We start from the raw sequence: 57,671 nt of genomic DNA on the forward strand, positions 1-57,671 counted from the left end.
CCTATCCGTCGTGGGCGTAGGAAACTTGAGAGAAGCTGTCCCTAGTACGAGAGGACCGGGATGGATGTACCTCTGGTGCACCAGTTGTCTTGCCAAAGGCAGAGCTGGGTAGCTAAGTACAGAGAAGATAAGCGCTGAAAGCATCTAAGCGCGAAGCAAATCCCAAGATAAGGTTTCCCATAGAGTAATTCTAGTAAGATCCCTGAAAGACTATCAGGTAGATAGGCCAGAGGTGTACAGATAGCAATATCTTTAGCTGACTGGTACTAATAGATCGAGGATTTGATCTAGACAAAACAAATACAAATATCATTGTGCAGTTTTGAAAGTATAGTTTTTTCTTGACAAGTTACTAAATAGATGGTATATTATTAAGTGTTGTAATAAAGTTTGTGATTATCTTTTGTTTTTGAAGAAGTCGTTTTGTTTAACAAGAAATCTTTTTACTAAGTAAGAAAGTTCTTATTAAGTAAGAAAACTTCTTGACAAACATTATAAAAGATGTTATATTATTAGATGTTGCTGATAAATTTTAGATAATAAAAGTAAATAAATTTTCGGTGGTAATTGCGGAGGGGTAACACCTGTTCCCATTTCGAACACAGCAGTTAAGTCCTCCAGCGCTGATGGTATTGCAAGGGTAGCCTTGTGAGAGAGTAGGTCACTGCCGGAACTTTAATATTTAATATATTCCCCGATAGCTCAGTTGGTAGAGCAGATGGCTGTTAACCATCGAGCCGTAGGTTCGAGTCCTACTCGGGGAGCCATTTAATGAATGTCCCCATCGTCTAGTGGCCTAGGATACCAGGTTTTCATCCTGGCGGCAGGGGTTCGAATCCCCTTGGGGATGCCATAATAGTATGCAGGTTATTCACGAAAGGTTTTGTTTTCTAAAACCTGTAGGGATGCCACTTTTAATAGTTGACAGTTAACAGATTACAGTTGACAGTTAAAACATTAAGAACAGACACTGCAAACTGAATATGGGCGAATAGCTCAGTTGGGAGAGCACCTGCCTTACAAGCAGGGGGTCACAGGTTCAAGTCCTGTTTCGCCCACCATTTATGTGGGGATGTAGTAGAGCTGGTCCACAACACCGGCCTGTCACGCCGGAGGTCGCGGGTTCAAATCCCGTCATCCCCGCCATCAAACAATCACTCAGCCTAGAAAACAAGGCTGACTGTCAGAGTTATGTTTACTAATAAAGTGTGATAGCTGAAATTCTTGATTTGATAGCATTAGTATATTACTGACACTGATAACTGACATTGTAAACTTTATGTGCTGACGTAGCTCAGTTGGGAGAGCAGCTGACTTGTAATCAGCAGGTCATCGGTTCAAGTCCGATCGTCAGCTCCATTTACAATATGGGCCATTAGCTCAGCTGGCAGAGCACCTGACTTTTAATCAGGGTGTCGGAGGTTCGACTCCTCCATGGCTCACCATTAATATTATTAACGCGGGGTAGAGCAGTACGGTAGCTCGTCGGGCTCATAACCCGGAGGTCGTCGGTTCGAATCCGACCCCCGCAACCAGATATGGCGAGATAGCTCAGTCGGTAGAGCAGTGGATTGAAAATCCTCGTGTCCCCGGTTCGAATCCGGGTCTTGCCACCATTTTTTATGCGAAGGTGGTGGAACTGGCAGACACGCTAGATTTAGGATCTAGTGGGTTTATCCCGTGCGGGTTCGACTCCCGCCCTTCGCACCATTTATATTTTATCATGCGGGAATAGCTCAGTTGGCTAGAGCACCAGCCTTCCAAGCTGGGTGTCGTCGGTTCGAGTCCGATTTCCCGCTCCATTTTATTTGCGCCTGTAGCTCAGGTGGATAGAGCAATGGACTTCTAATCCATGAGTCGGGGGTTCGAATCCTCCCAGGCGCGCCATTTTTCATAACAGAATATGGTGGGTGTAGCTCAGTTGGTTAGAGCGCAGGATTGTGGCTCCTGAGGCCGTGGGTTCAAATCCCATCACTCACCCCATAAATTTGAAATTAATTTTCTTTTATAGATAGGCCTTTAACACTTTTAAGTGTTAAAGGCTTTTTTTATTATTAAATTTCATTATTTATTCATATTGATTGTATATAATTAAATTATGATGAAAAATTTCTAATAAAATTAGAGAGTGATACTTAATTTTGGTATAATTACAGTATAGTATATAGATTCAATGGCATATATGATTAGTAGATAAATATCTGGGGGGATTAATAATGAGTAAACCAAAAATTCTAGTTGTTGATGATGAAGAGAAGATTACCAAAGTAGTAAAATCATATTTACAACAAAAAGGGTATGAGGTCTTAGTTGCTTATGATGGTAAAGAAGCACTAGAAATTACTAATAATGAAGAATTAGACTTAGTAGTGCTTGATTTAATGTTACCTAAATTATCAGGAGAAGAAGTTTGTAAAAGGATTAGATCTAAATCTGACCTACCTATTTTAATGTTAACGGCTAAAACTACTGAAGATGACAGAATTAATGGTCTGAACATAGGTGCAGATGATTATCTAATAAAACCATTTAGCCCTCGTGAATTAGTTGCTAGAGCTAGAGCTATTTTAAGACGTACCAGTGATAGAAAAGAGTCAACAGCAGAAATTTTAAGTTTTAAGAGTGGAAATGATAAATTAGTTATTGATACGTTAAAACATGTTGTTAAATTTAATGGTGAATCTGTTGATGTAACAGCTACTGAATTTAAATTATTAAAGATTTTAGTTCAGAATCCTGGTCAAGTATACTCACGTTCACAGTTGACTCAATTAGTTCAAGGGTATAATTACGATGGTTATGATCGAACTATAGATGCTCATGTTAAGAATTTAAGACGGAAATTAGATATTACGTCTGATCAATATATTAAGACTGTCTATGGAGTTGGTTATAAATTTGAGGTGCTGGAAGATGAGGGTTAAATTATATGTAAAATTAGCCGCAGTTTTTTTAATTGTAACTCTTTCAACAATTGTTCTAGTTGGAGGAATTATTAATATTGCACTTAATAATAGATTTAAAGATTACGTTATGAATAATGAAGAAATTAAAAATCAAAGAATTATTGATTCTTTAGAAAGCATTTATAGGCGACAAGGAAATTGGAACAATGTTGAAAGTCAGTTAAGGCATTTAGAAATGATGACTGGGCGTAGAGTAGAAGTTACTAATAATGGTAGAGGTGTTTTTGATTCTAAAGAATGTAGACCGATGGGTATGATGGGTGAAGGTATGATGGGTGGAGGTATGATGAGAAATGATAGAAGAAGGCGAGGTAATAATCAGCGTCAATCACGTTTTGAACCTAATTCTGAATCAGAATCCTCTCGAACTGTCAAACTACCAGTTAAAGTCGACTCTAACGTAGTTGGATATGCTCACATTACTCCTTTAGAACATGAAGGTTTATGGAGTAAACAAGATATGTTGTTTAGAAAGACTATTAATCGTTCAATAATAATTGCTGGAGTCATAGCTGGATTAGTTGCTTTAGTAATAAGTTTCTTTATTTCTAAGAGGATTACTAAACCTGTACGAGAGATGACTGAAGTTGCTCAAGCTATGGGAGAAGGAGATTTAAGCCAAAGAGTAGAAGTTACTTCTAAGGATGAAATAGGAGTTTTAGGTGAACAAGTTAATCAACTGGCTACAAAGCTACAAAAATTAGAAATATTACGCAAGAAATTAACTGCTGATGTTGCGCATGAATTACGTACTCCATTAACTACTATTCAAAGTTATATTGAAGCATTTCAAGATGGAGTAATGTCAATTGATGAAGGTAATTTAAATTCTATTCATGAAGAAGTATTAAGGTTAGTAGGTTTAGTAAGTGATCTACAAGAATTAGCCATAGCTGAAGGTGGAAAGCCTAATTTTAAAGCAGAATTAATTAATCTTAAGAAATTTGTTCAAAGTCGAATTAATGGACTGTCAAAATTATTTACTGATAAAGATATTGATTTAAATTTAACTTTACCAAATGAAGATATTAAATTGGAGTTCGATAAAAAGGCTTTAAATAAAATTATTCGGAATTTGATTTCTAATGCTTATAAGTATACTAATTCTGGTGGAAAAGTGTCGGTTAATTTAAAGAAGCAAGAAGATAAAGCTTTAATTACAGTTCGAGATACAGGAATTGGTATTTCTAAAGAGGAATTGCCTTATATTTTTGAAAGGTTTTATCGAGTTGATGAATCAAGAACTAGGGAGACTGGTGGTACAGGGATTGGATTAGCTATAGTTAAAGAATTGATTGAATCTCAAAATGGTATAATTACTGTTGATAGTGAGCTTGGAGAAGGAACAGAATTTAAAGTCTGGCTGCCGATAAAAGAATGATAATTTTGTCTTTTTGCAGGGGATTTATTGACTTAGATAGAATAGTATGAAAGAAGAAGTAGTACTAATAAAATCTAGGTGGTGATTTATAAGTGAAACAGAAAAAGAGACGAGATTTGATTATAATTAGTTTAGTATTATCTATCATGTTACTTTCTAGTGGCTTGCTTTGGGCTAGTGGTTCCAATGATAATTATCAAGCAGGATTGAAGGCTTTTAGAAAAGGTAATTATCAAGTAGCTGTACCTAAATTAGTAGCAGCTATTTCTGATAATCCAGACTTAATGTATCCTCATTATGTGTTAGGATTAACTTATTATCGATTAGAACAATATAAATTTGCTGAGACTCAGTTTAAAAAAGCACATCAGATTAATCCTGAGCATTATAGAGTAATGGTTAATTTAGGTAGGGCTTATTTAAAAAGAAATAAACTAGGACAAGCTATTGAAATTACTAAAATGGCTATAAATGTTAAAAAAGAAGATGGTGATGCTTATAATGTACTTGGTCGAGCTTATATGAATCAAGGAAATTTACAAGAAGCTATCAATAGTTTACAGCAAGCAGCTAAGTTAGATGATGAGAATTACTATATTTTAAATAATTTAGGATATGCTTATATTCAGACGGGAGAATATAAAAAAGCAATTCCTGTGTTAAAGGAAGCAACAAAATTAAGGCCAACAGTACCTTATTTATATAATAATTTAGGGATAGCCTATGAAAATACTGATAATTTAGACAAGGCAACAGAAGCATATCAAAAGGCTTTAGATATTAATAATAACTATACTAAAGCTAGAACAAATCTAAAACGAGTCAAAAGATTACTGGAAGAAGATTAATTGTAGATAACCCCTAACCTTAATAAAGTTAGGGGTATTCTAATTTATAAGTATAGAGTTATTATTTAATACACATCCTATTAGTACTAACAAACTTTAAAGTAGGGTGTATAATCATGACTACAGAATATTGTTTTTTGCTAGGAGCTGGAGCTTCTGTACCAGCTGGCATACCAACTATGAATCAACTATATGAGTTATTTTTAGAAATTTTAACTCAAGAGGAATTAGAATTCATAAATCAGTTAGAGACAGTGCTTGATAGACATAGAGATGATGAGAATTCATTTAATTTAGAATCTATACTTAGAATTTTAAATTTAATTAATAGAGTAGATAAAGAACCAATTCAGTCTTTCTTTTGTGGTTTTAAGGATGGTATTGAAAATAATTTAGATTTAGTTGGACCAATGATTAAGAAATTAAAAGGGCTAATTAGAGAAGAATGTGTTACTAAAGAAAGAAATATAGAATATATATTACCTTTGATTAAGTTTATCCATGAAGCAGATGCTTTACAAATATTCACTTTAAATTATGATTTAATTATTGAGATTTTATGTGAACTATATAGGTTAAAATATACTGATGGATTTAATTTTACTTGGGAGCCTAAATTATTAGAAAATGATCGAAAATATGATTTAAGGTTATATAAGTTACATGGTTCAATTATTTGGCATCGAACTCAAGAGGGAAAGAGTTTAAAAATTCCTATCATTAATTATGAAGGAGAGTTGAAGTATTTTTTAGGTTCAGAACTATCTAATATGTTAGTCTATCCAGAAGAGAACAAACAAGAACCTTTTCAACGACTATTAAAGTATTTTGACCTGGAGTTATTAGAAAAGAGATTATTAATTAGTATAGGTTATAGTTTTTGTGATGCTTTAATTAGACAGCGGGTATTAGATGGACTTAAAGATAATCCCAAACTACATATTTACTTAATTTGTCCTAATGCACAGGAGATTTTAGAAAAGTATTTCAGTAATTATCGTCAACGGGTTACTGTTTTTAATCAAGGTATCAAAGAAATGTTAACTGATGATTCATTATATTTTAAATTAAAAGAGTTTCTTAAGAGTAATAACTAGCGAAAAAGTGACTACTTTAGTAATTTTAACATTAGAATAGATAGGAGTGTAACAGATGTCAGTAATAATTTGGTTTTTATTATTAGGTTTAACTATAGGTTATTTAGAAATAATTCCTGAAAGGTTTTCAAGTTTAACCGACAATTTAATTACTGGAGGTTTGATTCTATTACTATTCAGTATGGGAGTTGAAATAGGATTAAATGATAAAGTAATAGCAAATTTAGATAAATTAGGTTTTCAAGCTATTGTTTTAGCTTTAGGAAGTATATTAGGTAGTTTAGGTTTAATTAAATTATTAGAGATGCTAGTAGGAAACTTTAGAAAGGAGCAGGAGAGAAGAGGATGATTATAGCAATATTAATTTCAATAATTAGTGGCGTATTAGTTGGGAAATTTATTGTGGCACCAGAAATGGCTAATAGTTTAGGTCAAGTTACTACTTATTTTTTAGCAATTTTACTATTAGGTATTGGAATAGATATTGGAAGAAATAAAGATGTGATTGCTAAAGTCAAGCAAATTGGTTGGAAAATCATTACGGTTCCTCTAATGGTTGCTGCAGGAAGTATATTAGGTGCTATTTTGAGTGGGTTGATCTTGCAATTACCGTTTAATGAATCTAGTGCGATTGGAGCAGGATTTGGCTGGTATAGCTTGTCCGGGGTACTGATAACTAAGGCTTATGATGTACAAGTAGGGAGTTTAGCTTTTTTAACCAATGTTTTTCGGGAATTATTAGCAATTATATTAATTCCAATATTAGCTAAGACTGAAGGAAAGATTTCCTTGATTGCTCCTGGGGGAGCTACGACCATGGATACTACTTTACCTTTAATAGTTAAGAGTTCGAATTCAGAAATAGGAGTAATTGCATTTGTAAATGGTGTTATTTTATCTTCTTTAGTCCCCATATTGGTGCCTTTATTAATTAAATTATAACAATAAAAGATAAAACCGATCAATTCTTGTAATGAGGTTGATCGGTTTCTTTTAATTTAAAATAAATTTAGGCGTAATTTTATTTATTTTTAAATAAGACTTTAATCCATCTAAGAAAAATAGGTAATTTAAATCCTCCACCCCAAGTCTTTAAATCATCATCTTCATTCTTTGACCATGCAAAGAAAAAATCAATTTTCATTTTTTCCCCTCCTATATGTTAACTTACTAATCATTGTATGTATAAAATTTAAAATAGTGAATAGATAGCTATAATTAGTTTTAAAATAATATAAATTATTCTTTTATTGAATTATTATGTTAGATTTAATTTTTTTATTATATAAAAAGTTACTCTAAGTTAAAAAATATGGTTGATTCTATTGAGAAGATATTTTGATTTTGCTTTTAATTAAGAGTCGAATTATGTAAAACAATTACTTCATTTACTTTAAATAAGTTATAACCTAGTTTATAACAATTTTTTTCAATAGTATTAAAGGATTTTTATTTTGAATGTAGAATAAATAAAGTACAGTGGTAGATAGTGGGGAGATGTGGTGGTGTTAGGGAGAGTTAGTGGTTAATTAATTATAGAAGTGGGGATTTATTATGTTAATGGGTGAATATATACATTCCATGGATGGAAAAGGAAGAGTGATTATCCCAGCTAAATTTCGAAAAGAGTTGGGAGATGAATTTGTAGCGACTCGAGGTTTAGATGATTGTCTCTTTATTTATCCTATGGATGAGTGGAAAATTTTAGAGCAAAAATTAAAATCTTTACCCTTAACTAGAAAAGATGCTAGAGCTTTTGTAAGGTTTTTCTTTTCTGGAGCTACTGAATGTCAGTTGGATAAGCAAGGTAGAATTTCTATCCCCTCTAATTTAAGGAATTATGCTCAATTGGAAAAAGAAACTGTAATTATTGGTGTGTCAAATAGAGTAGAATTGTGGAGCAAACAGAAATGGGATTCTTATTTAAGTGAGGCTGAGGAGTCATATGAAGATATTGCAGAAACTATAGAAGAATTAGGAATTTAATCAGTTATAAACATATTAATTAGATAAAATTGTCTTATTAAATATATATGAATAGGTGATATAGAATGGATTTTAAACATATACCAGTTTTATTTAATGAAACTATTGAGAACTTAAAGTGTAAAGAAGGTGGGGTTTATGTTGATTGTACTTTAGGTGGGGCTGGACATGCTAGTGAGATTGCTAAAAGAATAGGTTTAGAAGGGACTTTAATAGGTGTTGATCAAGATATAGCTGCTATTAAGGCCGCAGAAAATAAGTTAGTTGAAGCCGAATGTAAAGTAGAACTAATAAGAGATAATTATAAGAATATAAGAATGATTTTAGATAGATTAGAGATAGAAAATGTTGATGGTTATTTATTTGATCTAGGTTTCTCGTCACACCAAATTGACACTCCTGAAAGGGGATTTAGCTATCAACATGAAGCACCTTTAGATATGCGCATGGACCAAAGACAGTCTATAACTGCAGCAGATTTATTGAATAAGTTATCTAAAGCGGAGTTAACTAAAATAATTACTGAATATGGAGAAGAAAGGTGGGCTAGTAGAATAGCAGAGTTTATAGTTGAAATTCGAAAGGACAAGCCTTTTGAGCTAACTACAGAGTTAATACAGACTATTAAAGCTGCAATTCCTGCTAGTGCTAGGCGACACGGACCACATCCAGCTAGGCGTACATTTCAAGCATTAAGAATTGCTGTTAACGATGAATTAGACATTATATCTGAAACTATAGAAGATATTATACCTACTCTTAAAACAGGTGGTAGAGTTGCGATTATTACTTTTCATTCTTTAGAAGATAGGATAGTGAAACATAAATTTAGAGAGTTAGCTCGAGGATGTGTTTGCCCTCCAGATTTTCCAGTATGTGCTTGTGATAAGGAGAAGCAAGTGAAAGTTATTACTAGAAGACCTATAGATGCAACACAAGCTGAAATAGACACAAATCCGAGAGCTAGAAGTGCTAAATTAAGAGTAATAGAAAAACTCTAATTTAGTTCTAAAATGAGAGGTAGGTGAATAAATTGATAGTAGTAGATAAAAAGAAGGAAGTAAAAGATTATAAGAGACTTAATTCTACTGCTAGGAAAGATAGAAATACTAAAAAAAAGAGAGTAAGAAAGCAAAGATCTAATAAACAGAAGAATAATAGTAATACTTTACTATTTATGAGTGGTTATGCTTTAATAATTTTAATTATAGTGATTTTTGGAATTCTATATATTAATAAATATGTAGAGATGAATAAAATTAATTTACAAATGAATCAAGTTCAAAGCAAAATTAAAGATTTAGAGGAAGAGAAGCAAAAATTAAAATTAAATTTATCTCAATATAAATCATTGGACCGAATAGAGAATATAGCTAAGGTTGAATTAGGAATGGTAGAACCTAAGCAAGTAAAATATATTTCTATGAATTCTAAGAATGGAACATCTTTAAAACAGAATCAGGATTTACATTTAAATGATAGATTAGTTGAAATTAGTAAGTTAGGAGAGAAAGTGTCTACTTGGTTGCAAGGCTTTAGTCAAGTGGAGGCTGGAACATTAAATAATGAATAAATAAGGGCGTAATATTAACTTTATAGCCCCTGAATAATTATTCTAAAGGGGGATTAATATGGGTAAATCTAAACTACAAATAAGAAAAAGGATTTTTTGGCTTTTTCTTATTGTAGTTTTATTTATGTCTATGATTATTTTACGTTTAGGTTGGATTCAACTTTTTGATAATGATTTTTATCAATCTAGAGCTTTAGATCAAAGATTACGTAAATTGAAGGTAGAACCCAGACGAGGATTTATTTATGATAGAAACGGTGAAGAATTAGCAATTAGCGGAAGTGCTGATACTGTAGTTGCTGTACCTTCTGAAATTGAGAATCCAAATCAAGTTGCTGAGAAATTATCCTTAATTTTAGAGATGGACCGAGAGAAAATTTATAAAAGAATTACTAAAAAAGCATACGCAGTTTATTTGGAACGGAAAATATCAAAGGAAGAAACAGCAAAGATTAAATCTTTAGACTTATCAGGGATTACATTTACAGAAGAAAGTAAAAGGTTTTATCCAAAAGATAGTTTAGCATCTCATATTTTAGGTTTTGCTGGAATTGATAGTCAAGGTTTAAATGGTATAGAGTTATCTTATGATCAAATTTTAAGAGGGAAACCAGGTAGGATCATGATAGAGAAAGATGCAACTGGACAACAAATTCCTGAGGGAGTTGAAGAGTATTTAGATCCAAAAAATGGGAATAACATTTATTTAACTATAGATCATGTTATTCAATATATTGTGGAAAGAGAGTTAAAAAAATCTTTACAAGTTAATGAGGCTAAAGGCGGTACTATTATTGTAATGGATCCGCAAAGTGGAGAGATTCTAGCATTAGCAAATAGACCTACATATAATCCTAATCACTTTGCACAGTATTCACCCGGTCTATGGAGAAATAGTGCTATTTCTGATACATATGAACCAGGGTCAACTTTTAAAATTGTTACTATGTCTGCTGGATTAGAAGAAGGGGTAGTAAATCCTAAAGATAATTTCTTTGATCCAGGTTATATTAAAGTAAGCGGGGAAGTAATTAGATGCTGGAAAAGCGGTGGACATGGGAAACAAACTTTTGCTGAAGTTGTGGCTAACTCATGTAATCCAGGATTTGTTCAAGTCGGTCAGCGTGTAGGAAAAAAGGATTTTTATAAATATGTTAAAGCTTTTGGTTTTGGTCAAGATACTGATATCAGACTGCCAGGTGAAGCTAATGGATTAGTTTACAGTTATGATGATATAGGACCAGTGGAATTGGCTACTATGTCTTTTGGTCATGGTATATCTGTAACTCCGATTCAATTAGTTACAGCTATTTCTGCTGTAGCTAATGGTGGGAAACTTCTAAAACCGCATTTAGTAGAGAAGATAGAGAATGAACAAGGAAGAATAATTAAAGAATTTAAACCTGAGTTAATCAGACAAGTAATTTCTAAGGAAACGGCTCAGACTGTGCGGAAATTATTAGAAGGAGTAGTAACTGATGGTTCAGGTAAGAATGCTCAAGTTGAAGGGTATAGAATTGGAGGAAAGACAGGTACTGCTAAACATTATGGTGTTCAGTCTTATGATTCTTCTTTTGTAGGGATATTGCCAGTTGGAAATCCAGAATTGGTAGTATTAGTGGTAATGAAAGGAGTTACTAGTTATCCTTATTATGGTTCGCAAGTAGCTGCTCCTATGTTTCATAATATAGTAAAGGATGTGGTGCGTTACTTAGAGATTCCTCCTAATAAAGGTAGTGGAGAAGACGAAAAAGAAGAGGAAGAGGTTCGAAAAGTAAGAGTACCTAATTTAATTAATCATCCTTTAAATGAAGTAGATATGCGGTTAAGAAAGTTAGGATTAAATTTTAAATTAGAAGGAAATGGGGAGAAAATATTAGATCAGGTTCCTAAGCCCGGTGTTAAAGTAGATGTAGGAACTACAGTAATTTTATTCTCTTCTGATGGATTAAGCACTAAAGGTCGTTATAAAGTAACTGTACCTAATTTAGAAGGAAGGTCGTTGAATGATGCTCAAAATTTATTAGCTAAATTAGGCTTAAAATTAGATTGGCAAGGAAATGGAAAAGTTATCTTTCAGAAGCCAACTGCTGGCTTTAGAGTTGAGGCAGGAAGTACAATAGAAGTTGAATTAGATTAAATAGGAATATTTTTAATCAATTGTAAAATAATATATAGTAAGCGGCATAAGGAGGAGAGGTAGATGAAAGAGTTAAGTAGAATAATTACTGAATTAGATTATAAGGTGTTACAAGGAAGTGTGGATAGAGAAATTACAGGAATTGAGTATGATTCTAGAGAAGTTGAAGCTGATAATTTATTTGTATGTATTAGTGGATTTACTCATGATGGTCATGATTATATAAATGAGGCCATTGAGGCTGGGGCTACAGCTGTTTTAGTTGAAAAAGAGGTAGAATTAAATGAATGTAATGAGATAACAGTCATTATGATTAGAGATACACGTCAAGGGTTAGCAATGATAAGCTCAGCTTTTTATGATTATCCATCTCAAAAATTAAAAGTGATTGGTGTAACTGGAACAAATGGAAAGACAACTACTACATATTTGACTGAATCGATTTTAAAAACTGCTGGTCATAAAGTAGGATTAATCGGTACTATAAAGAATAAAATTGATGATGAAAAATTTAAATCTCAAAGAACTACGCCTGAATCTTTAGATTTACAAGCATTTTTTGCAAGAATGGTAGAGGAAGATGTTACTCATGTAGTTATGGAGGTGTCCTCTCATGCTTTGGCTTTAAATCGGGTTGATAAGATAGATTTTGATGTTGCAATTTTTACTAATATTACTCAAGATCACTTAGATTTTCATGATTCATTTAATGATTATCTAAATGCTAAAGCAAAATTATTTACAGGATTAGATGACGAAGATAAAACGGCTATTATTAATATAGATGATCCTAATAGTGATAAGATTTTATCTGCTAGTAATGGCTCAGTTATTACTTATAGCATTGAAAAGGATGCCAATTTGAAGGCTAAAGATATTACTATTAGTCCCATAGGAGTTAATTTCTTGGCGGAAGCTTTTGAAGAAAAAGTTAATTTAGATTTAAATCTAACAGGATTATTTAACGTTTATAATACTTTGGCTGCTTTAGGAGCTGGAATAAGCTTAAATATTACTTTAGATGATATTCAACAAGGGTTAGAAGAAGTACAAGGAGTAGCAGGTAGGTTTGAAATTGTAGATGAAGGCCAGGATTTCGGAGTGATTGTAGATTATGCTCATACTCCTGATAGTTTGCAGAATATTTTAGAAACGGCTGAAGACTTTGTGGAAGGTAGAGTCATAGTAGTATTTGGATGTGGTGGAGATCGAGATAAAAGTAAGCGACCGATAATGGGACAGGTGGCCACAAGATTAGCTGACTTTTCAATTATTACTTCTGATAATCCGCGTAGTGAAGAACCAGAAGATATTATTAATGATATTGAATTAGGAGTAAAAGAAATTAATAAAAAGGTAGAGGAAGATTACGTGATTATTCAAGATAGAGCTGAAGCTATTAATTATGGAATCGAGACTGCTAGAACTGGTGATTTAGTATTTATAGTGGGAAAAGGTCATGAAACATATCAAATTTTAAAAGATAAGACTATTTCCTTTGATGACCGCCAAGTTGCTAGAGAAGCTTTAGATAAAAATAGAGGTGAATAGTATGGAACCAATTAAAGTTAAAGAATTTATATCCGAAATAGATGGCGAATTAATTAATGGAAGTTTGGAAACTAAAATTGATGAGGTGTCAATTGACTCTAGAACTATTGATAAAGGAGCATTATTTTTTGCTATTAAAGGAGAGAGGTTTGATGGACATAATTTCATAAATGATGCATTAGCAGCAGGAGCAATAGGAGTAGTTATAGAGATTAACGAAATTAGTGAATATAGTATTGACTCTAATATCTTAGTAATCAAAGTAGAAGATACTAGTAAAGCTTTACAAGACTTGGCAAAGTATTATCGTAGTTTGTTTGATATTCCTGTTATTGGAGTGACAGGAAGTACAGGTAAAACAACAACTAAAGACTTAATAGCTTCTGTTTTGGAGGTCAAATTTAAGACTTTAAAGACTGAAGGCAACTACAATAATGAGTTTGGGTTGCCTTTAACTTTATTTAGATTAGATTCTAGTTATGAAGTAGTAGTTGTTGAATTAGCAATGAGAGGATTAGGTGAAATAGAATATTTGTGCCAGATAGCTCAACCTGAAATAGGGGTCATTACTAATGTTGGCGTGACTCACTTAGAAACACTAGGTAGTCAAGAAAATATAGCAAGAGCTAAAAGTGAATTGGTCATGAGTTTACCCCCTGAAGGTAAGGCTCTATTGAATGGCGATGATGATTATATTAGAATGATGGCAAATAAAGCTGAAGCAGAGATAGTATATTATGGTTGTGGTAATGATAATGATTTAGAAGCTATAAAGATTGAAAACTTAGGGGCAGATGGGTTAAGTTTTATAGTAAATCAACAGAGTAGGAAGTTTGAAGTAAGGTTACCATTGCCAGGTGAATATAATGTATATAATTCATTAGCGGCTATTGGTGTTGGATTAGAACTAGGTTTAAGTATAGATGAATTAAAAAGTGGATTAGCCCAACCAAATTTAACTAAAATGCGAGGAGATATAACAGAGTTAGACTCGGGAATTACTATAATCAATGATGCCTATAATGCTAACCCAACCTCTATGGAGGCAGGATTAAATCTATTAGTAAATATTGGTAATAAAAAAGGAAGGTTAATTGCTGTTTTAGGTGATATGTTAGAGTTAGGTTCTATAGCAGAAATAGCACATAGACGAATAGCTAAAATAGTTGTAGATAATAATATAGACTATTTATTAACTGTAGGAGAACTTTCTGCTCTAATAGGTGAGGAAGCTAAGCAATTAGGATTAGCTGAAGAATATGTATTTAGTTATAGTACTAATCAAGAAATTATTGACCAGCTATTGCAGTTAGTTGATACAAGTGATACAATTTTACTTAAAGGCTCTAGAGGAATGAAGTTAGAGGAAATAGAAGAGGCTTTGTTGGAAGGTTGAAGGAGGGGCTAGAACAATGGTTGACTTAATATATGCAGCTACAGCTGCCTTTGCTATTACATTATTAATTGGACCGATAATGATAAAATTACTACGTAAATTAAAATTTGGTCAAAATATTAGGGAAGTAGGACCTGAAAAACATTTAGAGAAAAGTGGAACTCCTACCATGGGTGGAGTTATAATTCTTATTTCTATTGTGGTAGCAGTTTTATTATTTGCGGATATGACTTCTAAATTATTTTGGGCTTTATTTGTAACTTTAAGTTATGGTTTTTTAGGTTTATTAGATGATTCCATTAAGATTATAGCAAATCGTTCTTTGGGTTTAAAGGCAAAACAAAAGTTGTTAGGACAGATTCTAATTGGGGGTTTATTAGGATATAATGTATTATATAATTTAAATATTGGTTCAGAGATTATAATTCCTTATTTAGGAGGGACTATAGATTTAGGAATCTATTTTATTCCTTCTGTAATAATAGTGGTGATTGGAACTTCTAATGCTGTTAATTTAACAGATGGGTTAGATGGTTTAGCAGCTGGAGTGACGATTATAGTGGCTATTACTTATACAGTGATTAGTCTTATTATCTTTAACCAATATGAATTAGCTATTTTTACTGCAGCTATTGTAGGGGCTTGTTTAGGATTTGCTTGGTTTAATAGTCATCCTGCTCAGGTTTTCATGGGGGATACAGGCTCACTAGCCTTAGGAGGAGCCATAGCAGTAGTAGCTATTTTAACCAAAACTGAATTATCTTTAGTAATTATTGGTGGAGTTTATGTTATAGAGGCTTTATCAGTAATGATTCAAGTTGTCTACTTTAAATTAACAGGTGGTAAGAGAGTCTTTAGAATGAGTCCACTTCACCATCATTTTGAGCTAAAAGGTTGGCAAGAATCTAAGGTAGTAGTCAGATTCTGGATTTTAGCTGCCATATTATCATTGGCTGGCTTATTAGGTTTACAAGGGGTTTAAATGTTGGAAAGGTAGGTTGAACAACTTATGGATTTAGTAGAAAAAAAAGTAACAGTTTTAGGTTTAGGTAAGAGAACAGGAATAGCTACAGTTAAATTTTTAATTAATAAAGGAGCTAATGTAGTAGTTAGTGATGTGAAATCTGAGACAGAATTAAAAGAAGAATTAATGGAATTAAATGATTATGAAATAGAGTATGATTTAGACGGACATAGTGATAAAGCAATTAATAATACAGATATGATAGTAATTAGCCCGGGAGTACCTAGTCAAATTTCAATTTTACAGAAGGCTAAGCGGTTAGGAATACCGGTTATTAGTGCAATAGAATTAGCGTATCATTTTTGTGCAGCACCAATTGTGGCCATTACAGGAACTAATGGCAAAACTACAACGACTACTTTAACAGGTGAAATATTTAATGCTACTCAAGATGAAGTAGTAGTTGGTGGAAATATAGGTAGACCTTTGATTAGAGATGTGAATAATTTATCATCAAAAGGTGCAGTTATAGCCGAAATAAGTTCCTTTCAACTGGAGAATATTGAAGAATTTAGACCTAAGATTAGTTTAATATTAAACTTAACTCCGGACCATTTAGATAGACATGGTTCATTTGAAGATTATATAGAAGCTAAGAAGAAGATCTTTAGTAATCAACAGGGCACAGATTATACAATTCTCAATTACGATGACCCAGTAACTAGAGAATTAGCAGATGATACTCATGGAACTGTAGTCTATTTCAGTCAAAAAGAAGAGGTTGAATATGGGCTTTATATCGAAAATGGAGAAGTAATTAATAATCTTACTGCTGAAAAAGAGATATTTATTGAAGTTGATGAGATTGGAATTAAAGGGCCCCATAACTTAGAAAATGCTTTAGGAGCTATTTCTATAGCTTTACTTAGCGATATTGAGCCGGAAATAATTAAGGACGTAGTAAGAGAATTTAATGGAGTTGAACACCGTATAGAAGATGTAGCGGTTATAGATAAAGTAAGGTATGTTAATGATTCTAAAGCTACTAATCCTGTGTCAGCAATGAAAGCTTTAGAGACTTTTAGTGAACCTTTAATATTGATTGCTGGAGGTATGGATAAGAAATCAGATTTTAGTGAATTTGCTGACAAAGTAGCTGAAAATGTTAAGGTATTAATTTTATTGGGGGAGACAGCAGATGAAATTGAGCAATCTATGAAGAGCCTTGGTTTTAATGCAATTAAAAGAATAAATACTATTGAAGATGCAGTAAAGGTGGCTGTGGATATAAGTATTGCAGGTGATTTAGTTCTTTTATCACCAGCGTGTGCAAGTTGGGATATGTTTAGTAGTTATAAAGAGAGGGGTCAAAAGTTTAAAAAGGCGGTATTTGATTTAAGGAGGCAATAGAATGAAGAAGGTAAAAGCGCCTGATTTCATAATCTTTTTTACTATGATAACTTTATTAGGAATTGGAATTATCATGGTTTTTAGTTCTACCTCTATTCGAGCGTATGCTGACTATGGGGATAGTTTCTATTTTCTTAAAAAACAGTTTCTCTGGTCAGTAATTGGTATTGGAGCTATGATTTTCTTTATGACTATAGATTATAAATTATATAAGCAGTTAGCTCAATTAGGTTTGTTAGTCACTCTAGGTTCATTAATTCTAGTATTAATAATTGGAACAGTAGTTGGTGGTTCACAGAGATGGCTGGGTTTAGGGATGCTTAGAGTTCAACCTTCAGAAATAGCAAAGTTGAGCATGGTAATTTATATGGCTAGATATTTGTCTACAAAACAGCATAAAATAGATAAATTACAAGGGTTAGCCCCTGGTTTATTAGTTTTAGGATTAGTTTGTGGACTGATTTTGATGCAACCGGATTTAGGTACTGCAGCTACAATTGGCGGAACAATAATGATTATGTTTATAGCAGCTGGATTAAAGTTAGAATACTTAGCTGGTCTAGGTTTAACAGGAATTTCAGGGATATTTTACTTAATATATAGTGCACCGTACCGTAAAGAGAGGTTATTGGCATTTTTAGACCCGTGGAGTGATCCATTAGATTCAGGATTTCATATTATTCAATCTTTATATGCTTTAGGATCTGGCGGGTTATTTGGAGTAGGAATAGGTCAGAGTAGACAGAAATTCTTTTATTTACCGGAACCAGGTACTGATTTTATATTTGCTATTATAGGTGAAGAATTAGGATTTATTGGAGCTATGGTAGTAGTTTTCTTATTCTTTTTATTTGCCTGGAGGGGTTTAAAAATAGCTATTGAAGCTCCAGATTTATTTGGAAGTTTATTGGCTGTAGGAATTACTACTATGATTACTATACAAGCAATAATTAATATAGGGGTTGTTACAGGTTCGATGCCGGTTACAGGAATTACTTTACCTTTTATTAGTTATGGTGGTTCTTCTTTAGTAATTATGTTATCAGGAGTAGGAATTTTATTAAATATATCACGATATTCTTAGATTTTTTAGGAGTGATTTAATGAAGGTAATTATTACTGGTGGTGGAACTGGAGGGCATATCTATCCTGGTTTAGCTATTGCTAAAAGTATTGAAGATAAATATTCGCAAGCTAAAATTTTATTTGTCGGTAATGCCGACGGTTTAGAAGCAGATATAGTTCCGCAAGTAGGTTATGAATTAGCTACTATTTCTAGTAAAGGTTTACCAAGAAAGATTTCATTAGATATTTTAAAGAGCTTATTTTTAAGTGGAGTAGGTGTTTGGCAAGCTAGGAGTCTAATTACCTCTTTTCAACCGAATATAGTAATTGGAACCGGAGGGTATGTTAGTGGTCCAGTGATGTTAGTGGCGGCTTTACTTAAAGAGAAGACAATTATTCATGAGCAAAATGCCTATCCCGGATTGACTAATAAATTATTGGCAAGATTAGTAGATAAAGTAGCATTAAGTAGTCAGGATGCTAAGGAACATTTTAATGTAAGTACTGATTTAATTTGGACTGGAAATCCGATTCGCAAAGAGGTTATTCAAGCTAAGAAAAAAGAAAGTTGTCAAGAATTAGGTCTAGATATCGAAAAGAAAATAATATTAGTTTTTGGAGGTAGTAGAGGGGCTAAGAGTATTAATCAGGCTATGAAGGCTGTTTATAAATTAGCTCAAAAAAACTCACAAATTCAAGTTTTACATATTACTGGCAAGAATGATTTTCATCGTGTTAAAGAAGATGCTACTACTTTGGGTATATCTGAATTGGAAAAGGGCAATATTATTATTAAGTCTTATCTATATAATATGGCAGCCGGTTTAGCAGCAGCAGATTTAGTGATTTCTAGAGCAGGAGCTACAGGTTTAGCAGAAATAACTGCTAGAGGTATTCCTGCTATTTTAATTCCTTATCCTTATGCTGCTGAGAATCATCAAGAACATAATGCTCGTTCTTTAGAAAAAAGAGGTGCAGCTAAAGTGATTTTAGATGATGAGTTAACAGGTGAAAAATTAGTTAAAGAAGTTAATAATTTGATTTTTGACCAAGATAAATTAAAGTCAATGGCACAAGCCAGTAAAAAATTGGGAAAGCCAGAAGCTGTAGAGAATATATTGAGGTTGGTTGAAGAATTAATTTAAATAGGATTTATTATAGATTGGGACAAGTTATGGTTTAACATTTTATGAAGCAACTGCATATTATAGCATATGGCTTGGAGAAAAAGGAGTGAAATAGGTATTATGGAAGGAAAAGATAGGATCCACTTAATTGGAGTTGGAGGGATTGGCATGAGTGGAATTGCCAATCTTTTGATTGATCTAGATTATGAAGTAAGCGGTTCAGATCTTAAAGATTCAGAAATTATTTTTAAATTACGTAGTAAAGGTGCACAAATTCATATCGGTCATAGTGCTGAAAACATTGAAGAGGTAGATATTGTAGTATTTTCTTCAGCAATTCCTGAAGATAACCCTGAATTATTAGAAGCTAAAGAAAAAGGATTGCCTATCTTAAAACGAGCAGAGATGGTAGCTAAATTGATGAAACGGCAAAAAGGAATAGCTATTTCTGGAACTCATGGTAAAACAACAACAACTTCTATGCTAACGACTGTTTTAGAAAAAAACAATTTAGATCCTACAGTTCTAATAGGAGGGGAATTAGATTTAATTAATGGAAATGCTAAATTAGGAAATGGAGATTATTTTATAACAGAAGCTGATGAGAGTGATGGATCTTTATTATTCATGGATCCAGAAACTGGAGTAGTAACTAATATTGAAGCAGATCATTTAGATTATTATGGGTCTAAGGAAGCAATTAAGGATACTTTTATTAAATTTTTAAATAAACTACCTGCAACCGGAACCGGAATAGTCTGTTTAGATGATGAGGAGATTATTGAGATAGTAGAAGAAATAGATAATGATTTGATTACTTATGGTTTAAATGATGAAGCAAATTTAGTTGCTAAAGATGTTGAGTTAAAGAAATTTGGATCAATTTCTAAAATTTATTATCAAGGCAAGAAACTAGGTAAGTTAAAATTAAATGTACCAGGGGAACATAATTTAACTAATGCTTTAGCTACTATTGGTATTGGTCTACATATTGGGTTAAATTTTGAAGAAATAAATAGTGCTTTAGAAGAATTTATAGGAGTAGGTAGAAGGTTTGAAAAGAAAGGGAGTTATAGAGGGGCAGTAATAGTCGATGATTATGCTCATCATCCTACAGAAATCAAAGCTACTTTAAAGGCTACTAAGAATATGAATTTTGATCGAATAATTGCTATTTTTCAACCACATAGGTATACTAGAACTCAATTTTTATTAGAAGAGTTTAGTAAAGCTTTTAATGACGCTGATGAAATAATTATTACTGATATTTATTCGGCAGGTGAAACTCCAATTCCAGGGATTAATTCTGAAAAGTTAGTAGATTTAATTAAAGAATCAACTTTTACTAAGGTAAGGTTGATCTCTGAATTAGATGAGATTTATGAATACCTTAAAAGCATGACAGAAGCCGGTGATTTAATCTTAACTTTAGGGGCTGGTAATATTTATAAAGTAGGTGAAAGGTTAGCATCAGCTCAAGTCGGGATTGAATTGGAAGATTCTAGTGAATTAACTATGGGGGTTTAGACTATGAAAGTAATTCATAAGGATAAATTACAAGAGATAGTTAAAGGAGAAACTAGATTAAATGAACCGTTAAAATTTCATACATCGTTTCGAGTAGGTGGACCTGCTGAAGTTTTAGTTATTCCTCAGGATGTTCAAGATTTAAAAAGAATTATAAGTTACTTAAATAGCCAAAATATTAAATATATTGCGATTGGAAATGGAACAAATTTGCTGATAAATGATGATGGTCTTTCTGGAGTGGTAATTAAAATAGCTGGAAATATAAATCATATTAAGATAGACGAAGATATAATTTATGCTGGAGCTGGTGCTATTCTACCAACAGTAACTAAAAGAGCTTCTCAGCAAGGATTAAGTGGTTTAGAGTTTGCAGCTGGGTTACCTGCCACAGTAGGAGGAGCTACTGTTATGAATGCTGGAATTGGTAGCCTTAATGATATGAGTGAAATTGTAAGGAAAGTACGTATAATTTCATCTACTGGAGAATTAAAAGTATTTTCACAAAAAGAATGTAAATTTGAATATAGAAGTAGTAGATTTCAAGTTGAAGATTGCATTATTATAGAGGTAGAGTTTAAATTGAAGCATGCAGACCCGAAAGAGATTAAAAGCAAGATTAAAGAATTAATTAGTAAACGAAAGAGTAGCCAACCTCTCAATTTTCCTAATGCTGGTTGCATATTTAAGAATCCTGAATCAGACTATGCTGGAAGATTAATTGATGAAGTTGGTGCTAAAGGCATGCGGATTGGTGGTGCCAAAGTTTCTGAAAAGCACGCGAATTTTATTGTGAATACAGGAGATGCTACTGCTCAAAATATAATAGATTTAATCAATAAAGTTCAAAATTTAATTACAAAAGAGTATGGAATTGAATTAGAAAAAGAGGTTAAATTTTTATAGATTAGGAGGTGACATTTGTGGATAGTTTTATAGTTCAAGGAGGTAATAGGTTAATTGGTGAAGTGGAAATTAGTGGTGCTAAGAATGCTGTTTTACCCATCTTGGCAGGCACAGTACTATCTTCAGGCAAAAATGTGATTCGTGAAATTCCTTTATTGCGTGATGTAAAAGTAATGAAGGAAGTACTAGGTACTTTAGGAGCAGATGTCAGTCAAGAAAATGATGTGATATCTGTTGATTCTAGTTTGATAGACTCTTGTGAAATCCCTGAATATTTAATGAGAAAGATGAGAGCAACTATCTTTTTAATGGGACCGTTATTAGCTAGATTTAATGAAGTGCGGATTTCTCAGCCAGGAGGTTGTAGCATTGGACCGCGACCAATTGATTTACATATAAAAGGATTGAAAGCATTAGGAGTTGAATTTACTGAGGGTCACGGTTATTTAGAAGGTAAGGCTGATGAGTTAGTAGGTGCTGATATTCACCTTGATTTTCCAAGTGTGGGTGCTACTGAGAATATTATGATGGCAGCTACTAAAGCTAAAGGCACTACAATAATTAGAAATGCTGCTAAGGAACCAGAGATTATAGATTTACAGAACTTCTTAAATGGAATGGGAGCTCAAATTAGAGGAGCCGGAACTGATTTGATTAAGATTAAAGGGGTTCAAAAATTAGAATCAATTGATTATACTGTTATTCCTGACCGGATTGAGACTGGAACATTTATGGTAGCAGCTGCCATAACTAATGGTGATATTTTATTAAATAATGTGATTCCAGAACATGTAGAACCAATAATTGCTAAATTGATAGAGGCGGGAGTTGAAGTTAAGCATAACCAAGATCAAATAAAAGTCACAGGAGTTCCAAAGGTGAAAGCTGTTGATGTTAAGACATTACCTTATCCTGGTTTTGCAACTGATATGCAGCCACAATTCATGACAATGCTTTCAGTAGCTGAAGGGACTAGTGTAGTTACTGAAACTATATTTGAGAATCGCCTTAAGCATGCAGATGAATTAAGAAGAATGGGGGCTGATATAAGAATTGAGAGTCGTTCTGCTATTATAAATGGTATCGAAAGATTATCAGGATCTGTTGTAGAAGCTAGTGATTTAAGGGCAGGAGCTGCATTAGTTTTAGCTGGATTATTAGCTAAAGGGGAGACAAGAATAGATAGTATTTATCATATTGACCGCGGTTATGAGAACTTAGAGAGTAAGATTAATAACTTAGGAGGACAGATTACTCGGTTGAGTACTACCTCAGTTTAATAAGAAGGGTAAGGAGGAGAAAATTAATGGATGAAAAGGTAGCTGTAGTCTGTGGTGGAAGGTCAGCAGAAAGAGAGATTTCATTAAAGACTGGTAAGGCTATTTATAAAGCCTTAAAGTCATCTAATATAGATGTTATTCAATTAGACCCACAGGCTGATAATTTTCACCAAATACTAAAAGAAACTGAAATAGATGTAGCATTTATTGCCCTCCATGGTAGATATGGGGAGGATGGTACAATACAAGGTTTATTTGAAATAGAAGATATTCCTTATACTGGTTCAGGAGTTTTAGCCAGTGCACTGGCTATGGATAAAGTAATTTCTAAAAAGCTATTTAAGCAAGAGGAAATCTGCACTCCTACATTTGAGGTCTTAAATAAAAATAATTGGCAAAATAAAGATGAAAATTTAGTTGAAAAGTTGGTAGATAATTTAGGGTTACCTTTAGTAGTAAAACCTGCATTAGAAGGATCTAGTTTAGGATTATCAATTGTAGATAAAGCAGAAGATATAATTAATGCAATAGATACAGCTTTTGAGTATGACACTGAGATATTAATTGAGGAATACATAGATGGTAAAGAGATTACGGTTGGAGTTTTAGGTAATCAAGAGCTTTTGATTTTACCAATAATAGAAATTAAACCAAAAGAAGGAATTTATGATTTTACAGCTAAATATACAAAAGGGATGACAGAATTTATTATTCCTGCTCAAATAGATGAAGAGGTCTATAGAGAATCAGAAAAGATGGCTTATAAAGCATATAAAGAATTGAAATGTTGTGGTATGGCTAGAGTAGATTTAATACTTTCTACTAACGGAAAGCCATATGTTTTAGAAGTAAATACTATTCCTGGTATGACTGAGACTAGTTTGTTACCACAAGCATCAAAGGCAGCAGGAATTGAATTTACAGAGTTAGTAATTAAGATTTTAGAGTATGCTTTAGAATGATGATAATATAAAGGCGCAGGACCTTCTGCGTCTTTAACACTTCATTAATAAATATTAATGCTTTCATAAATGCATTAATTTAAAGGAGTGAGTTAGTTGCAAAGAAGGGAATATTTTTTAATTTCTTTGAGTTTAGTTTTTATTATATCTATGTTAACTTTCATAAATTCAAATTTTTTTGATTTAGCTGAAATAAAGGTTAGTGGTAATAAAATTTTGAATAATAAACAAGTAATTAAATTTACAAGATTAAATAAAGGCCAGAATATATTTCAACTCGATTTTGATAAAATAAGTTCAAGATTAATGGTTAAACCACAAATAGAGGGAGTGATTTTAAAACGCCATTTTCCCTCAATGGTAAGAATTGTAGTTGATGAAAGAGAACCATTAGTGGCTGTTTTAGAAAATGATAGTTATCTGTTAATCAGTAAGAAGGGGTGGATTATATCTAAGGTGCAAAATTCATCTGATCTTAATTGTCCTATTTTAGAAGGGGTTACAATTAAGAAAAATAATAATAAGGTGAAAGTTGATAAAAAGTTAAAGATGGTCTTTCAATATTTAAGCAAAATAGATGGAGAATTTATTAAATTAGCCAATAAAATTAAGATAAAAGAGAATGGTAATCTTAGTTTATCTTCTAATTCTAGTATAGTTAAATTTGGACAACCTGTTAGAGTAGAATATAAGATCAAATTATTTAATCAAATATATGATGATCTAAATAAAAAAGGGAAATCATTTGATTATATTAATTTAAAATATTATAATAATCCGGTAATTAAGCTAAAATAATGAATTTTTTTAATAAAATTTATTATAAAAAGAGGAAATTAGTAGTTTATGTTGAAAATATCACATAAGAGAATTAATAATTTCAAATTTAAGGAAGACATACAAGTTATGTTTAAATATATCAATTAAATTAATATCTGTCGTCGGTTTAGAAAGGAGGACAATTAGTGACAGAACGTAGAATTATAACTGGTTTAGATATCGGTACGACAAAAATATGTGCTATTATAGCTGAGGTTAGTAATGATGAAATTTTAGATATAATTGGGATAGGAACTAGTCCTTCCGTTGGATTAAGAAAAGGTGTGGTAGTTGATATTGATGACACTGTTAATTCAATAGAAACAGCAATTATGAATGCAGAGAGAATGGCTGGGATTGAGGTAGACTCTGTATATGTAGGGATAGCTGGTTCACATATTTCTTCTATAAATAGTCATGGAGTAGTTGCAATTACAGGTGAGGATAAAGAGATTAGTCAAGAAGATATCGATAGAGTAATTGAAGCTTCACAGATTGTAGCTATACCTCCAGAAAGAAAGATCTTACATGTGTTACCGAGAGGCTTTGTGATAGATGGCTGTCAGAATATTAAACATCCATTAGGAATGTCAGGGGTAAGATTAGAGGTGGAAACTCACATAGTTACTGGTTCTATAACCTCAATTGAGAATTTAATTAAAAGTGTACATAAAGTAGGTATAGATGTTGAAGATGTGGTTTTAGAACCTTTAGCAGCTAGTCAAGCGGTCTTATCTAATAGTGAGAAAGAATTAGGTGTGGTTTTAGTTGATATTGGAGGAGGAACTACTGATGTAGCTATCTTTAAGGATGGTAGCATCTGGTATACGTCTGTTCTTCCAGTAGGAGGAGATCATATTACTAGTGATATTGCAGTAGGTCTTCGAACTCCGATTACTACTGCTGAGGAGATTAAAATTAGTGATGGATATGCATCAGCAGATATGGTGAGCGAAGATGAAGAGGTAGAAGTATTAACTACTAGTGGACAAGACTTCAAAAAAGTTTCTCGCAAATTACTTTGTGAAATTATAGAGCCTAGAGTTGATGAAATGTTTACCTTAGTTCAACAAGAAATTAAGGAATCGGGGTATGATGGTCTATTACCTGCTGGGATAGTAATTACTGGTGGAGCTTCATTAATGAAAAGGCTTGCAGAATTAGCTTCTGATAAATTAGAATTACCTGTTAGGAGAGGTATTCCTAAAAAAGCAGATGATCTAGCTGATTTTGCTAGTAATAATATATATAAAGTTGGCAAGCAAGAAGCGAATATATCTGAAGGTAGTACAGCTATATTTGCTACAGGAATAGGATTAGTCTGTTATGGTAGTGAACAAGAACCTGAACAGCCTATTATAAAAAAGGGGCAGAAAAAAGAAGGTATGAATAATTTATTAAATAGAGTTAGAGGTTGGTTTGAAGATGTCTTTTAATTTGATAGAGGAGGTAGCTTATCATGTTTGAATTTTGTGCTGAAACAGAACAATTTGCTGATATAAAAGTTGTTGGTGTTGGCGGTGGTGGTAATAATGCTATCAACCGTATGATTGAATCTGATTTACAGGGTGTAGAATTTGTGGCTATTAATACTGATGCACAGGCTTTGGTTTCTTCAGAAGCTAGCATTACTCTTCAGATAGGTGAAAAGTTAACTAAAGGATTAGGAGCTGGTGCTAATCCTGAAATTGGACATGATGCTGCTGAAGAAAGTAGAGATATGATTGCTGAAAACTTAAAAGGATCGGATATGGTATTCATTACTGCTGGTATGGGAGGAGGTACTGGGACAGGTGCTGCTCCAGTAGTAGCAGAGGTGGCTAAAGAATTAGGAGCTTTAACAGTAGGAGTAGTAACTAAACCTTTTACAGTTGAAGGTAGAAAACGAATGGACAAAGCGGAATATGGTGTTAATAATTTAAAAGAGAAAGTTGATACTTTAATCGTTATTCCTAATGATAGATTATTAGAAGTAGTTGAAAAACAGACTTCATTATTAGAAGCATTTGAAGTTGCTGATGATGTTTTACGGCAAGGTGTACAGGGGATCTCTGATTTGATTACTATTACTGGTTTAATTAATTTAGATTTTGCTGATGTAAAAACTATAATGACTGATGCAGGTTCTGCTTTGATGGGAATTGGAACTGCTGATGGAGAAAATAGAGCTGCTGAGGCAGCTGAAAAGGCTATAGATTCTCCTTTATTAGAGGCTTCTATTGATGGAGCTAAAGGTGTCTTATTAAATATTACAGGGGGAGTAGATTTAGGTTTACATGAAGCTAATGAAGCAGCTAAAATAGTATCTGAAGTAGCAGATTCTAATGCTAATATCATATTAGGTGCTGTGGTTGATGAAGAGATGGAAAATCAAGTAAAAGTAACTGTAATCGCTACTGGTTTTGATGAAGTTAACCAAAATGAAGTTAAGACAGCAGAAGCAGGTGCTAATGCAGACCAAGATGACTACGAAGAAGAGTTAAATGATATCAAATCTTTTGCTGATGATGACCTAGATATACCGGCATTTTTAAGAAAAAATAAAGAATAATTAATCAAATCTCGATCTCGTAAGGGGTCGAGATTTTTTTAATTTTCGGCATCTGATGACAAAATGGTTATAATAAATGTAAATAAACAATTTATCATCTAAGAAAGATAAAAAGATCACAAAAAATAAAAATGAAGTTAGGAAGGTAATTTATCATTATAGTCTAATAAATATTATAGAGGGGAACAAAATGCAATTAACTATTTATTTTGATTTAGTAATAATAATTAATTTAGTTATGAATTATTTACTTTTATGGACAACAGCAAGGTTAATAAAAATTGACTATAGGATTTGGCAATTAAGTTTAAGTGCTATTTGTGGCACTGTATATACTATTTTAATTCTATTCCCTGAAATGCGGGGTTGGAATAATATAGTTATGTATTTTGTTATTTCTATAATAATGGTTAATGTAGCTTATATACCAATTAAAATTAAGAAATTTTTTAAAGCTATAGGATATTTTTATTTGATTACTTTTTTAGCTGCTGGGATACTAATGGCAGGGTATAATTTGAATGTTAAATCACAATTTTCAGAATTAACGGGTAATGTTAATCTTTCTTTACAAGATACTTGGATATTTCTATTTAGTATATTTATTTTATGGATAGTTGGTAAATTTAGTTGGAGAATATTTCAAGGGCAAGTTTCAACTGAAAGCTTTTTAGTTGATTTATTTATTAAATTTGATAATCAATCTTTAAAATTAGAAGGATTAGTAGATACAGGAAATCAATTAAGTGATCCCTTAACTAAAACACCTGTAATCATTGTCGAATTAGAGACTATATTGGATATTCTTCCTGAAAATATTCTAAATATTTTCACAGAATATGATTTAGAGTCAGAAATTGAGGAGATTGCTGCTGTTTTAAGTAATACTTCTTGGGCAAAACGTTTTAGATTAATACCATTTTCAGCAATTGGTAGTCAAAATGGATTATTAATTGGATTAAAACCTGATAAAGTTATACTGAATTTATACGGGGAAGAGATAGTTACTCAATCTGTAATAATCGGTATTTATGATCAGCAGTTTAATCAAGAAGTCAGTTATACTGCTTTGGTAAATCCAAAGTTAGTTAATGTAGCGGTTCATAATTAATTATTACTAAGTTATGAAGGGGGGATGTATTTGTTATCATTAGTTAGAAAAGTAAAATTATTATTAAGGATTCAAGCTATCAAATTATTAAATTATTTAGGAATTCAAGTAGCAAAAGATGTATTCTATGTAGGTAGTAGTGAAGCTTTACCACCACCTTTATCAAACGAAGAAGAAAGTTATTTGCTTTCTAAGTTAGAAGAAGATGATAATGCAGTACGGAGCGTTTTGATTGAACGTAATTTGCGCTTAGTAGTATACATAGCTCGTAAGTTTGAAAATACAAGAATTGATTTAGAAGATTTAGTTTCTATAGGAACTATCGGTTTAATTAAGGCGGTTAATACTTTTGATGTTAGTAAGAAAATTAAATTGGCTACTTATGCGTCTAGATGTATAGAAAATGAAATTTTAATGTATTTACGTCGCAATAATAAAAAACGATCAGAGATTTCATTTGATGAGCCGTTAAATGTTGATTGGGATGGAAATGAATTGAAATTATCAGATATATTGGGAACAGATATAGATTTAATCTATAAAGATATTGAAGAAGATATCGATAGAGAATTATTATTGCAAGCAATGAAGGTTTTAACTGAAAGAGAAAGGAAGATTATGATTCTAAGGTTTGGTTTGAGTAAGGGCAAGGAAGAAATGACTCAAAAAGAAGTAGCGAATATCTTAGGAATTTCGCAATCATATATTTCCAGATTAGAAAAAAGAATTATTAATAAATTACAAAGAGAAATTTCTAAAATGCAAGTATGATTTAAGATGGGGCTAAGATATTTAAATGTTTAAAGGGGATATTTATGTAAGGGGGAATATAAAGGTGAAGATATCAAGTAGCCAAATTTGTACCACTACAGAGTTAATGCGAGAATTTTTTGCTATGCCTGACCGATTAATTTATAATATGTCTGAGAAAGAAAGATATATTAAGATTCATAATTACTTATCTAAAAAAGTTGATCAAGAAGAAGCTATTTCATTAGGTAAATTATTAATTAATGAAAAAAGTTATTATGGTTATAAATTTCAAGATGAATTATATGTGATTCCTATGGAGTTTTTCGAAGAGGATATAACAAAAGTCAATAGAATATCTGATGAAAAAGTTGTAATTCCATTTAAAAAAGCAAATTAATCATTTATAAAAATTATATTTTAAGAAGGACTTTTAGAACTTATGTTGAATAAGATATATACGTCAAAAAATAATATTTTATTAAATAGGTGATTTATTGGCTGTGTAGGAAAATTATTCAAACCAATAAGTTTAAAAGGGAAGTTTGGATGAGGTAAGTTTATTAATCCCTCGTTACAACACGGTCCCGCCACTGTAAGCGATAGAAGATTTACTCTATTTATATACCACCTGATTATTATTTAAATAATTAGGGAAGGTTAGAATAAATTTATCGTGAGTCAGGAAACCTGCCTATTTAAGTAGTAAATTTTATCTTTCGTGGAATAAAGATAAAGTTAATAGTAGTGGATAATGGAAAAGTCCACGATCTCTTAAGAGATCGTGGACTTTTTTTGTATTTATATATAAATCTAATAGGGAGGAAGAAGTAATGACTCAATTAATTAAAGCAAAATCAGGAGAGATAACTCCAGAAATGGAGAAAGTAGCTAAGCAAGAAGGGATAGCAGTAGATATTATTAGAAAGGAGGTAGCTACGGGAAGAGTAGTAATACCTAAAAATAAGGAGAGGAAGACAGAGTTTAGTCAAGGGTTTGGAAAAGGGCTAAAGACTAAAGTAAATACTAGTGTAGGACTTTATGAAGATTATACAGATACAAAAACTGAATTAGCTAAGATAGATTTAGCCATAGAGTTAGGTACCGATGCTATTATGGACTTAAGTAAAGATGGAGATATAGATAAGATTCGAAGACAAATATTAGAGAAAACTGAATTACCTGTAGGGACTTTACCAATCTATCAAGCAGCTAAAGAGTGTGAAGAGAAAACAGGATCAATTTTAGATATGACAGTTGATGATATATTTTCTATAGTAGAAAGACAGGCAGCAGATGGAGTTGATTTTATGGGGATCCATGCAGGTTTGACATTTGAAACATTACAAAGGTTAAAGTTTGAAGGTAGAGTTGAAGGATTAGTAAGTCATGGTGGACAAATTCTAGCTGGTTGGATGCTACACCATGATCGAGAGAATCCATTTTATGAAGAATATGACCGCTTATTAGAGATTGCTAAAGAGTATGATATGACTCTTAGCTTAGCTGACACTTTTCGGCCGGGAGCCATTGTTGATTCTTTCGATAGGGCTCAGATTCAAGAATTGATCATCCTAGGGGAGTTAGTTGATAAAGGTAGAGAAGCAGGGGTGCAGATGATGGTCAAGGGACCAGGGCATGTTCCTTTAGATCAAATTGAAAGTACAATTCAATTACAGAAAGAACTCTGTCATGGAGCACCGTACTTTGTGTTTGGTCCGCTAGTAACGGATTTAGCCACTGGAGAAGATGATATTAATGCAGCTATTGGTGGGGCTTTTGCTGCTGCAGCTGGGGCAGATTTTTTATGTTATGTAACTCCAGTAGAACATCTTGATTTTCCAACACAAGAGGATATAAGAGATGGAGTAATGTCAGCTAAGATTGCAGCTCAAGTTGGTGATGTTTCTAAAGGAAAAAAAGAAGCGTGGATAAAAGAAGAGAAAATGGCTAAAGCAAGAAAAGAATTAGATTGGGAAGCAGAAATAAATTTAGCTTTAAATCCTGAGAATGCTAAACAAACAAGAGAAGAAAGAAATCCAGCGGGAAGTGATGGATGTGCGATGTGCGGTGAATACTGTGCAATTCAAGTGGTTGATGAGTATTTGAGTTAAACTATCAGTGATCAGTGATAGTGTCAGTTTAAGAAAGTCATAATTTCTATATAGAAGGGGAGTATGTAATGACACAATTAATTCAAGCTAAGGAAGGCATCATTACTGAAGAGATGAGAGAAGTTGCCATTAATGAGAAAGTCGAAGCAGAAGTGATTAGAGAAGGGGTAGCTGAAGGAAGAATAGTTATTCCGGCTAATATCAATCGTAAGGATAGAGAATATATGGGGATAGGTTCTGGTTTAAGAACTAAAGTAAATGCCAGTATGGGTGCTTCATTAGATTATCCAGATATGGAATGTGAGAAGGAGAAATTACAAGCAGCTTTAGATGCAGGGGCAGATGCTATTATGGATTTAAGTACCGGGGGTGATATTGACCAGATCCGTAAGAATACTTTAGAAATAGCTAATGTTCCAGTAGGTACTGTACCGATTTATCAAGCTGGGATTAAGAGTATTGATAAATATGGATCAGTAGTGGAGATGGAGCCAGAAGATATCTTTAATGAAATTGAAAAGCAGGCTAAAGCAGGAGTAGACTTTATGGCGATTCATTGTGGAATGACATTAGAAGTTTTAGCGAGGTTAAAGAATGAAGGGAGATTTACTGATGTAGTTAGTCGTGGAGGTGGCTTTTTGACTGGCTGGATGCTTCATCATCAAAAAGAAAATCCACTTTACACTCAGTATGATCGAGTATTAGAGATTGCTAAGAAATATGATGTAACTTTAAGTTTAGGCGATGGGATTAGACCAGGTGCAGTAGTTGATTCTTTAGATCGGGCACAGGTACAAGGATTATTAATTAGTGGCGAGTTAGTACAAAGGGCTAGGAAAGCAGGTGTACAGGCGATGGTAGAAGGGCCAGGGCATGTTCCTTTGCATCATATAGAGACAACTATTCAAGTACAGAAAGAATTATGTCATAATGCTCCATTCTTTGTTTTGGGAATGTTAGTTACCGATGTTGCTGCAGGTTATGATCATATTGTAGCAGCTATTGGTGGAGCTAAATCGACTTGGGCAGGAGCAGATTTTGTCTGTTATGTTACACCAGCAGAACACTTAGGTTTACCAAATACTGAAGATATTAAAAGAGGTGTAATAGCCGCAAGGATAGCTACTCACGCTGGAGATATTGCTAAATATGGAGAAAGGATTAGTAAATCAGATTTAAAGATGACTCAAGCTAGGGTAAAAGAAGATTGGCAGACAGAGGCTAAATTAGCAATTAATCAAGAGAAAGTATTAGCTAAAAAGAAATTAAACGAAGAGACGGAGATAAGAATTATGAATGATAAAGCTGAACCAATGAAGATAGTAGCTGAATATTTGTAATGATTGTGAACAGTTGATAATGAAGGTGAGTAGACGATAAAGCTTTTTAATAATAATTAAAATTGCTGAGGAGTTGATTATAATGGAATTATTAAAAGAGACAATTGCTAAAATTGATAGTTTAGATGAAAAAAAGATGGATGAAGCACAAGCGAGGTTAGATAGCTTAACTAAACCCCCAGGGAGTTTAGGTAAGTTAGAAGAAATAGCGATTAAATTGGCTGGAATCACTGAGGATTTATTTGCTAAGGTAGATCAGAAGGTACACGTTGTTATGGCTGGTGATCATGGAGTAGTAGAAGAAGGAGTCAGTACAGTTCCTCAGGCAGTAACAACACAGATGGTATATAACTTTCTAAATGAAGGAGCAGCTGTTAATGCTTTAGCAAACCAAGTGGGAGCAGAGGTAACTATAGTAGATATTGGAGTAGCTAGTGAGATAGAATCTGAAAAGTTGGTAGTAAAAAAAGTAAAGCCTGGAACTAATAATTTAGCTAAAGGTCCGGCTATGACTAAACAAGAAGCAATTGCTAGTATAGAAGCTGGAATTGAAGTGGTACAGGATTTAATTGATAATGGCGCTAATTTAATTGGAACTGGAGAGATGGGAATCGGTAATACTACCCCAAGTAGCGCTATCTTAACGATAATGACTGATCTGTCTTTAGATGAAACAGTAGGATATGGAACAGGAATTAATGATGAACAATTAAAGAAGAAGAAAGAGATAATTAAAGAAGCTTTAGAAGTTAATCAACCTCAAGAGGATGATGCTTTAGATATTTTAGCTAAAGTAGGTGGCTTAGAAATCGGAGGAATAGCGGGGGTTATGTTAGGGGCAACAGCCAATCAAACACCTGTAATGATTGATGGTTTAATTTCTGGGGCTGCAGCTTTAATTGCACAAAAATTAGAACCACAAGTAACTAATTATTTAATTCCATCTCACAAATCAGTAGAGCCTGGTCATATCAGAATGTATGAACTATTAGGTTTAGAACCAATGTTAGATATGGATATGAGATTAGGTGAAGGAACCGGTGCAGTATTAGGAATGAATTTAGTAGAGGCAGCTACTAGAATCATTAATGACATGGCGACACTCGAGGAAGCAGAAGTTGAAGCAAATAAGGCAGGTTAACAATTAATACATAACTATCATATGAGAGAGTAGATATCATAAACCACAGATAGCTTGGTTTATGAAGCGAAAATTGAAGTAAATAAGATAAATTGGAGGGAGAATAATGAATTCTAATACTCAATCTACAATCAAAGAAAATTTTTGGGAAACTAGACGATTAGTTAGAATGGCTTTGTTTATTGCATTAAGTGGATTAGGAGCATGGATTACATTTCCTAGTCCAATTGGGACTGTAGCTTTTGATTCTGGTCCTGGTTACTTCTTAGTTCTTTATGCTGGTGGTTTAGAAGGGGCAGTTGTATTAGGAATTGGACATTTAATTTCAGCACTTAAAGTAGGTTTTCCATTAGGACCTATTCATCTTTTAATTGGAGTTTTGATGTCAGGATGCGGGATAGTATTTTGGTATTTAAAAGAAAAACTTAATTTAATTATAGCAGCAATTGTTGTAAGTTTATTAAATGGAGTAGGAGTTACTGCTTTACTAATCCCTTTAGTTGGTATGGGCTTCTTTATCAGTATGACTCCAGTCTTATTAGTAGGTTCAGCAATTAATATTATTTTATCTATCTTAATTTATCGGTCATTGACCAAAATAGATTAAATTAGTTATAATAATAATTAGAGGTGACAATAAAATGCAAAGAGATATTTCAATAGTAGACTTGCCATCAAAGCAAAAGTTAATTATTGCTTGTGATTCAAGTGGAGGAATTGGTCCTAAAGCTAGAGATCAAGTGTCTGTATCTGGAGAGATAGTAGGTAAATTAGGGGTTCGGGTAGCTTTAATGGAAGTATTAGCTGTTAGAGCTACCCCCATAGCAGTAGTAAATACTTTAACTGTCGAGTATGAACCTACAGGAAAAGAAATTATATCTGGGATTAAACAAGAATTAGAAATGTTAGATTTAGATGTTGATAAAGTATTAAATGGAAGCACAGAAGAAAATATTCTCACTGGTGAAACAGGAGTAGGGATTACCGTAATTGGAATCTCTAATACTGAAGATTTAAGATTGGCTAACTCACGTGCTGGTGATATTCTAACTGCTATTGGAATACCAAAAGTTGGTGAAGATGTGTTGGATTCAAAAGAAGAAGTTATAGATTTAGATACTATGAAGAAACTAATAAAATTAAATTATATTTACGATATCTTACCTGTCGGTTCCAAAGGTATTAAGTATGAAGCAGAATTATTAGCAGATATGAATAATTTAAATCTTGATTTAGTTGAAACAGATATAGACTTACAGAAATCTGCTGGACCATCTACAGTATTATTAGTCACTTTACCTAAAAATAGGATGACTGATTTACAAAAAGTAATCTATAAGCCAATTAATTTAATAGGTTCTCTTTATTCAATAACTTAGTTGCAGGAATTAGTGGATGATACTTAGAAATAGAAAATATACTTTTATATAATTAAGAATGGGGAAGATAAAATGAAGAGGCTATTTAATCTAAGTGCTTATAATTTAGATTGGTTTAATAATGATTGGCAACAAGTAGAAAAATTCTGTAAGAAGAATGGTCTAGTTGGAGTTGAATTATTAGCTAAAGGGGTCAATGAAAATATTTGTATAGAAAAGATTCCTATTAAATTGATAAAAGGGATGCATTTATCTTATTATTTAAATTGGTTACCATTAAAGACAGGAGAGAAGCAAGAATTAAATTTAAGTGAGATAATTGATAATTATCGTCAAGAGTTAAGGCTAGCTTCTAAATTAGAAGTAGATTATGTTATATTTCATGCTAGTCATACTAGTATGGAGGAAATATTTACTGGTAACTTTAAGTATACTAATAAAGAAATATTGATAGAGGTAGCTAATATTATCAATGAAGTATTAGTTGATTTAGATTTAAATTTTAAATTACTATTTGAAAATTTATGGTGGAATGGATTGACCTTTTTAAATAAGACGTCTGCTTTAAATTTTCTTGATAAAATTAACTATGAGAATAAAGGATTTCTATTAGATACTGGTCATTTAATGAATACTAATCTTAAATTAAGAGATGAAGCCGATGGTTTAGAATATATTAAGAGAATATTAGCTGATTTTCAACAAGATTCAGATTTGTTTTATGGGGTTCACTTACATAAATCATTATCAGGTATTTATCGGCAGAATAATACAGATAAACTGTATGAAGAATTTAAAGATAGTAATGACTTAGATAAGAAAAGTAGGTTAACACATCAACTTATCTTTAATACAGATCAACATTTACCGTTTAGTAATAAAGTACTTAATGAGATGTTGCAAATAATTGAACCAATATATATTACTCATGAATTTACTTGTGCTACTAAAGAGGAATTTAATAATTATTTAAAAATTCAAGAAAGAGCTTTACAAGGAGAATAATAAAAATTGAACCTATTTAGATATCCCTAGTCTTATTTTTATAAGATTAGGGATTTTTATTGAAAAAATGAATTTATAATAAAGGATATACAAATTAAATTCTAGAAAAAGTATCAGGAGGTGTAGAATTATGTTTATTCTACAGGATGTTAAGTTTAAGAATATTTTAGTAATTGATGAATTAGAGATTCCTGCTCATAAGATATCTTGTATTATCGGTCCTAGCGGTGCTGGTAAATCTACTTTACTTAGGTTAATAAATAATCTGATTAGTGTAGACCAAGGCCAAGTATTATATCGAGAAAAGAATGTTGAGGAAATTAACCCTATTAATTTACGTAGAGAAGTGATGATGTTACCACAAAAACCAGTTACATTTTCGGGAACGGTTAGAGATAATTTAGAGATTGGCTTTGAGCTGACAGAAAGAGAAGTTCCTAAAGAAAGTATTATGAAGCAGATACTAAATAGAGTGCAATTAGATAAAGATTTGGCTTTTCAAGCTAAAAAGTTATCAGGTGGTGAGAAACAACGTTTATCTTTAGCGCGGATCTTATTACTAAAACCAGAAGTTTTATTATTAGACGAGCCCTCCTCTGCTTTAGATGAAGAGACAGAAAAACTAATTATTGAAGAAGTAGTTAGATATGTTAGAGAGAATAATAAGACTTCACTGATGATTACCCATTCTAAACGGGTAGCTGAAACTTATGGAGATAAAATTATTATGCTTAACAGCGGAAAAGTAATTGATGAGGTGGAAAATTAAATGAATCAGCAAGAAATTCTCAATCTTCAGTTATGGCAATTAATTATTGCTTATTCTTTTATAATGGTTTTGTTAATAATCTTTAAAACTAGGGGATTCGATAAAGAACAGGAAATTATTTTATCAATGGTGCGAATGACTATTCAGTTAGTCTTAGTAGGTTATGTGCTTTCTTATGTATTTGAGCAGAGTAATTATTTATTTACGTTAATAATAATTATTATTATGGAAGCTTTTGCTATTAATAATATTTATCAACGGGTTCAGCAAAGAATCAGTTTAAAGTTTAAGAAAGTTATAGCTTTAGCGATGGTTATGGGAACTTTAGTTAGTATGATCTATTTTATTATAATTGTTATTAATTTAAGACCTTGGTATGAGGCAAGGTATTTTATTCCTCTAGCTGGAATGTTAATTGGTAATTCAATGACCGGGATTTCCTTGGGAGTAGAGCGCTTGATTTCTGGAATAAAAGATAATAGAGATAAAATTGAGGCTACTTTGATGTTAGGAGCAACTCCTAAAAAAGCAACGCGAGAAGTCGTTAATGCTGCTTTTAATGCTGCTATTCTACCTACAATTAATTCGATGATGGGAATGGGAATTGTCTTTTTACCGGGGATGATGACCGGGCAGATTCTTTCAGGAAGTTCACCGATTACGGCAATAAAGTATCAGATAATTATTATGTTAGGGATTTTAGCTAGTGTTTCGTTAACGGTATTTATCTTAGTTAATTTAGGTTATAAGACCTTATTTAATGAAAGGGCACAGTTGGTTAGCGGCGAATAATAGGTTTTAGTATAAAAAAGTTTAAAAATATGAAGGGATTTTTTACAAAATAAAGAATATATATGTATAGTGTTACTAAAAATATATTTGTGTTATCAAAAAAGGAGGGATATCTTTGAAAGCAGATGAGGTTTTAGAAGGGTTAGTTAAAGGACAAGACGAATTAAAAGAAGAGATTCCTGAACAGATGAAGAAGTTTAAAGATTTTTCAAAGAGTGTTATGAAAGATGGTGCTTTATCTAAAAAACAGAAGAAATTAATTGCTTTAGGAGCAGCTTTAGCTAAGAGATGTGATTATTGTATTGTGAAGAATTTAAATGAAGCTATTGAACTAGAGGCTAGTAAAGAGGAAATTTTAGAAGCAGCTAGTGTAGTAATGTTGTTAGATGGTGGACCAGGCGTAGCTTATAGTACTTTCTTACTTGAAAAATATAATGAGCTTACAGAGTAGATATCAATTACTTCTTCCCTTTTCTCTATTGGGAGAAGGGGAGAATTTTTTAAAAACAAAGAAGGTTTTTTTTAACAAATAAAGAATATATTTAATATAGATAATATTAAATATAAGTTTTGTGTTATTTTTTTGAGTATGTTGTGTTACTTTTTTAGTTAAAGGTGTTATATAATAAAAGGAGATATTTTAAAAGGGAAGTTAGGTTGAAAGTATTATTAAAATATTAGGGGGGAGTAAGAATGAAGAAACGAATTTTAACGTTACTAATAACTTTGGTTTTAATAATGGGGATGACAGTAATAGCTTCAGCTCATTTTCAAATGATTTTACCATCTGATGATATGGTGTCACAAGGAGAAAATAGAAAGGTTAATTTAAATCTTCTTTTTACCCATCCAATGTCAGCTGCAGAGGTAATGGATATGGAACAGCCAAATAAGTTTGGTGTATTACACAAAAGAGAAAAGACTAATTTATTAGAAAGTTTAGAATATCAAGAAGTTATGGGAGGTAAGGCTTTTGAAGCATCATATAGAATAAAAGGATTTGGCGATTATATATTTTACTTAGAACCAGGGCCTTATTGGGAGCCGATGGAGAATAAATACATTACTCATTGTACTAAGGTAGTAGTTAATTCAATGGCGGTGACTACTGATTGGGATAGAGAAGTTGGTATGAAGGCAGAAATTGTTCCTTTAGTTAGACCATATGGGCTTTGGACTGGAAATAATTTTAGAGGGATTGTTAAGAAGAATGGGAAACCGGTTCCGTACGCTGAAATTGAAGTAGAATATTTTAATCAAACTAGATTTCCTTCATTAAAGGGAGATAATTATGAAAGTGTTGAGGTACCAAATGATAACTTTATTACGCAAGTGATTAAAGCTGATAAGAATGGAGTTTTTTCTTATTCAATGCCGAAAGCTGGCTGGTGGGGATTTTCCGCTTTAATGGAAGGAAAAAAGATTAACGGAAAAGATCATGAACTAGGTGCTTTAATGTGGGTAAAGACTTATGATATGAAATAAATCAATTGAAAGTGAAGAGTGCTAGAAAGATGATATATATTTCTTTCAGCATGTATTCTGTCTAAATAATGTATATAAATCAATTTTAAGAAGGTGTGGTATTATGCATATTTCAGAAGGAGTACTTTCTGCACCAGTTTTAATTTCTGGTGGAGCAGTTACATTAGCAGGAATGACTATAGGTTTAAAACAGATTAAGGATAAAGATATTCCTAAAACTGCTATAGTTTCAGCAGCTTTATTTGTAGCGTCACTTATTCATGTACCTGTAGGTCCAACTAATATACATTTGATTTTAAATGGAATTGCTGGGATTTTATTAGGTTGGCGGGTATTTCCCGCTTTCTTTATAGCATTCTTTCTCCAAGGAATACTTTTTCAATTCGGAGGAATTACTACTTTAGGAGTAAATGTAGTTATCATGGCATTACCAGCTGTAATTTGTTATTATCTATTTAAGATTTTACTTAAGATTAGTAATGAAGATAATTTAGTTAGTTTAGGAATTATATCTTTTATTTGTGGGGCTTTAGCTGTGGTTTTGGCTGCATTATTAATGGCTGTGTCATTGATTTTTACTGAAGAATCTTTTTTAACAATGACTAAAATGGCTATTATATCTGAGTCTCCATTGATGATCATTGAAGGAATTGTAAGTGCATTCTGTTTGATTTTTATTAAAAAGGTTAAACCTGAAATTTTGAGAGGATGATAATAGATATGAAAAATTATAAATCTGTTAATTTGTTTAGCCTGATTTTAATGGTTGTTATAATGATTACTTTAATAGCTATGCCTGTCTATGCTCATAGGGTTGTAGCATATGCTTATATCAGTGGAGATAGTATAGTAGTTGAAGCAGCTTTTGGTAATGGTGCTCCTATCAATGAGGGATTGGTGGAGGTGTATGGTCCCAAAGGTAAATTGCTGTTAGAAGGAAAGACTGATGCTAAGGGAGTATATAAATTTAAAATTCCCCAAAAGTCTGATTTGAAAATCGTAGTAGGTAGTAAAATGGGACATCAGGCTCAATATAGTATAAAAAAAGAAGAGCTCCCAGAAATAGATGTTCAAAACTCTACTGAAACAGAATTATCTAATCAAAATTCAATAAATGAAGAATCATCTGTAACCGATATTAATAATACTCACGATGAATCTACTAAAGTGGACAAAGGTAAATTTATTAGCAAAGAAGAATTTCGTTCTATTCTTCAAGATGAATTGGCTAAACAAGTAGCGCCATTAAATAAAAAAATAACTCAACTACAACGAAAAAAAGGACCGGGTATTACTGAAATTTTAGGAGGGATTGGTTATATATTTGGTTTAATGGGAGTTGTATTTTATTTTAAAGCGAAAGGGGAGTAGATGGTATGTTTAATGAGAAGTTTGCAAATGGATCTACTTGGGTTCATGAATTAGACCCACGTTTAAAAATTATAATAACTATGTTGTTGGCTACAATTGCTGCAGTAGGAAGTAATATTTCAATGTTATTACAAATTTTTCTTTTGGCATCTTTCTTTTTAGTATCTGCTAGGTTAGATGTTAAACAAGTTTTAAAACGTTTGTTGATTATTAATACCTTTATATTCTTTATGTGGTTATTTATACCTTTTACTTATCCAGGAGAAGGTTTGTTTCAAATAGGTCCTTTGACTGCTTCTTGGGCTGGTATTATGTATGCAATAAGGATAACAATTAGATCAAATGCGATCATGATTATAGTAATTTCTTTACTGTCTACTTCTACTATAGCTTCATTAATGCATGCACTAAAATGTCTTTATGTACCTGAAAAGCTAATTTATTTATTCTTTTTTGTTTATAGATATATATATGTAGTAGGTAATGAATTAAAAAGTCTTCAGAATGCTATGAAAGTCAGAGGGTTTAAACCAGAAACTAGTTTACATTGTTATAAGTCTTATGCTTATTTAGTAGGAATGTTAATTATAAAGAGTTATGAACGTTCAATACGAGTTTATAGGGCTATGTTAGCTCGGGGATTTAAGGGGAAATTATATATTCAAGATGATTTTAAGATATCTCCTCGAGACATAGTGGTTTTAGCTGGTACTTTAGTTTGTTTAAGTTGGTTCGTAGTATTAGAGCAGGGGATTATTTCAATTTAGTTTTTTATTATTAAGCAGGACTTTTTTGGAATTTATAGAATATCATACATTGAAGGATAATAAATTAATATTTAGCATGAATTATTAAAATTTAATATCGTAATAGTTAGGTGCCTTTCTAAGTAGCTTTGAAAGGAGAATAGGGAATCAGGTGAGAATCCTGAACGGGCCCGCCACTGTGACTGGTAAAAAAGCAATTGACAATTAAAAGTTAAGAGCTAAAAGTCAAAAGTAGATTAATAGTTAATTGCTAAAGGATGATAAGACCACTTGGATATTTAAGTGTTCAGGGAAGGTTAAGTTTCTTACAGCCAGAAGTCAGGAGACCTGCCTAACTGTTAAACCTACTGAATCTTCGGTAACAAGAGGGTAGGTGATTAGTATCTAGCTAATTATCCCTAATCTTGGTTATCGAGGTTAGGTTTTTTTATTTTGATTTGAAAGGGGCGACAGAAATGAAATATAAGAAGAATTTAATTTTAGTACTAACGTTGTTAATTTTATTCACTGGAAGCACTCTTATTAAAGCTGCAAGTTACCCTATAAAGATTACTGATGATTTAGGTAGGCAGGTTTTAATTAAAGATAAGCCTCATAGAATTATTTCTTTAGCACCAAGTTATACTGAAACATTATTTACTTTAGGTTCAGAAAAAGAATTAGTAGGAGTGACTAAGTATGCTGACTATCCACAAGCTGCTATTAAAATTCAGAAAGTAGGCACAATTAAAGAGCCTAATTTAGAAAAAATAATTCAATTAAAACCAGATTTAGTTTTAGCAGCTGAAATCACACCTGAAAGAATAATAAATCGATTGGATCAATTAGGAATCAAGGTTATTGGTTTAGGTCCACAGAATATTAATGAAATTATTGAGACTATAGAGATTATCGGTAGAGCAACTGGACAGTGGCAGGAAGCCAATGATTTAACTACTGATATGAAGAATAGAGTTACACGAGTGCAAAAATTAATAAAGAAACATTTGGAAAAGGAGCAAAGACCAAAAGTGTTTTATGAACTTTGGAATAATCCATTATATACAGCAGGGCCAGATACATTTATTGATAATTTAATTTATTTAGCTGGAGGAATAAATATTGCTCAGAATGCACTAGGAAAATGGCCTCAATATAATACTGAAGTTTTATTAGCTCAGAATCCCGATGTTTATTTTATTGCTAATCGTGATGAAGATATTAATAAAAAGAAACAAGAGATTGAAAGTAGAGATAACTTCAAAAACATTGCAGCAATCAAAAATAATAAAATTTACTTCTTTAATCCTGATATAGTTCATAGAGCTGGGCCTCGAATAGTTATTGCTTTAGAGAAGATGGCTAAGGCGATACATCCTAAAAAATCGTTAAAGTAAGAGAGTTGATAAATATGTTAGAGCAGAAGATGAAATGGAGAGGAATTGTTTTAGGTTTAATTATTTGTTTATTTCTAATTATAGTAATGGCTACTGGATTAGGGGCGGTTAATATTCCATTTTCTGAAGTAGCTGAAGTTTTAATAAATAAAGTGCAATTTTTAGATAATGGAGGGCAAGCAGGCGTTAATCAGACTATTATCTTTAAGATTAGATTACCAAGAGTCTTATTAGCAGGATTAGTAGGATTAGCATTAGCTACTTCGGGGACTGTTTTTCAAGCTTTATTGAAGAACCCAATGGCTGACCCTTATATTATAGGTATTTCTTCTGGAGCTTCATTAGGAGCCGCTTTAGGAATGATTTTAGATTTAGGAGCTAATTTTTTAGGACTAAATATAATTCCTATATTTGCTTTTGTAGGTGCTTTAATTACTACATTTATTGTTTATAATTTAGCTAAAGTTGGACAGAAGGTTTCAGTAGCGACTCTATTATTAGCAGGAGTAGCAATGGGTTCTTTCTTATCTGCTATTGTGTCATTATTGATGGTCTTTAATGATGAGAATATGCACCAGATTGTCTATTGGATTATGGGAAGCTTGGCTTCAAAAGGTTGGGCAGATGTAAAAATGGTATGGATTTATGTTTTAGTTGGTTATATTATAGTACATATTTTAGCTAAAGACTTAAATATTATGCTATTAGGTGAAGAGGCAGCACAGAGTTTAGGTATTGAAGTAGAAAAGATGAAGAGGATTATATTAATTGTTGGTGCATTGCTAGCTGGTGCAGCTGTAGCCGGGAGTGGAGTAATAGGGTTTATAGGTTTAATTATTCCCCATATTGTGAGGCTGTTAGTGGGGCCAGATCATAGGATTTTAATTCCTAGTTCAGCTTTAGTAGGTGCAATCTTTCTAATATTAACTGATACTTTAGCAAGAACAGTAATTGCACCTACTGAAATTCCTGTAGGAATTATAACATCATTATTGGGTGGACCGTTCTTTATTTATCTATTGAATCAGAAGAAGACTACAGGGTTTTAGGAGGAAAGTAAAAATGGCAATTAAACTTGCAGTTGATAATTTAAGTTATAAATATGATCAATTAAAGATTTTGGATAAAGTTAATTTTGCTATAAAAGAAGGAGAATTCATAGGATTAATCGGTCCTAATGGTTCTGGTAAGTCTACTCTATTAAAGAATGTCAATTCTATTCTGAAACCTGATGATGGTAAAGTATATTTAGATAACTTTGATTTACAAGAATTGAGGAAGAAAAAATTGGCTAAGAAATTAGCTGTTGTACCCCAAAATACTAATGTGAGCTTTGATTTTACAGTTAAAGAGGTAGTATTGATGGGACGGGCGCCTTATATTGGCAGGTTTAAAGGTGAGACAGAAGAGGATTACATGATAGCAAAGGAAGCAATGAAGCTAACTAATACTCTTCAGTTAGCTGATAGACCGATTAATCAGTTGAGTGGAGGAGAGCGACAACGGGTAATCATAGCTCGGAGTTTGGCTCAAGAGCCAGAAGTTTTATTATTAGATGAACCTACTTCTAATTTAGATATAAATTATCAATTAGAGATTATGAATCTTTTAAAAGAACTTAATCGAAAGCAAGAATTAACAATTTTAATTGTAATTCATGATTTAAATTTAGCGTCTGAATATTGTGATAAGCTACTTTTATTGAATGAAGGTAATATTTATAAATTTGGCACACCAGAAGAAGTGATTACTACTGAGAATATTGAAAAGGTTTATGGCTCTAAGGTGATAGTAAAGAAGCATTATCCAAGTAATAAGCCTTATGTAACTATTCTCGAAAATAATTATATACCTACAGAAAAGTTAGACCACAAGGTTCATGTAATCTGTGGTGGTGGAACAGGAAGGGAATTAATTGGTGATTTAGTTGAACAAGGTTATCAGGTTAGTTGTGGTGTAGTCAATGAACATGATTCAGATTGGGAGGTTGCTAAATCTTTTGATGTTGAGATTATAGATGAAGAGCCTTTTGCTGCTATTAGCCAAGATAGTTATCAAGCTAATTTAGATAGGATAAAGAAGGTAAATACAGTAGTATTAACTGAGATTCCTTTTGGTTCAGGGAATTTACTAAATCTAAAAGCTGCTCTTTGGGCAGTTGAAAATGACAAAAAGGTTATAATTATTAATCAGCAAAAGTTATCTAATAGAGATTATACTGGAGGAAAAGGGAAGAGCTTATTTAAGGAGATACTTAAAAGAGGGGGAATAGAAGTTAATGATTCATATGGAGTTTTAGATAAAATTAATCAATATAAAGATATAGAGGGGGAAGAGTAATGAGAAAAAGTTTAACTTTTATTTTAATATTTGTTTTAGCATTAAATCTGTTAGTAGTGCCAGCTGTATTGGCTAAAGAGAAGGAAGAAAAGCAGGTAGAAAAAGAAGAGGTAAAGAAGGAAGAAGAGCCGGAAATAAGCTATACTATGGATGAATTAGTAGTTATCGCTTCTAAGCACCCGGAGAGATTATCAGAAACATCGGTGAGTGTAGAAGTTATTGATGAAGAGGAGATTGAAAAGAAGAATGCTCATAATGTTGCGGATGTTTTGAGAGATGTAGCTGGGGTGAACATTAGAGATAATGGTGGAATAAGCGGCCAGAAAACTATTAGTATTCGTGGTTCAAGTGCTGAACAAGTTTTGGTTTTGATTGATGGACAGCCGGTAAATAGTAGACAGAATGGACAGATTGATTTGAGTTTATTACCAGTTGATCAAATTGAAAAAATTGAAGTTTTAAAAGGACCTGCTTCTGCTATTTATGGAGCTAATGCTTTAGGTGGAGTAGTTAATATTACTACTAAAAGTGGTAGTGAGGAACCAGTTACCAAGGTAGACACCAAATTTGGTTCTTTTAAAACCCGTGAAGTGACTTTAACCCATAGAGGGAGTAAGGAAAATTTAAATTATAATTTAACAATATTAAAGAAAAACTCAGATGGACATCGTGAAAATAGTGAAATAGATCAGTCAAATATTTTTACTAAGTTTAATTATGAGTTAAATAATAATTCAGACTTAACTATGTCTTTTAAATATGATGATTCTGATAGAGGAGCTCCAGGTACAATAAATTATCCAACTCCAAATGCTGAACAATTAGATGAAGATGTTAGTTCTAATTTACAATGGCAAAGACAACTTAATAATATAGATCAAAAATTAAGTGTTTATTATAATGAACATAAAAGTATTTTTGATAATCCTGATCGGTTTGAGTATAGTAAACATGATACTAAAAGAACAGGTATAACTTTTGATCAAACTAATTATTATGGAGAACATACTTTAACTTATGGATTGGAACTAAAGAAGAATAAAATTAACAGTACTGATAATGGGAAACATGATAATTTAAATAAGGCATTTTTTATTCAAGATATTTGGGACATGAATGATGCCTTGAAGTTTAATTTCGGTGGTCGGTATGATAACCATGAAATGTTTGGTTCCAACTTTAGTCCACGCATGGGAATAGTTTATCAAATTAGTTCTAAATTGAATTTACATACTTCAGTTGGGAAAGCTTATAGAACACCAACATTTAATGAACTGTACTGGCCTTATCAAGACTTTGGTTCTTGGGGGATATATGAAGGGAACCCTGATTTAGACACAGAGTCAATTACAGCTTATGAGACAGGATTAAGATATTTAAATGATAATTTTAAAGGTGAAGTAAATTTATTTAAAAAGGATGCTGACAATTTAATTAATTGGAATGAAGGTAACGACGGAATTAAGCGACCTTATAATGTTGATGAAGCAGATATAAAAGGAGTTGAATTAATTTTAACTAAACAATTAAGTAAAAATATTTTTACTGATTTTAATTATACTTATTTAGATGTTAGAGATGGGAAAGGTCAGCGATTGGATTACAAACCATACCACACAGCTAATATTGGATTGAATTATAATAAAAATGAAGTTAATGTAAGCTTAAGTGGTGAATTTATAGGTAGTAGATATTATAGTGATGGAGATTATATATTACCTAGTTATTTTATAGCTGATTTAAAATTAAGCAAATTGTTAACAAAAAATGCAGAAGTGTCACTTGAAATAAATAATTTGTTTGATCGTAATTACGAAGTTATAGAAGAATTTTCAATGCCAGGTCGAAATGTAATGATAGAGCTTAGCAGAGAATTTTAATCTAAAATAATTAAAAGAATGGAGGGTTATTACAATGAATCTAATCAAGAAAACAAAAGAGTTCATAACACCTTTAAAAGTAGCTTTTATAATAGCATTAGGGTTACATGTAGTTCTATTTAATCTATTCCCTTACTTAATTAAGTCCAATGGGCTAAAACAAAATAAGAAGGACTTTGTCCAAAAAGTAAGGTTTAGTATGGCTACAGCTAGTGCTCAAAGTAATAACCCTTCATCTAATAAGAAAGAGACTACGAAGAAAGTAGCTAATAAAAAAGAAGAGCCAAAACCAAAGAAAGAACCTAAACCGAAAAAGAAACCTAATCCAAAAGAAAATAAAGTGCAAAACAAGAAGGTTAAGAAAGCAGTGAAGAAAGATCCAAAGAAGAAGCAAATACAGAAGAAACCTAAAAAAGAGATAGATAAAGTAAAGAAGAAAGAAGAACCAAAGGTTAAAAAAGTCAAAAAGAATAAACCAAAGCCTAAACCAAAACCGAATCCTAAAAAGGAAGAGGTAGAAAAAATAGTTAAAAAAGAAAAAGAGAAGGTTGAAGAAAAAGTAATAAAGGAAGTCAAGAAAGAAGAAGTTAAAGAATCTGAGCAGAAAGTAGTTAAGAAAGAAGTTGAAGAGAAACCTAAAGAAGAGCCTAAAGAGAAAGAAGAACCTAAGGAAAAGGTTGAGGCTGAAAAACCAAAAGAGGAAGAGGTTGAAAATGAACCTAAACCTAAAAAACAGACCGTAAGTAAGCCTTCTAAAAGAAGAATAGACTTAACTAATGGTAAGGTTAAACCAGGGGTGATTCCTCCATCATTAGTTAAACAGGAGCGTCCTATGTATCCTGAAATGATGCGAAGACGAGGAATTGAGGGTAAGGTAGTTTTAAAAGTGTTAATAGATTATCAAGGTAAAGTAGAAAGAATTAAAGTGAAGCAGTCTTCTGGATATCAACAGTTAGATCTAGCAGCAAAGAAAGCAGTTCAAAGTTGGCGATTTAATTCTGCTCAAGTAGATAATCAGAGAGTAGAAAGCTGGGTATTAATCCCTATTAACTTTAGATTAAGAGCTTAGAGAGGTGGTAGAATATGCAATACTTATTAGCTAAAGGTGGATTAATAATATATCCGCTACTATTATGTTCACTAGTAGTAGTAACAATTGCACTTGAAAGGTTATATAGATTTTCTAAGATTTCTAATGAGTTATCTGATAATTTGATGGATAAAATTAAGCAGAATATAAAGAATAAAAACATTAAAGATGCTGTTAAAGTCACTGAAGAAGTTAGAGGACCAATTGGAAATATTCTAAAGAAAGGAATACTGAATATAGATAAATCACCTCAAGAGATGGAAGAACAAATGGCTGAGGCTAAACTAGAAGAGTTTCCTAAGTTAGAGAAGCATTTAGGACTTTTAAGTTTTATCGGTAAGATTAGTCCTTCATTAGGATTATTAGGAACAGTAACAGGAATGATTAAGACATTTCAAGTTCTATCTATGAATGGAGAGCCTCAACAATTAGCTGGAGGAATTTCTGAAGCATTAACTACAACGGCGACTGGATTGGTTATTTCGATTCCAGCCTTAGGGGCCTATTATTACTTTACTAATAAACTACAAAATATAGTTATCCATGCAGAAAAGCGAGAGAAAGAGTTAATCAACCATATTAAAGAGGTAGGGACTACCAATGAAGTATAAAGTTAAAAAAGATGATTTAGAAGTAAATTTAGCTCCTATGATTGACGTAGTATTTCTTTTGCTTATCTTTTTCATGGTAGCATCTACTTTGAATTTAAGAGAAGTAAAGTCTAATATTCAACTGCCAGATACTAAGGTGGTTGAAACTAAAAAGGAGACAGAGATTAATCTTTCAATTACTAAGGATGGCCAGATATATTTAGGTAAGGCTGAAGTTAGTTTAGAAGAACTAGAGAATAGATTAAAAAGTAGATTTAATCAGGCTAACAAAAATAATCTTACTATTTTTGCTGATAAAGAGGTTCCTTTTCAGAAAGTAGTTAAGGTAATGGATGTAGCCAAAAGATTAAAGGTTAGTAATTTAAGCTTTGCATTACATAGGACTAATAATTAAGGGAAAGAAGATTAGTGTTAATATCTACAACACCATTGGGAGATTCTATTTATCTTTAAATGGAGGTTATCGAGAGGACTTAACAGCTTCTACTTATAAAGAGCATTTAAGTTAACTGATGCAGGTAATCATTCTAAATTAGGAGTAGTTAGTTCACTCTATATTCATCTTATGGATCAATTTAGATGGAGATTACTAAGTAAAGAAGAAGTTGAATTAGAAGCTATTTTACTATTAGAGAATCTTCAAAGATATTTTATATTTAGAAAATTCAAACAATTAACTTGACTAATAGGTATAATTAATATATAATTATATTAATTCACAATTAAATATGAATTTATATTTTAGGTTTAATAGAAATCTCACTGTTAATTAAAAGGGAAGAACGGTGTAAATCCGTCACGGTCCCACCACTGTAACTAGTAGATTTAATTTATTATACCACTTAGATTATTATCTAGGGAAGGCTGCTTTTAATCTTAAACTAGGAGTCAGGAGACCTGCCTAAAGTATTAGTAATATTACTCACGAGGATGGGGATATTTATTGAGTAATATAACCCTCCTTTCTCTAATGAGAGAAGGGATTTTTTAAGTTATAAGTAAGCACTTTATTTCTAATCATGTTAAACCCATAATATTAATTCATTTTAACCTCAATCTTATTTATAAGGTTGAGGTTCTTTTTTTGTGATTAATAAAAATATTAAGTGAAATAACAAAAAAACAAATTATATAAAGGTATTTATTAACATTTAAAGAATATAGTGTATATAATGTCACAAATAATATATTTGTGCTACTGCTTTATCTGAATAATCTTAAGGAGGAGTGATTATGAAATTAGAACTAAATGATTTTCAAAATCTTTTACCAGTACCTTTAACTGTAATTACAACAATAGATACAGACGAAATTCCAAATGCAGCACCTTATGGATGTGTAATGTCGGTTCTAAAATCATTAGATATTATTGCTCTTGCTTCTGCTATACCTAGAGATACTTTACAGAATATTAGAGAGACTAGAGAGTTTGTAATTAACGTTATGGGTGAACCATCTTTACAAAAGACCATGCAATGTGCTAAAGATTATGCATCAGAAGTTAATGAATTAGAAGAAACTGATCTTAGTACAATAAGATCAAATTTAGTTAAACCACTAAAAGAAAGAGAGAGTGATTAAAATGTCTAAATTTAATTTTATTGGGATGGTTCGTAGTAAATTTAAAGAACCTATTGATCCTAAAGAAATGAGAAAAGAAGAAAGTACTATTGTGATTAATCCTAAATATGTGGAAGGATTAGATGGTATTGCAGAGAATGATTATTTACAAATACTCTTTTATTTTCATCTTTCAGAAGGATATGAACTTAAAGGGGCAAGGAGTTATGGTAAGCCAAGAGGAGTTTTTGCTTCACGTAGTTCTAGAAGGCCAAGCCCGATTGGAGTTACTACGGTGGAATTGTTAGAAAGAAGAGATAATGAATTAGTCGTAAAAGGGTTAGATGCTATAGATGGAACTCCGATTTTAGATATTAAACCTTATACTGCAATTATGGATGATGCCCAAAAGAATATTGAGGAAGAACTCAAAAAAAATCCTAAAACTACCTGAATATGTTCCTGTTTTTGAAGATAAACTCATGATCTTATTAACCATAGTAGTCAATACGTATTGACTACTATGGTTTTTTGATTTTGAATGTAGATGGTTATGGAGTTTAGAGGAGAATACAGAAATATAAAGTAATAAAATGAAGGAATAGTTTGAAAAATGTTGAAATAGTAATTATGAACTATATGTACTAAATTATAATTTAATGTGATATAGGAGGACTTTTAAATGAGTACCCGTTTTTCTTTGAGGTTCAAAATAATGGTTTTAGTAATACTAATTTTAAATTTAGTATTACTTTTGGTAGGAACTATTATAATCGACCATATGCGTGATTTAGAAATTAATCAATTAAAAAAGAATGCTATGGATATAGCTCAATCAGTTGCTAGAATCCCTAGTATAGCGAATAGTATAGGATTAGAACGAAATATAAGTGATATTCAATCGATTGCTGAAAAAATCAGAAAAAATACTCAGGCAGACTTTGTTGTAGTTATGGGGATGGACGGAATTCGTTATTCACATCCAAAAAAAGATAGATTGGGGGAGCATTTTGTAGGAGGAGATGAATTAAGAGTTTTAAATAAAGGAGAGTCTTATATCTCCCAAGCAGTGGGCACTTTAGGTCCTTCTATTAGAGCCTTTGTACCTATAAAGCGAGGAGATAGACAAGTAGGAGCGGTAGCAGTAGGGATTTTATTGAAGGATATTGAAAAACGAATAGGTGCTATTTCTAAATCTATTTATATTGCTTTATTATTTGGAGATATATTAGGAATAATAGGTTCAATTTTATTAGCTAATAACGTAAAGAAGAGCATTTTTGGTTTAGAACCTATAGAGATTGCTAAACTTTTACAAGAAAAGAATGCCATAATTGATTCTATAAAGGAAGGTATTATAGCTATAGATAAAGATGAACAGATAACTTTAGCTAATAGAGAAGCGAAGAGTATTTTAAATTATGATGCAGAATTGCATGGGAGTAAAATTACTAAAGTAATTACGAGCACTAAGTTACCGAGATTATTAGTGACCGGAGAGCCAGAGTTTAATCAAGAGCAAATTATCAATGATACGATTATTTTAACTAATCGAGTACCTATTATCATTGAAGACGAAGTAGTCGGAGCAGTAGCATCTTTTAATAAGAAAACAGAGGTTCAAAGGTTAGCTAAAGAATTAACCGGAGTAAAGAAGTTTGTTGACGCTTTAAGGAGTCAGAATCATGAATTTATGAATCATCTTCATACCATATCAGGTTTAATTCAGTTAGGAGAGTATGATAGTGCACTTAGTGTAATATCAAAAGTTACACATGCTAAACAAGAATTTACTACATTCGTAATGAAAAGGATTAAATTAAATGAAATTGCTGGGCTTTTATTAGGTAAATTTGATCGAGCTAATGAATTGAATATAGATTTTAAAATAGCTCCAAATAGTAATTTATCACAGGCTTCATCTTCAAATGTCAAAGAAAGATTAATTACTATTATTGGTAATTTGCTTGAAAATGCTATGGATAGTTTAGACTGCAATAATATTAAAAATAAAAAAGTTAGGTTAGGAATTTTTGAAGAAGAAGAGTCTTTACAAGTTGTAGTTAGAGATTCTGGTATAGGAATTCCTGTAGAATTGCAGACTAAAATATTTAATCGTGGATTTTCTACTAAGGAAGGAGACTCTCAAGGCATAGGATTGGACCTAGTTAAGAGAAATGTAGATATTTTAGGAGGTGATATTGAACTAAATTCCGAGCAGGGAGTAGGGAGCGAATTTATAATAACTATTCCTTATTAATTAATAGAGGAGTGGTACTAATTGCAAGAAGAAATAAAAGTTATAGTGATTGATGATGATCCTATGGTTTCACATCTTAATCGCAAATATACTGAAAAAGTTGTAGGATTTAAGGTGATAAATGAAGTCAATATTGATAATAATATGATAATTAATCAAGATGATTTAAAAGAGGCAGATTTGTTGTTATTAGATATTTATTTACCTGGCCAAAATGGAATTGATATTTTAAAAAATATTAGAGAGTCTAATCATAACAAAGATGTAATTATAATTAGTGCTTCTAAAGAACCCCAACATATTAGTGAGGCTATGCAGTGGGGAGTGGTTGACTATTTGATTAAACCATTTACTTTTGACAGGTTTAAAAAATCATTACATGAGTATAAAAAAAGAAAAAATAGTTTAGCAACCGAGGATGGTTTAGACCAAAAGACAATTGACTCGTTAATGGGTAAGGATGAAAATGTTAATGGGACAATTGATTCAATAGATGACGAATATTTTGATAAGAAAAGAGATAAAAATACGAGGGAGAAAGAAAGCTTTATAAGAGATTTACCTAAAGGATTGAATGATGTGACATTAAATAATATAAAAGATTTCATGAGAAAAGAAGGAGAGAAATTTTCTACAAAAGACATTGCTAAGAATTTAGGATTAGCTAGAGTTACTGGACAACGTTATTTAAAGTATATGGCCGATGAAGGAATAGTAGAAATTCTTCGAGAGTATGGAGGAGTAGGTAGGCCAAAACATTATTATAAATTGACTGAATGAATCAGGAATTCCCTGATTCATTTTTTATTTTTAAATTTTTTTGATCTTTTTGAACATTATGTACTTTTACTTGTTATTTGAAGTTTCTTTTTTTATACTTATAACAAATGTTGAGAGGAGGGAATTGTAATGAGTGCAAAAGTTGAAGCATTACAATTACACAAAAAATATCGAGGGAAATTAATGGTAAATACCAAAGTACAAGTACGCAATGGGCGTGATTTAGCATTAGCTTATACACCAGGGGTGGCAGAACCATGTAAAGAGATTAATCAAGATATTAATAAGGTATATGAATATACTGCAAAGAGTAATTTAGTGGCTGTTGTTTCTGATGGAAGTGCGGTCTTAGGGTTAGGTAATATTGGAGCAGAGGCTTCTTTACCAGTAATGGAAGGGAAATCTGTGCTTTTTAAAGAGTTTGGTGGGGTAGATGCATTTCCTATCTGTGTTAATACTCAAGATGTAGAAGAAATTGTAGAGACGGTAAAGCGATTAGAACCTACATTTGGTGGAGTTAATTTAGAAGATATCGCATCTCCTAGGTGTGTGGAAATTGAAGAAAGATTAAAGGCTGAAACGAATATACCAATTTTTCATGATGACCAACATGGAACAGCTATTGTGGTACTAGCTGGTTTAATTAACGCACTAAAATATGTAAAGAAAGATATTGAAGATACCAAGGTAGTGATTAATGGTGCTGGTTCAGCTGGAATAGCAATTGCTAAATTATTATTAAGTGTAGGAGTTAAAGATGTAATTATGTGTGATATTTTCGGAATCTTACATCCTGATGAAGAAGAAATGAATTCACTTCAAGCTGAGATAGCTGAAATAACAAATCAAGAAAGATTAACCGGTGATTTAGCAGCAGCTATGGAAGGTGCAGATGCTTTTATCGGAGTTTCAGCTCCAAATGTTGTTTCAAAAGAGATGGTAACAAGTATGGCCGATGATGCTATTTTGTTTGCCATGGCTAATCCAGTACCAGAGATTCTACCAGATGAAGCTAAAGAAGCAGGAGCAACAGTAGTTGGAACTGGACGTTCTGATTTTGCTAATCAAGTTAACAATGTTCTAGCTTTTCCAGGAATCTTTAGAGGAGCATTAGATGTACGAGCCACTGATATTAATGAGGAAATGAAGGTAGCAGCAGCATATGCAATAGCTAATTTAATATCTGAAGAAGAATTAAATGCTGAATATGTAATTCCTGATCCTTTCGACAAAAGAGTAGTACCTAAGATTGCTGCTGAAGTAGCAAAAGCGGCTATTAAAAGTGGGGTTGCTCAAATAGAGATTGATTATGATACGGAATTAGAAAATGTAAAGAAGTTAATGGCTAAGGAGGAGTGAAGTAAGATGCATGCAATTGAAAAATATTTGGCTAAAGCAGCCAATAAAGAGAGGGTTTCTACTGGAGAGATTGTGACTGCCAAGGTTGATTTAGTGGAGGTTAATGATCTCTATTTACAGGTAATTAAATCATTTAAAGAAATGGGAGGAGATAAGGTCTGGAATCCAGATAAAGTTTCATTTGTCTTTGACCATTATAGTCCTACTCCTACAATTAAAGCTGCAGATAATCATAAAAAGATGAGAGAATTCTGTCGAGAACAAGATATAGATCACTTATTTGATATTAATGCAGGAGTCTGTCATCAAGTTTTACCAGAGGCAGGGTTAGTACACCCTGGAATGATTTTGGTAGCTACTGACTCCCATACAACAACACATGGGGCATTTGGAGCTTTTGGTACTGGCGTAGGTGCAACTGATTTAGCAACAATATTGTTATCTGGTGAACTGTGGTTTAAAGTGCCTGAAATTATTAAGATAAAAATAGATGGTGAACTAAAACCAAATGTTATGGCTAAAGATGTAATATTGCATATTTTGGGTGAATTAAAACAAGATGCAGCTGTATATAAGGCTATAGAATTTACAGGTTCTGTAGTAGAGGAAATGTCTGTAGCTGAGCGTATGGTTCTATGTAATATGTCAGTTGAGATGGGGGCCAAAACTACTTATATTAAGCCAGATCAAAAGACTTTAGATTACTTAGAGCCAAGAGTAAACAGAGAATTTGAGATTGTAGAAACTGATGAAGATTTTGAATACGTAGAAGTTCATCATTTTGATGTGAGTGATTTAGATCCATCTGTAGCTAAGCCACATAGTATTGATAATGTTGATAAAGTAAGTAATGTAGTAGGAGAAAAGGTTGATCAAGTATTTATAGGAACTTGTACCGGTGGTAGAGTGAATGATATACGGGTGGCAGCTGAAATTCTAGAAGGTAAAAAGATTGCAGATGATATACGATTAGTTGTGATTCCTGCATCTGATGAAGTTTATAAGACGGCAATGGAGAAAGGTTATATTCAAACATTAGTTGATAGTGGAGCTACAATTTCAGCGCCAGGTTGTGGACCATGTTTAGGTGCTCACCAGGGAGTATTGGCTGATGGAGAGACATGTGTGGCTACGTCTAGTAGAAACTTCCCAGGTAGAATGGGTAGTACAGGAGCAAAGGTGTATAGTGCATCACCGGCAACTGCTGCTTTAACTGCATTAAAAGGTAGTTTAGCTGACCCAGGTGAATTAAAAGGGAGGGGAGAATAAGATGGAAGAGATTTGTGGTAGGGTTTTTAAATTTGGAGATAACATAGACACTGATCAAATATATCCAGGGCGTTATTTAGCGTTAACTGATCATCAAGAGATTGCTGAACATGCTATGGAGGGGGCAGATCCTAATTTTGTTCAAGAAGTAGAAGATGGTGATATCATTGTAGGTGGTAGTAACTTTGGATGTGGTTCTAGCCGTGAACATGCAGTAATCTGTATAAAGAATACAGGAGTAGCAGCGGTTATTGCTAAATCTTTTGCTCGCATCTTCTATAGAAATGCTATTAATATGGGTTTACCAGTAATTGAGGTTTCAGAGTTGGAAGTAGAAGAAGGTAATAAGGTTACTGTTGATTTAGGCGCCGGTAAGATTACTAAAGAGGATGGCACTGAATATAAATTCAAATCTTTACCAGATAATATTTTGGAAATTATCGAAGCCGGTGGAGTGATTAATTATAATAAAGAACAAAATGGACAAAAAGATAATTAATGAACTTTATGATCTAATTATTTAAAATTTCAGAAAATTATTTTATAGTGAATAGTAAGAAACTTATGAATAATAATTGGTTAGAAAGGAGGGACAAGAGAAAGTTTAAGCAATTAATAAAGCAAATTACAAATCAATTAAAACTCAAGGAGGTTATTAAATTGAAGAAGAGATTAATTAGTAGCATTTTATTAACATTATTAATGGTTACATTGGTTAGTAGTCCGATTTTAGCAGCTTATCCTACTGATAAAGCGTTAAATTATATTGTATGTTTTAATCCTGGGGGAGAATCAGATTTAACTGCTAGAGCTCAGCAGAAGCCTTTAGAAAAAGTATTAGGTACTGATGTGGTAGTTAATTATAAGATTGGTGGAGGTGGTGCTGTAGGTTGGTCAGAATTAGTTAATTCTAATCCAGACGGTTATACAGTAGCTGGTTTTAATCTTCCGCACATTATTTTACAGCCATTAGTAAGAGATAATCCTGGCTATCAAACTGAAAAAATTAAGCCGGTTTATACTTTCCAGTCTACTCCAAATATTTTAGCAGTACCTAAAGATAGTCAGTTTAAGACATTAGACCAACTGATTAATTATGCTAAGAAGGCTCCAGGTGCTGTAGTTATTGGTGGAAGTGGTAGTTATAGTGCTAATCACTTAGGAACTTTAGAATTTAACCAAGCAGCTGGAATTAAGACTACTTATATACCATTTACTGGTTCTGGAGAAGCAGTACCAGCTTTAATAGGTGGTCACGTAAGTGCATTAATGACTTATACTAGTATGGGTAAGCAGTATAGAGATGACATGAGAATTTTAGCAGTAGCTTCTGAAGAAAGAGTTCCTGCATTACCTAATGTACCTACATTTAAGGAATTAGGTTATGATTATGTAGAAGGTGCTTATCGTGGAATGGCAGTGCCTCCAGGAACGTCTGAAGCTAAGATTAAGAAGTTAGCTGCAGCAAATCGAAAGCTTAATAACGATCCTGAATTCCAGAAGAAATTAGAAAGTATGGGTTTCCAGTTAGTTAATATGGGACCTGAGGAGACTGAAGAATTTATTGAGAAAA

At 32.3% G+C, this 57,671-nt stretch carries 55 protein-coding genes, 12 tRNA genes, 2 rRNA genes and 3 riboswitches (1 of these 72 running past the window's edge); of the genes, 68 read left to right on the forward strand and 1 reads right to left on the reverse strand.

Annotated elements, in window-relative coordinates:
- From B5D41_RS02365 to B5D41_RS02460, 20 genes are all read left to right on the forward strand, one after another.
- Nucleotides 1-290: ribosomal RNA gene (locus B5D41_RS02365) — 23S ribosomal RNA — on the forward strand; the annotation flags it as partial.
- Between the two features lie 266 nt (nucleotides 291-556).
- Nucleotides 557-673: ribosomal RNA gene (gene rrf / locus B5D41_RS02370) — 5S ribosomal RNA — on the forward strand.
- A gap of 18 nt (nucleotides 674-691) precedes the next feature.
- Nucleotides 692-767, forward strand: a tRNA-Asn gene (locus B5D41_RS02375).
- A gap of 10 nt (nucleotides 768-777) precedes the next feature.
- Nucleotides 778-853: transfer RNA gene (locus B5D41_RS02380), tRNA-Glu, on the forward strand.
- Between the two features lie 132 nt (nucleotides 854-985).
- Nucleotides 986-1,061, forward strand: a tRNA-Val gene (locus B5D41_RS02385).
- 7 nt (nucleotides 1,062-1,068) lie between these two features.
- Nucleotides 1,069-1,146: transfer RNA gene (locus tag B5D41_RS02390), tRNA-Asp, on the forward strand.
- A 137-nt stretch (nucleotides 1,147-1,283) separates the two neighbouring features.
- Nucleotides 1,284-1,359: transfer RNA gene (locus B5D41_RS02395), tRNA-Thr, on the forward strand.
- 10 nt (nucleotides 1,360-1,369) lie between these two features.
- Nucleotides 1,370-1,445, forward strand: a tRNA-Lys gene (locus B5D41_RS02400).
- A 13-nt stretch (nucleotides 1,446-1,458) separates the two neighbouring features.
- A tRNA-Met gene (locus B5D41_RS02405) sits at nucleotides 1,459-1,535 on the forward strand.
- Between the two features lie 5 nt (nucleotides 1,536-1,540).
- Nucleotides 1,541-1,616, forward strand: a tRNA-Phe gene (locus B5D41_RS02410).
- Nucleotides 1,617-1,624: 8 nt separating this feature from the next.
- Nucleotides 1,625-1,710: transfer RNA gene (locus tag B5D41_RS02415), tRNA-Leu, on the forward strand.
- 15 nt (nucleotides 1,711-1,725) lie between these two features.
- Nucleotides 1,726-1,802 (forward strand) — tRNA-Gly (locus B5D41_RS02420).
- An 8-nt stretch (nucleotides 1,803-1,810) separates the two neighbouring features.
- A tRNA-Arg gene (locus B5D41_RS02425) sits at nucleotides 1,811-1,887 on the forward strand.
- A 19-nt stretch (nucleotides 1,888-1,906) separates the two neighbouring features.
- A tRNA-His gene (locus B5D41_RS02430) sits at nucleotides 1,907-1,983 on the forward strand.
- Nucleotides 1,984-2,216: 233 nt separating this feature from the next.
- Complete coding sequence (locus B5D41_RS02435; RefSeq protein WP_078809015.1) at nucleotides 2,217-2,924, forward strand: response regulator transcription factor; 708 nt, start codon at nucleotides 2,217-2,219, stop codon at nucleotides 2,922-2,924.
- A complete protein-coding gene (locus tag B5D41_RS02440; RefSeq protein WP_159442871.1) occupies nucleotides 2,914-4,347 on the forward strand; it encodes a sensor histidine kinase in 1,434 nt (477 codons plus the stop codon). The genes B5D41_RS02435 and B5D41_RS02440 overlap by 11 nt, the downstream gene beginning before the upstream one ends.
- A gap of 92 nt (nucleotides 4,348-4,439) precedes the next feature.
- Entirely contained in the window at nucleotides 4,440-5,195 is a 756-nt protein-coding gene (locus tag B5D41_RS02445) for a tetratricopeptide repeat protein (protein WP_234983874.1), read from the forward strand.
- Nucleotides 5,196-5,311: 116 nt separating this feature from the next.
- Entirely contained in the window at nucleotides 5,312-6,292 is a 981-nt protein-coding gene (locus B5D41_RS02450; protein WP_078809017.1) for an SIR2 family protein, read from the forward strand.
- A gap of 55 nt (nucleotides 6,293-6,347) precedes the next feature.
- Complete coding sequence (locus tag B5D41_RS02455) at nucleotides 6,348-6,641, forward strand: LysO family transporter (RefSeq protein ID WP_078809018.1); 294 nt, start codon at nucleotides 6,348-6,350, stop codon at nucleotides 6,639-6,641.
- Nucleotides 6,638-7,234 carry a LysO family transporter gene (locus B5D41_RS02460; protein WP_078809019.1) on the forward strand — a complete coding sequence of 199 codons (597 nt, stop codon included), beginning with the start codon at nucleotides 6,638-6,640 and terminating at the stop codon, nucleotides 7,232-7,234. Before B5D41_RS02455 ends, B5D41_RS02460 begins: the two co-directional genes overlap by 4 nt.
- Nucleotides 7,235-7,313: 79 nt before the next feature.
- Here B5D41_RS02460 and B5D41_RS14450 read toward each other — a convergent pair whose 3' ends face one another.
- Nucleotides 7,314-7,436 carry a hypothetical protein gene (locus B5D41_RS14450; RefSeq protein ID WP_268794126.1) on the reverse strand — a complete coding sequence of 41 codons (123 nt, stop codon included), beginning with the start codon at nucleotides 7,434-7,436 and terminating at the stop codon, nucleotides 7,314-7,316.
- Nucleotides 7,437-7,846: 410 nt separating this feature from the next.
- Here B5D41_RS14450 and mraZ point away from each other — a divergent pair, with 410 nt between their 5' ends.
- From mraZ to B5D41_RS02700, 48 genes are all read left to right on the forward strand, one after another.
- On the forward strand, nucleotides 7,847-8,278 hold the full coding sequence (gene mraZ / locus B5D41_RS02465; RefSeq protein ID WP_078809020.1) for a division/cell wall cluster transcriptional repressor MraZ: 432 nt from the start codon (nucleotides 7,847-7,849) through the stop codon (nucleotides 8,276-8,278).
- 65 nt (nucleotides 8,279-8,343) lie between these two features.
- On the forward strand, nucleotides 8,344-9,279 hold the full coding sequence (rsmH, locus tag B5D41_RS02470) for a 16S rRNA (cytosine(1402)-N(4))-methyltransferase RsmH (RefSeq protein WP_078809021.1): 936 nt from the start codon (nucleotides 8,344-8,346) through the stop codon (nucleotides 9,277-9,279).
- Between the two features lie 32 nt (nucleotides 9,280-9,311).
- Nucleotides 9,312-9,851, forward strand: coding sequence for a septum formation initiator family protein (locus B5D41_RS02475; RefSeq protein ID WP_078809022.1), 540 nt, complete (start codon nucleotides 9,312-9,314; stop codon nucleotides 9,849-9,851).
- Nucleotides 9,852-9,909: 58 nt separating this feature from the next.
- A complete protein-coding gene (locus tag B5D41_RS02480; RefSeq protein ID WP_078809023.1) occupies nucleotides 9,910-11,991 on the forward strand; it encodes a stage V sporulation protein D in 2,082 nt (693 codons plus the stop codon).
- Between the two features lie 63 nt (nucleotides 11,992-12,054).
- Complete coding sequence (locus tag B5D41_RS02485; RefSeq protein WP_078809024.1) at nucleotides 12,055-13,542, forward strand: UDP-N-acetylmuramoyl-L-alanyl-D-glutamate--2,6-diaminopimelate ligase; 1,488 nt, start codon at nucleotides 12,055-12,057, stop codon at nucleotides 13,540-13,542.
- A 1-nt stretch (nucleotide 13,543) separates the two neighbouring features.
- Complete coding sequence (locus B5D41_RS02490) at nucleotides 13,544-14,938, forward strand: UDP-N-acetylmuramoyl-tripeptide--D-alanyl-D-alanine ligase (RefSeq protein WP_078809025.1); 1,395 nt, start codon at nucleotides 13,544-13,546, stop codon at nucleotides 14,936-14,938.
- A 16-nt stretch (nucleotides 14,939-14,954) separates the two neighbouring features.
- The gene (gene mraY / locus B5D41_RS02495) at nucleotides 14,955-15,920 is read left to right on the forward strand and encodes a phospho-N-acetylmuramoyl-pentapeptide-transferase (protein WP_078809026.1); all 966 of its coding nucleotides are present in this window, start codon (nucleotides 14,955-14,957) and stop codon (nucleotides 15,918-15,920) included.
- A 27-nt stretch (nucleotides 15,921-15,947) separates the two neighbouring features.
- Nucleotides 15,948-17,312: a UDP-N-acetylmuramoyl-L-alanine--D-glutamate ligase gene (murD, locus tag B5D41_RS02500; protein ID WP_078809027.1), complete on the forward strand. Its 1,365-nt coding sequence runs from the start codon at nucleotides 15,948-15,950 to the stop codon at nucleotides 17,310-17,312.
- Nucleotide 17,313: 1 nt separating this feature from the next.
- The gene (gene spoVE, locus B5D41_RS02505; RefSeq protein WP_078809028.1) at nucleotides 17,314-18,396 is read left to right on the forward strand and encodes a stage V sporulation protein E; all 1,083 of its coding nucleotides are present in this window, start codon (nucleotides 17,314-17,316) and stop codon (nucleotides 18,394-18,396) included.
- Nucleotides 18,397-18,415: 19 nt separating this feature from the next.
- A complete protein-coding gene (gene murG, locus B5D41_RS02510) occupies nucleotides 18,416-19,522 on the forward strand; it encodes an undecaprenyldiphospho-muramoylpentapeptide beta-N-acetylglucosaminyltransferase (RefSeq protein ID WP_078809029.1) in 1,107 nt (368 codons plus the stop codon).
- A gap of 102 nt (nucleotides 19,523-19,624) precedes the next feature.
- Nucleotides 19,625-21,031 (forward strand): UDP-N-acetylmuramate--L-alanine ligase, encoded by a 1,407-nt coding sequence (gene murC, locus B5D41_RS02515; RefSeq protein WP_078809030.1) that lies wholly within the window; start codon nucleotides 19,625-19,627, stop codon nucleotides 21,029-21,031.
- A 3-nt stretch (nucleotides 21,032-21,034) separates the two neighbouring features.
- Complete coding sequence (murB, locus tag B5D41_RS02520; RefSeq protein WP_078809031.1) at nucleotides 21,035-21,937, forward strand: UDP-N-acetylmuramate dehydrogenase; 903 nt, start codon at nucleotides 21,035-21,037, stop codon at nucleotides 21,935-21,937.
- Nucleotides 21,938-21,954: 17 nt separating this feature from the next.
- On the forward strand, nucleotides 21,955-23,217 hold the full coding sequence (gene murA, locus B5D41_RS02525; RefSeq protein ID WP_078809032.1) for a UDP-N-acetylglucosamine 1-carboxyvinyltransferase: 1,263 nt from the start codon (nucleotides 21,955-21,957) through the stop codon (nucleotides 23,215-23,217).
- A 26-nt stretch (nucleotides 23,218-23,243) separates the two neighbouring features.
- Nucleotides 23,244-24,179 carry a D-alanine--D-alanine ligase gene (locus B5D41_RS02530; RefSeq protein ID WP_078809033.1) on the forward strand — a complete coding sequence of 312 codons (936 nt, stop codon included), beginning with the start codon at nucleotides 23,244-23,246 and terminating at the stop codon, nucleotides 24,177-24,179.
- 96 nt (nucleotides 24,180-24,275) lie between these two features.
- Nucleotides 24,276-24,977, forward strand: coding sequence for a cell division protein FtsQ/DivIB (locus B5D41_RS02535; protein WP_078809034.1), 702 nt, complete (start codon nucleotides 24,276-24,278; stop codon nucleotides 24,975-24,977).
- A 167-nt stretch (nucleotides 24,978-25,144) separates the two neighbouring features.
- Nucleotides 25,145-26,434 carry a cell division protein FtsA gene (gene ftsA, locus B5D41_RS02540; protein ID WP_078809035.1) on the forward strand — a complete coding sequence of 430 codons (1,290 nt, stop codon included), beginning with the start codon at nucleotides 25,145-25,147 and terminating at the stop codon, nucleotides 26,432-26,434.
- Nucleotides 26,435-26,457: 23 nt separating this feature from the next.
- Complete coding sequence (ftsZ, locus tag B5D41_RS02545; protein ID WP_078809036.1) at nucleotides 26,458-27,549, forward strand: cell division protein FtsZ; 1,092 nt, start codon at nucleotides 26,458-26,460, stop codon at nucleotides 27,547-27,549.
- A 190-nt stretch (nucleotides 27,550-27,739) separates the two neighbouring features.
- Nucleotides 27,740-28,660, forward strand: a complete 921-nt coding sequence (spoIIGA, locus tag B5D41_RS02550) for a sigma-E processing peptidase SpoIIGA (protein WP_078809037.1) — start codon at nucleotides 27,740-27,742, stop codon at nucleotides 28,658-28,660.
- A gap of 30 nt (nucleotides 28,661-28,690) precedes the next feature.
- Complete coding sequence (sigE, locus tag B5D41_RS02555) at nucleotides 28,691-29,431, forward strand: RNA polymerase sporulation sigma factor SigE (protein ID WP_200806403.1); 741 nt, start codon at nucleotides 28,691-28,693, stop codon at nucleotides 29,429-29,431.
- Nucleotides 29,432-29,495: 64 nt separating this feature from the next.
- On the forward strand, nucleotides 29,496-29,810 hold the full coding sequence (locus tag B5D41_RS02560) for a hypothetical protein (RefSeq protein ID WP_078809039.1): 315 nt from the start codon (nucleotides 29,496-29,498) through the stop codon (nucleotides 29,808-29,810).
- A 70-nt stretch (nucleotides 29,811-29,880) separates the two neighbouring features.
- A riboswitch (cobalamin riboswitch) is annotated at nucleotides 29,881-30,122 on the forward strand.
- Between the two features lie 121 nt (nucleotides 30,123-30,243).
- Nucleotides 30,244-31,524 (forward strand): phosphomethylpyrimidine synthase ThiC, encoded by a 1,281-nt coding sequence (gene thiC, locus B5D41_RS02565; protein ID WP_078809040.1) that lies wholly within the window; start codon nucleotides 30,244-30,246, stop codon nucleotides 31,522-31,524.
- A 68-nt stretch (nucleotides 31,525-31,592) separates the two neighbouring features.
- Nucleotides 31,593-32,864 (forward strand): phosphomethylpyrimidine synthase ThiC, encoded by a 1,272-nt coding sequence (gene thiC, locus B5D41_RS02570; protein ID WP_078809041.1) that lies wholly within the window; start codon nucleotides 31,593-31,595, stop codon nucleotides 32,862-32,864.
- 82 nt (nucleotides 32,865-32,946) lie between these two features.
- On the forward strand, nucleotides 32,947-34,005 hold the full coding sequence (gene cobT, locus B5D41_RS02575; RefSeq protein WP_078809042.1) for a nicotinate-nucleotide--dimethylbenzimidazole phosphoribosyltransferase: 1,059 nt from the start codon (nucleotides 32,947-32,949) through the stop codon (nucleotides 34,003-34,005).
- A 106-nt stretch (nucleotides 34,006-34,111) separates the two neighbouring features.
- Entirely contained in the window at nucleotides 34,112-34,612 is a 501-nt protein-coding gene (locus tag B5D41_RS02580; protein ID WP_078809043.1) for an ECF transporter S component, read from the forward strand.
- Nucleotides 34,613-34,646: 34 nt separating this feature from the next.
- Nucleotides 34,647-35,384 (forward strand): AIR synthase related protein, encoded by a 738-nt coding sequence (locus B5D41_RS02585; RefSeq protein ID WP_078809044.1) that lies wholly within the window; start codon nucleotides 34,647-34,649, stop codon nucleotides 35,382-35,384.
- A gap of 72 nt (nucleotides 35,385-35,456) precedes the next feature.
- Nucleotides 35,457-36,389 (forward strand): TIM barrel protein, encoded by a 933-nt coding sequence (locus B5D41_RS02590; protein ID WP_078809045.1) that lies wholly within the window; start codon nucleotides 35,457-35,459, stop codon nucleotides 36,387-36,389.
- A 130-nt stretch (nucleotides 36,390-36,519) separates the two neighbouring features.
- Nucleotides 36,520-37,158, forward strand: a complete 639-nt coding sequence (locus B5D41_RS02595; RefSeq protein WP_078809046.1) for an ABC transporter ATP-binding protein — start codon at nucleotides 36,520-36,522, stop codon at nucleotides 37,156-37,158.
- Nucleotides 37,159-37,950 carry an ABC transporter permease gene (locus B5D41_RS02600; protein WP_078809047.1) on the forward strand — a complete coding sequence of 264 codons (792 nt, stop codon included), beginning with the start codon at nucleotides 37,159-37,161 and terminating at the stop codon, nucleotides 37,948-37,950.
- A gap of 115 nt (nucleotides 37,951-38,065) precedes the next feature.
- The gene (locus B5D41_RS02605; RefSeq protein ID WP_200806404.1) at nucleotides 38,066-38,401 is read left to right on the forward strand and encodes a carboxymuconolactone decarboxylase family protein; all 336 of its coding nucleotides are present in this window, start codon (nucleotides 38,066-38,068) and stop codon (nucleotides 38,399-38,401) included.
- 242 nt (nucleotides 38,402-38,643) lie between these two features.
- On the forward strand, nucleotides 38,644-39,435 hold the full coding sequence (locus B5D41_RS02610; RefSeq protein ID WP_078809048.1) for a DUF4198 domain-containing protein: 792 nt from the start codon (nucleotides 38,644-38,646) through the stop codon (nucleotides 39,433-39,435).
- A 103-nt stretch (nucleotides 39,436-39,538) separates the two neighbouring features.
- Nucleotides 39,539-40,147, forward strand: coding sequence for a cobalt transporter CbiM (gene cbiM, locus B5D41_RS02615; protein ID WP_078809049.1), 609 nt, complete (start codon nucleotides 39,539-39,541; stop codon nucleotides 40,145-40,147).
- Between the two features lie 8 nt (nucleotides 40,148-40,155).
- On the forward strand, nucleotides 40,156-40,806 hold the full coding sequence (locus B5D41_RS02620; protein ID WP_078809050.1) for a hypothetical protein: 651 nt from the start codon (nucleotides 40,156-40,158) through the stop codon (nucleotides 40,804-40,806).
- A gap of 5 nt (nucleotides 40,807-40,811) precedes the next feature.
- On the forward strand, nucleotides 40,812-41,573 hold the full coding sequence (gene cbiQ / locus B5D41_RS02625) for a cobalt ECF transporter T component CbiQ (RefSeq protein ID WP_078809051.1): 762 nt from the start codon (nucleotides 40,812-40,814) through the stop codon (nucleotides 41,571-41,573).
- A gap of 91 nt (nucleotides 41,574-41,664) precedes the next feature.
- Nucleotides 41,665-41,922: riboswitch (cobalamin riboswitch) on the forward strand.
- A gap of 106 nt (nucleotides 41,923-42,028) precedes the next feature.
- Nucleotides 42,029-42,949, forward strand: a complete 921-nt coding sequence (locus tag B5D41_RS02630) for an ABC transporter substrate-binding protein (RefSeq protein ID WP_078809052.1) — start codon at nucleotides 42,029-42,031, stop codon at nucleotides 42,947-42,949.
- A 14-nt stretch (nucleotides 42,950-42,963) separates the two neighbouring features.
- Nucleotides 42,964-43,998, forward strand: coding sequence for a FecCD family ABC transporter permease (locus tag B5D41_RS02635; protein WP_078809053.1), 1,035 nt, complete (start codon nucleotides 42,964-42,966; stop codon nucleotides 43,996-43,998).
- A gap of 13 nt (nucleotides 43,999-44,011) precedes the next feature.
- Complete coding sequence (locus B5D41_RS02640) at nucleotides 44,012-45,289, forward strand: heme ABC transporter ATP-binding protein (RefSeq protein ID WP_078809054.1); 1,278 nt, start codon at nucleotides 44,012-44,014, stop codon at nucleotides 45,287-45,289.
- The gene (locus B5D41_RS02645; protein WP_078809055.1) at nucleotides 45,289-47,169 is read left to right on the forward strand and encodes a TonB-dependent receptor plug domain-containing protein; all 1,881 of its coding nucleotides are present in this window, start codon (nucleotides 45,289-45,291) and stop codon (nucleotides 47,167-47,169) included. The genes B5D41_RS02640 and B5D41_RS02645 overlap by 1 nt, the downstream gene beginning before the upstream one ends.
- 34 nt (nucleotides 47,170-47,203) lie before the next feature.
- Nucleotides 47,204-48,238, forward strand: a complete 1,035-nt coding sequence (locus B5D41_RS02650) for an energy transducer TonB (RefSeq protein WP_078809056.1) — start codon at nucleotides 47,204-47,206, stop codon at nucleotides 48,236-48,238.
- Between the two features lie 14 nt (nucleotides 48,239-48,252).
- Nucleotides 48,253-48,870, forward strand: a complete 618-nt coding sequence (locus tag B5D41_RS02655; RefSeq protein ID WP_078809057.1) for a MotA/TolQ/ExbB proton channel family protein — start codon at nucleotides 48,253-48,255, stop codon at nucleotides 48,868-48,870.
- Entirely contained in the window at nucleotides 48,860-49,264 is a 405-nt protein-coding gene (locus B5D41_RS02660; RefSeq protein ID WP_078809058.1) for an ExbD/TolR family protein, read from the forward strand. Before B5D41_RS02655 ends, B5D41_RS02660 begins: the two co-directional genes overlap by 11 nt.
- Nucleotides 49,265-49,596: 332 nt before the next feature.
- Nucleotides 49,597-49,789: riboswitch (cobalamin riboswitch) on the forward strand.
- 314 nt (nucleotides 49,790-50,103) lie between these two features.
- Complete coding sequence (locus tag B5D41_RS02665) at nucleotides 50,104-50,451, forward strand: flavin reductase family protein (protein WP_078809059.1); 348 nt, start codon at nucleotides 50,104-50,106, stop codon at nucleotides 50,449-50,451.
- A gap of 1 nt (nucleotide 50,452) precedes the next feature.
- Complete coding sequence (gene tsaA / locus B5D41_RS02670) at nucleotides 50,453-50,884, forward strand: tRNA (N6-threonylcarbamoyladenosine(37)-N6)-methyltransferase TrmO (RefSeq protein WP_078809060.1); 432 nt, start codon at nucleotides 50,453-50,455, stop codon at nucleotides 50,882-50,884.
- A gap of 228 nt (nucleotides 50,885-51,112) precedes the next feature.
- The gene (locus B5D41_RS02675) at nucleotides 51,113-52,690 is read left to right on the forward strand and encodes an ATP-binding protein (RefSeq protein ID WP_078809061.1); all 1,578 of its coding nucleotides are present in this window, start codon (nucleotides 51,113-51,115) and stop codon (nucleotides 52,688-52,690) included.
- A gap of 21 nt (nucleotides 52,691-52,711) precedes the next feature.
- A complete protein-coding gene (locus B5D41_RS02680; protein WP_078809062.1) occupies nucleotides 52,712-53,470 on the forward strand; it encodes a response regulator in 759 nt (252 codons plus the stop codon).
- 129 nt (nucleotides 53,471-53,599) lie between these two features.
- The gene (locus tag B5D41_RS02685) at nucleotides 53,600-54,829 is read left to right on the forward strand and encodes an NAD(P)-dependent malic enzyme (RefSeq protein ID WP_078809063.1); all 1,230 of its coding nucleotides are present in this window, start codon (nucleotides 53,600-53,602) and stop codon (nucleotides 54,827-54,829) included.
- Nucleotides 54,830-54,835: 6 nt separating this feature from the next.
- Nucleotides 54,836-56,098 (forward strand): 3-isopropylmalate dehydratase large subunit, encoded by a 1,263-nt coding sequence (locus B5D41_RS02690; RefSeq protein WP_078809064.1) that lies wholly within the window; start codon nucleotides 54,836-54,838, stop codon nucleotides 56,096-56,098.
- 1 nt (nucleotide 56,099) lies between these two features.
- The gene (locus B5D41_RS02695) at nucleotides 56,100-56,597 is read left to right on the forward strand and encodes a 3-isopropylmalate dehydratase small subunit (RefSeq protein WP_078809065.1); all 498 of its coding nucleotides are present in this window, start codon (nucleotides 56,100-56,102) and stop codon (nucleotides 56,595-56,597) included.
- Nucleotides 56,598-56,758: 161 nt separating this feature from the next.
- A protein-coding gene (locus tag B5D41_RS02700; protein WP_200806405.1) for a tripartite tricarboxylate transporter substrate binding protein crosses the window boundary here: on the forward strand, nucleotides 56,759-57,671 show its 5' portion. It continues 47 nt past the right edge of the window; only the first 913 of its 960 coding nucleotides appear in the window; it begins with the start codon at nucleotides 56,759-56,761; its stop codon lies beyond the right edge, outside the window.

The sequence above is a fragment of the Selenihalanaerobacter shriftii genome, from assembly GCF_900167185.1.
Lineage (GTDB): Bacteria > Bacillota > Halanaerobiia > Halobacteroidales > Acetohalobiaceae > Selenihalanaerobacter > Selenihalanaerobacter shriftii.

Bases quoted from the DNA above. Each gene is read 5' to 3' on its own strand.
- B5D41_RS02435 (WP_078809015.1), top strand. From the start codon at position 2,217: ATGAGTAAACCAAAAATTCTAGTTGTTGATGATGAAGAGAAGATTACC.
- B5D41_RS02440 (WP_159442871.1), top strand. From the start codon at position 2,914: ATGAGGGTTAAATTATATGTAAAATTAGCCGCAGTTTTTTTAATTGTA.
- B5D41_RS02450 (WP_078809017.1), top strand. From the start codon at position 5,312: ATGACTACAGAATATTGTTTTTTGCTAGGAGCTGGAGCTTCTGTACCA.
- B5D41_RS02455 (WP_078809018.1), top strand. From the start codon at position 6,348: ATGTCAGTAATAATTTGGTTTTTATTATTAGGTTTAACTATAGGTTAT.
- B5D41_RS02460 (WP_078809019.1), top strand. From the start codon at position 6,638: ATGATTATAGCAATATTAATTTCAATAATTAGTGGCGTATTAGTTGGG.
- B5D41_RS14450 (WP_268794126.1), bottom strand. From the start codon at position 7,436: ATGAAAATTGATTTTTTCTTTGCATGGTCAAAGAATGAAGATGATGAT.
- mraZ (WP_078809020.1), top strand. From the start codon at position 7,847: ATGTTAATGGGTGAATATATACATTCCATGGATGGAAAAGGAAGAGTG.
- rsmH (WP_078809021.1), top strand. From the start codon at position 8,344: ATGGATTTTAAACATATACCAGTTTTATTTAATGAAACTATTGAGAAC.
- B5D41_RS02480 (WP_078809023.1), top strand. From the start codon at position 9,910: ATGGGTAAATCTAAACTACAAATAAGAAAAAGGATTTTTTGGCTTTTT.
- B5D41_RS02485 (WP_078809024.1), top strand. From the start codon at position 12,055: ATGAAAGAGTTAAGTAGAATAATTACTGAATTAGATTATAAGGTGTTA.
- B5D41_RS02490 (WP_078809025.1), top strand. From the start codon at position 13,544: ATGGAACCAATTAAAGTTAAAGAATTTATATCCGAAATAGATGGCGAA.
- mraY (WP_078809026.1), top strand. From the start codon at position 14,955: ATGGTTGACTTAATATATGCAGCTACAGCTGCCTTTGCTATTACATTA.
- murD (WP_078809027.1), top strand. From the start codon at position 15,948: ATGGATTTAGTAGAAAAAAAAGTAACAGTTTTAGGTTTAGGTAAGAGA.
- spoVE (WP_078809028.1), top strand. From the start codon at position 17,314: ATGAAGAAGGTAAAAGCGCCTGATTTCATAATCTTTTTTACTATGATA.
- murG (WP_078809029.1), top strand. From the start codon at position 18,416: ATGAAGGTAATTATTACTGGTGGTGGAACTGGAGGGCATATCTATCCT.
- murC (WP_078809030.1), top strand. From the start codon at position 19,625: ATGGAAGGAAAAGATAGGATCCACTTAATTGGAGTTGGAGGGATTGGC.
- murB (WP_078809031.1), top strand. From the start codon at position 21,035: ATGAAAGTAATTCATAAGGATAAATTACAAGAGATAGTTAAAGGAGAA.
- B5D41_RS02530 (WP_078809033.1), top strand. From the start codon at position 23,244: ATGGATGAAAAGGTAGCTGTAGTCTGTGGTGGAAGGTCAGCAGAAAGA.
- ftsZ (WP_078809036.1), top strand. From the start codon at position 26,458: ATGTTTGAATTTTGTGCTGAAACAGAACAATTTGCTGATATAAAAGTT.
- spoIIGA (WP_078809037.1), top strand. From the start codon at position 27,740: ATGCAATTAACTATTTATTTTGATTTAGTAATAATAATTAATTTAGTT.
- thiC (WP_078809040.1), top strand. From the start codon at position 30,244: ATGACTCAATTAATTAAAGCAAAATCAGGAGAGATAACTCCAGAAATG.
- thiC (WP_078809041.1), top strand. From the start codon at position 31,593: ATGACACAATTAATTCAAGCTAAGGAAGGCATCATTACTGAAGAGATG.
- cobT (WP_078809042.1), top strand. From the start codon at position 32,947: ATGGAATTATTAAAAGAGACAATTGCTAAAATTGATAGTTTAGATGAA.
- B5D41_RS02580 (WP_078809043.1), top strand. From the start codon at position 34,112: ATGAATTCTAATACTCAATCTACAATCAAAGAAAATTTTTGGGAAACT.
- B5D41_RS02585 (WP_078809044.1), top strand. From the start codon at position 34,647: ATGCAAAGAGATATTTCAATAGTAGACTTGCCATCAAAGCAAAAGTTA.
- B5D41_RS02590 (WP_078809045.1), top strand. From the start codon at position 35,457: ATGAAGAGGCTATTTAATCTAAGTGCTTATAATTTAGATTGGTTTAAT.
- B5D41_RS02595 (WP_078809046.1), top strand. From the start codon at position 36,520: ATGTTTATTCTACAGGATGTTAAGTTTAAGAATATTTTAGTAATTGAT.
- B5D41_RS02600 (WP_078809047.1), top strand. From the start codon at position 37,159: ATGAATCAGCAAGAAATTCTCAATCTTCAGTTATGGCAATTAATTATT.
- B5D41_RS02610 (WP_078809048.1), top strand. From the start codon at position 38,644: ATGAAGAAACGAATTTTAACGTTACTAATAACTTTGGTTTTAATAATG.
- cbiM (WP_078809049.1), top strand. From the start codon at position 39,539: ATGCATATTTCAGAAGGAGTACTTTCTGCACCAGTTTTAATTTCTGGT.
- B5D41_RS02620 (WP_078809050.1), top strand. From the start codon at position 40,156: ATGAAAAATTATAAATCTGTTAATTTGTTTAGCCTGATTTTAATGGTT.
- cbiQ (WP_078809051.1), top strand. From the start codon at position 40,812: ATGTTTAATGAGAAGTTTGCAAATGGATCTACTTGGGTTCATGAATTA.
- B5D41_RS02630 (WP_078809052.1), top strand. From the start codon at position 42,029: ATGAAATATAAGAAGAATTTAATTTTAGTACTAACGTTGTTAATTTTA.
- B5D41_RS02635 (WP_078809053.1), top strand. From the start codon at position 42,964: ATGTTAGAGCAGAAGATGAAATGGAGAGGAATTGTTTTAGGTTTAATT.
- B5D41_RS02640 (WP_078809054.1), top strand. From the start codon at position 44,012: ATGGCAATTAAACTTGCAGTTGATAATTTAAGTTATAAATATGATCAA.
- B5D41_RS02645 (WP_078809055.1), top strand. From the start codon at position 45,289: ATGAGAAAAAGTTTAACTTTTATTTTAATATTTGTTTTAGCATTAAAT.
- B5D41_RS02650 (WP_078809056.1), top strand. From the start codon at position 47,204: ATGAATCTAATCAAGAAAACAAAAGAGTTCATAACACCTTTAAAAGTA.
- B5D41_RS02655 (WP_078809057.1), top strand. From the start codon at position 48,253: ATGCAATACTTATTAGCTAAAGGTGGATTAATAATATATCCGCTACTA.
- B5D41_RS02660 (WP_078809058.1), top strand. From the start codon at position 48,860: ATGAAGTATAAAGTTAAAAAAGATGATTTAGAAGTAAATTTAGCTCCT.
- B5D41_RS02665 (WP_078809059.1), top strand. From the start codon at position 50,104: ATGAAATTAGAACTAAATGATTTTCAAAATCTTTTACCAGTACCTTTA.
- tsaA (WP_078809060.1), top strand. From the start codon at position 50,453: ATGTCTAAATTTAATTTTATTGGGATGGTTCGTAGTAAATTTAAAGAA.
- B5D41_RS02675 (WP_078809061.1), top strand. From the start codon at position 51,113: ATGAGTACCCGTTTTTCTTTGAGGTTCAAAATAATGGTTTTAGTAATA.
- B5D41_RS02685 (WP_078809063.1), top strand. From the start codon at position 53,600: ATGAGTGCAAAAGTTGAAGCATTACAATTACACAAAAAATATCGAGGG.
- B5D41_RS02690 (WP_078809064.1), top strand. From the start codon at position 54,836: ATGCATGCAATTGAAAAATATTTGGCTAAAGCAGCCAATAAAGAGAGG.
- B5D41_RS02695 (WP_078809065.1), top strand. From the start codon at position 56,100: ATGGAAGAGATTTGTGGTAGGGTTTTTAAATTTGGAGATAACATAGAC.